Genomic DNA, 57,671 nt, shown 5'->3' with positions numbered 1-57,671 from the left:
CCAATACGGAACCGACGATATCGCTATCGACAAAATAGACCACGCCTTCGTAACCGGATACGACTTCTATCTACGTACCGAAAAAGACTGCAGCAACAATACCACCGTCAAATACATCAAGAACTTCAAGAAGATCATAAGGATATGTATGGCCAACGGTTGGCTGTCACAAGATCCATGTCTCAACTATAAAGTCAAGCTTCAGGAAGTCGAGCGAAACATCCTCACCCAAGAAGAACTCGAAACCATCACGGAAAAGCAGATAACCATCGAGCGCCTGGACGCCGTTCGCGACATCTTCCTATTCTCCTGTTTCACTGGCTTAGCCTACATCGATGTCAAGCAGCTCACACCCGATAATATTATCAAAGGCATTGACGGACAGTTATGGATAGACACCAAGAGGCAGAAAACAAATATACCATCACGCATTCCCTTACTCAGCACCGCATTGGATATTATTCAGAAGTACCACGACCATCCCAAATGTAACAATGAAAACACCCTTTTACCTGTAGCCAGTAATCAGAAGATGAATGCCTATCTCAAAGAAATAGCAACCGTCTGTGGAATCAAGAAAGAGCTCACCTTCCACTGTGCTCGGCACACCTTTGCTACTACGGTTACACTATCCAACGGAGTACCTATCGAATCCGTATCCAAGATGCTAGGCCACAAGAGCATCCGGACCACACAGCATTATGCCAAGATCACCGATAGCAAAGTCGCTAACGATATGGACAATCTGAAAGCATTAATAGAACAACAGAAGTCAGGATCAATGAAGAAAACCAGTTGATAGTACATAAGTTACAGGAAGTATAAATCTTCAATCAATTTAAATATTTAAAATTGAAGCTTATTAGCCAACGCAAACAATAATGAATCAAACATTCACTAACATCAATGAAGACATCACTACTTATGTCAAAAAACTAGAAGAACAATATCAGCACGACAGCTCGCAGATCATCGAGATGGCCATACGTTTTGTATCAGCCAAACTCGAAAAAGTTAAAGAACAATTTGAATCCCTTCCACACATTAGTGAGCAAGACGAGATATTTTATTTCAAAAATATCAAATGTCACCTATTAGCCCTTATACAGTACTATTATATGGTGCAAAAAATCGAAACCAAAAAGCCCGCAATCCCAATCCGCAAAATTAAAAAGTATTACCTTAAAGCACTCTGGAAAATCAAACAAAAAATAAGTGAAAACCGATTCTATTACAACTATTACAAAAGCAATTGCAATAAATTAGATAAACAATTTTTCACACGCCTGGATCACGACTTTTTCCTTCCCTATGATGATATTATAGTCGATGTCGACAAACGCTACACGACGCCCATGGTCTATACTTTTTCCAATGTCGAAGCATTGGAAATGACCAGACATTACCTCAAGAAAAAAATCAAAGGATCCGACAATCCACAACCATTAATACAGCAAAAGCAAACTAAGATGAAATGGACAGCCTCCAAAGCCGATCTCATCGAATCCATTTATGCACTCCATTCCGCAGGCGTATTCAATAATGGCAAGGCAGATCTGAAAGAAATAGCCGAATACTTTCAAGAAATATTTGACATAGACCTTGGTCAGTACAACCGCGTATTTTACGACATACGTGCCCGTAAAAATAACAAGACAAAATTCTTAGACCTCGCTAAAGACGCATTAATCAAGAGAATGAAAGAAACTGATAACGAGTTGTTTCTATAAATATTTTTACCAACTTGTTAACAAGTTGGTAAAAAAGAATTTAGATAATGACCAACTTTATCGTTCATCAAAATCATAAAAATATGTCACTACAGATTCTAACGAAAGAAGACCTTCTCAATTTCAAAATCGAGCTACTCGCAGAACTCAAAACATTAATGAAAGGCAATGAGTCAAACAAAAAGAAATAGCTGCGCTCCAAAGAAGTAGAACAGTTGTTAAAGATATCATCCGGGACATTGCAAAACTACCGAATCAATGGGACCATCAAATGGCGAAAAATCGGAAGCACCTATTTTTACTGTTTAGATGCCCTAAACGATTCCTTTGACGACAACTCATTCAGTCCAGTATCATAAACAATCCAACATGAACTATATAAAACAGTTAACACTATTTTTCAACAAGTCCACATCAGATCCAGATCTGACACCGACACACCTAAGCCTGTTCATGGCCCTGTTCCAAACATGGAACCAGGCCCGTTTTCCACAACAGATACAAATCATCCGCGACGATATGATGCGGCTCAGTAAGATCAATTCCAAGGCCACTTATCACAAAGCCATGTCCTATCTCCATGCGCAGCGGTACATCAACTACAAACCATCTTACAATCCCCTAAAAGGAAGTCAAATCTCCTTTTTTCCGAAAGAAGAACCCCAGAGCAGTACAGCAGGCGAACCTGTTCAAAATATGGCCACAAGACCATTAAACGAGCCATATAATAAACTATCTAGTACTAATATTATCACAGATAATATCAGTACTCCCGCGCGAGAGAAAAAGGAAAATAGGAATCAAAAAATGGTCAGCTCAGGAATGCAAACCACCGAACTAACAAAAGAAAAAAGTTGCGCCAAAAAAGAAAAGAAAATTCCACCTGCTGTACATCAGGTGAAAGAATTCTTCCTTAGCCAACAATCCTCCATCCAAGAAGCCAATCGTTTCATCAACCATTACACTGCCAACGGATGGTTGGTCGGAGGCAAAAGCCCTATGATCGACTGGGAAGCGTCAGCAAAAAATTGGATCGCAAACTCAACCAAATATATCAACCATGCAACAAGCAATAAAACACCTCGAGCACAGCAGCTCCATAGCGCAACAAGCAAAAACTATTTCGAACCGCTATGACTACAATCGTGTACTACGATTTCTCGATCAGAAAGGTAAAGAGTTCTACGGTCTCAAGTTTCAACTGCAGCACGAAGACATTCCGACCATCTTGAAGTTAGCCGGTTACTTTCTTCAGGACACAGCACTTTGCGAAGATCACGGCATCGACCTTCGAAAAGGAATTATGCTCACTGGTCCGATCGGTTGTGGCAAGACCACGCTCATGAACCTATTCCGATTAATCTGTAACCAGGAAGACAGATTCGTCGTCAAAAGTGCGAGGGACATCACATTCGAATTCATACAAGATGGCTACGAAACCATACACCGTTACAGCCGTGGAAAGATTTACGCCAGCGAGTTTAAAAACTATTGTTTTGACGATCTCGGTACCGAGAAAAACATGAAGCACTACGGCAATGAGTGTAACGTATTAGCCGAGATTCTGCTCTCCAGATATGACCTCTTCATCGCTGGAAAGCTAAAGACACATATTACCACCAATCTGTCTGCTACCGAACTCGAAGAGGCCTACGGAAATAGACTCCGTTCACGTCTTCGCGAAATGGTCAATCTGATTGGTTTTGATATGAGTGTACAGGACAAGAGAAGATAACAAGACAACAGACATAATATCAGCGATTTAAATAATTTTTCAAAAGCATTAAATATTAAAAATTAACAAAATAATTCATATATTTGTTATGCGAACAATACCCAAAAAGAAATTAATATGTCAACTTCAATGTTTAACAATACGCCTAGCAGAGAGCAGGTGCAAGTCCTGTACAATTCAAGTCTTCTTGGGTGTTCGCAGCACTGCTGGGCTACTTATTTTAATTTTTCAAAAAGTTATGCGAACACCCGAGAAAAAAGAAGTAAGCATTCAACCAAAGGTTAGAAGCTTAAAAATCCAACCAACAATCAATTCCAATCGTTGGAGTGAAACAAAAGTTCCAATAATTACGCTAAGAGGCCTATGGCTTGAACAATTGGGATTTGCTCCTGAAAAACGAGTAAAAGTCATTACATCAGAAAAAACACTCATTATTCATTTAGACGAAGACTAATCGTATAAGCCGCCAAAATTCAATTTGGCGGCTTATACATCACTATTAATCCATAAAGTTCGTTAACTTGCAACAAGGTGAACAGTCACGATCAATCATTATAAATAAAGAAATGTAATTTTGCAACGCGCGTTGCAAAATTAGAAACCCCATCGAAAATGAGCGATAACAATCGAAAACAAAGAGGTAATAAGATTGAAAAAGTAATTTTTCCAATAGCTGAAAGTATATCAAATATGCCAGCAGACTATCAAAGCTTCATTGCTAGCCTTGTTGATACAATCCAAAAAGAACGCTTAAATGCAATCCTATCTGCTAATCAATCCATGATTGTTATGTATTGGCACATTGGTGATGCTATTATAAAACAACAAACATCGCAAGGCTGGGGAACTAGGGTTATCGATAGAATGGCGCATGACCTTAAACAAAACTTCCCGGACATAACCGGTTTCTCTCCTCGAAATCTAAACTACATGAAGAGATTTGCCGAATCATGGCCAAACCTTAATGATGTGCAAAACTATGTTTCAAAACTATCATGGCGAAGCAATATCACATTAGTAGACAAAATCAGAGATCCCGAGCTAAGACTTTGGTATGCTCATAAGGCCCTTGAAAACGGAATGAGTAGAGATATGCTTGTCTTTCAAATCGAAAGTCAGCTACACCTGAGAGAAGGATCCGCTGTAAGCAATTTTAACCAAGCCTTACCACCGATCAATTCAGATATGGCACAACAGAGCTTTAAAGATCCTTATATCTTTGATTTTATAGGTAATACAACATATATTCTGGAACGCGAATTAGAGCAATCATTAATTGATCACATCCAAAAATTTCTGCTTGAACTTGGACAAGGCTTCGCTTTTGTAGGCAGGCAAGTACACCTGGAACTTGGAGGCAAGGATTTCTATCTTGACCTACTTTTCTACCATATCAAATTGAAATGTTATGTTGTGATAGAATTAAAGACCGGAGAGTTTGATCCAGGTTATGTTAGCAAACTCAACATGTATCTTAATGTCGTAAACGACGCACTATGCCAACCTGAAGACAACCCAACCATTGGATTATTATTGGTAAAAAGCAAAAATAAACTAGTTGTAGAATATAGCTTAAACGGATTTAAAAATCCCATCGGAGTATCCAATTGGGAAAGTGATATAATAAACTCCCTTCCAGACAAAATCAAACAAAGTTTGCCGACCATAGAAGAAATCGAAAACGAATTAAAAGACGATATCCAATAGAAGGTTATAAATGTAAAAACCAGGCAACTTTTGGTCACTTCACAGTAAAACAAAAACCGAGGTATCTATCTAATCAAGAGTGTAGATGCCTCGGTTTTTAACCGCTTAAGAAAAAGCCTATCTTCCCAATGCCTTCCGACGCTCTATCTCAGCCTGCAGACTTTGGAACCATTCCTGGTACACACGAGGCTCATAGATCATCTGCTCCTTATTTTCTTTATTCACTTGACCCCAGTAACCGTTACGACTAGTTTCAGCCCCTTCATACATAGAGATCTTGACCTCCGTCACCTCATCATTCACACCCTCCACATAAAACATAGCCTTAGACGTATTGGCATCCTTCGACGTACCCGTCCAGAATCGTTGCGAAGCAGCATTCTTATTTTCGATACGTTTGTTGGCATTGATCAATCCCGTTTCCCGATCAGCACGTTCCACCATATAGCTTTCAGATTGCAGCAAGCTAATAATAGATTTGAAAACCATTTCTTGGCTAGAATCAAACTGCTTAGTTGTCATCATTTTCACTTCAGTAGGTGTACGTGTCACCATCTGTGTAGCACACGAACTCAATACAGCTACAGCAATCAATAGGGTAATAACTCCTCTTTTCATATATTTCTAAAAAATTCTAATAAACAATAAGACAGGAAGCGACAACTTTTAGAAAGCCGTAGCTACCACCGAATAATCCGATACGACATCATTCGCATCAAACGTAATGATCAAATCAAATGACCTACTGCTGCTGCTCTGACTAGCACGCTCACCCGCAAAGAAATCCGTCGATCCTGCTTTCTGCTCGACAGACATACGGTTGTAGCTCCATACCTCTAGATTCGATTTATTCTTAGAAACCAAATTTGGGGAGCCAAACAGTTTAAGGATTTCATCTTGTGAAGTTTCCCCTTTGATGACCTTAGACTTCACAACTCCCATGGTCAGATTACTCTTTTGCGCATTACCTTCGGTACCATACTTGTAACTATTACAAGAAGAAAGCGATAACACGAATAAAGCTGAAAGTATTATTTTATACATAGTTTAAAATTTTGGCAAACATATTTAATACAGATTATTAATATTTACGGCATACCGTAAGCGTAAATGAAAATATCTGCGTATCATAGCACAAAGGTTAAAACTAGCAATGCATCCTATGTACACAGTACAACATTTAACTGTGCACATACAATACACACATTATATGTATATTAGCTTTCTAAGACCAATACGAGTAAAATGGCCACCAATAAACACGCGATAATCCGTTACGAAGCACTAGATAGATGTTTTTCCAATAAAGGCAAAAAGTTCTTTATAGACGACCTCATAGCTTATGTTTCCGAAGCCCTGAAAGACTATACCGGTACCGATAGCAGTATATCCAGGAGGCAGCTATTCAAGGATATCGATTTCATGCGCAGCGAAGCTGGATTTCGAGCGCCGATAGAAAGTATAAAAGAAGGTAAAAAGACCTACTACCGTTACGAGGATATGAGCTATACACTGGCCATGCAGCAGATTAATCCTGTAGAAGCCGAATTATTAAAAACTACACTAGAAATGCTTGGACGATTCAAGGGATTGCCTCAATTTGATTATGTTCAGGAGCTCGCGCTAAAGCTTAAGAAGAGTTTTCAATTAGAAGATCTGGAACACAGCATATACTTCGATCAGAATGAATACCTCAAAAACCTCCACCTTTTAGGTGATTTGCTTAAATACATACAGCAGAAAAGTGTATTACAAGTAAAGTACAAATCGTTCAACCAAGATAAAGAAGAAGCTTTTGTATTTCATCCGTACTTTTTGAAACAATACAACAAGCGTTGGTTTCTCTTCGGACAGCGTGATTGCTTCAGCTCTTGGACAAATCTGGCTCTTGATCGCATAATCACTTTTGAACCAGCAGAAGGTATCGCATTTATTCCTCCGACGGAAACACATGATGTCTATTTCGAAGATATTGTAGGCGTAAGTAAACCTACTGATGCAGCATGTCAATTCATCAAAATAAAAGTCAACAACTCCCTTTGGCCATATATTTACTCCAAGCCTTTACATCCCTCTCAAACCGTAGTCGATAGAAAAGATGCATACACCACAATCCAACTGGAGTTAACGCCCAATTATGAATTTTATGCCCAGTTACTGGGGCTTGGAGCAGCGGTTGAAATCTTAGAGCCAATGGAGATACGAGCTGTAATTCGTCAAAAAATCAAAGAAAGTTTTGACAGGTATGAAAGCTAATTTATCCAGTGCACGTAGAGTGCATAGATGATCCAGATCTTTGTATCAATATGTCAAATGCAAAATTTGAAGTATTCGTGAGTTCAAGGAATTTGCAATACTATTTCAGGTTAAAGTCCGCTAATGGTGAGATTATTTTAGGAAGTGAAGGCTATACTTCCAGACAAGGATGTTTAAATGGGATTGAGTCAGTCAGGACCAACGCACCATACGACAGTCGCTATGAAAGGAAAGATAGTTTTCAGAACTATACGTTCAATTTGAAGGCGACCAATGGGGAAATTATTGGAAGAAGTGAAAACTATGTATCATCTACCGGGAGAGAAAACGGAATCGAAGCGGTCAAACGAGATGCTCCAGTGGCTAGAATAGTCGATTTAACTTAAACTCCCCTACATGACTTCCCTTCTTAGTAAATATTAGGAAGGGAAGTTTGATAAGCATTCAAATAGCCTAAAATTAGAATAGCTATAAATCTAACAACGTGTAAAATTAAAACGATATATATGATGCCCGAGGACAATTTGATCGAATTAGGTATGCACCTGTATAAGCAGCCTGTAAACTACAAATATTATGGTGCTGATACAGCTTTAACCGTTTTGTCCAATGACACACTGCAATTTTCACATCCAAGCATTTTTAATGATCCATTTGACTGTAATGTGTCATTGTTTGAATTTGAAGAAGAGACAGTAAAGTTACATATGAAAGATCTTATAAAAAGAGATAAGGGCAATAATTACGTAGAACAATTTAGGTTAAATAGAAATCTTACTTCTAAAATATTACCCGTTGCAAAAGAATTTATGCAGCATATATTCAATACTGAAAACTCAAACAGAGGTGTTACCTGCTTTTCAAAGAACAGTTTAAATATGCTCATGTGGGCGCATTATGCAGGATGTCATACAGGTGTATGCATAGGCTATGATCTTCTCATGCTAAGAGATTATATCGCACTTAAAAACAGTGAATCATGCTTAATACCAGTAAGATATCAAGAAAACATCGTGCCTGCTAAAAATTTTCAAGAAATGGAAATGCTGTATACATGGTTTGGTTCTAAACATGCTATGTGGCATTACGAAGAGGAAATACGAATGATATCAAGACCATTAATGTTGGATGAGAATAAAAAACACTATTACGAAATACCTACTGATATTATAAAAGAAGTGTACTTAGGGACATCACTTAATGCTGAAAAACGTGAAGAAATAGTGAAGCTTGTCAAAGATCGATTTCCCCATGTCAAATTATTCCAGATAAAACCAAACTATGATACTTTCACATTAGAGCGAGAAGAGATATCATTTTAATTTTTCAGAATTTAATTAGATTCCTAATATATTAAAAAAGAACAATCCTAACAGGATTTATATAAACCTTAACTAAGCGCCATGTCAGCTACATCTATCATACAGGCAATAAAACGTCTCAATAATCAAATCACCGCATTATCTAAGAAACAGTCCGAGGCCTATAAAAAGGAAGTAGACAAAGAGAAGCAAATAAATGATCTAGCAAAAAGACAAGCAGCAAGTAAGTCGTTAAGTACAGTTCAGTCGATTCAAAATCAAATTGCTAGCAAACAAAAAGAACTGATTCGTATAAAAGATGAAAAGCTAAAAATTGATAAACAAATATCAGGATTAAAGACGCAACTCTTCAGCGAACAGGATAAACTGTCCAAAACACAGCAACAGGAGAACCAAAAATCTCAAAAGAAGGAATTGGGGTTTTTAAAAGAAAAAGATCGACTAAATTCTAGAGAGCTTTCTCATATTCGCCAGTTAAACAATGAGCTACATCATCAGCAAACTTTATTTGAGGATTATGTAGTTCCCCAGGGGGACAAAGAGGTACAAGATGAAGCATTTTCCATAGATGAGCTGATTAACCTACACAAGCGAATTGATTCTATATTAGAGCACTTGACTAAATTAGGTTATGGACAGGAGATTATATTTGATGAAATAGAATCTTTAAAGAATAAAGCACAAAAAGTCAGTAAAAAAGATCTTGGACTAATACTCGTAGGACAATTGGTAAGCTATGGTTCTGGTTTAATTGAGCCCAGTCTAGCTGCGGAAATTTACCAAAAAGTGAATGATATTGTGTTAGAAAAATTAATAGAATAACATGATTACAGATTTAACCAAACATAGTTTCAAATGAGGTATACCTAAACACAAATTGAACACGTCCAATAGCAGCATTTTAAGTATATTTGGTTCCAACTGACAACAATCATTAAGTAGAGAATATGGCCAAATCCAATTTCCAGTTTTTACAAGAAGAATACGCCTTGCTGTATAACTTAGCACAAGCCGCTGAGTACAACCTATATCAAGATCCGGCTACATCCTTATTTAAGCTGAGGCAATATGGAGAGTATATGGCCAAGCAAATATTCGAGACTTATGGAATCGACTTGCCTGAAGATACAAAATTTCAAAACCTCGTATATACATTAAGAAATCAGGGCATTCTACCAAGCAATGTGATTGATCATTTCACGATTTTGCGTAAGCAGGGAAATGATGCCGTTCATGAATATGTCGGTACCACAGAAGACGCTACATCATCACTTTTTTCGGCTTTTAAGTTAGGGAAATGGTTTTATGAAGCCTATTCAATAAAGAACCGTGATATTTCCAATATCAGATTCAGTAAGCCAGAAAACTTAGATGCGCGTCACGCGCTACATATACTAGAAGAAGAAAACAAGGTTTTAAAGCAACAGTATGATGAGGCTATTGCGCAACACAAAACGGTTAGCGCAGAACAACGCCAGGCGTTAACAGAACGCGCTAAACGCTCTGCGTCCAAATTGGATATGGACGAAGCGCAGACACGTGAACTCATCGACCTTAATCTACGTAAGATTGGCTGGGAAGCCGACACCAAATTGTTAAACGCCAAAATTCATAAAACCCGGCCTGAACGAGGACGAAACATGGCTATTGCAGAATGGCCCGTATCAGGCGGTTATGCTGACTATGCCTTGTTCATCGGAACGAACCTCTATGCTGTCGTTGAAGCAAAAAAATATGGACAAGATATATCTACCAATCTTGATCAAAGCAAACGTTATGCGTTAAATATAATCCCACAAGACGGAGTCGATATCCTCGGGGATTGGGATGGCTACAAGGTTCCATTTCTCTATTCAACAAACGGAAGGGAATACCTACAACAGATTGCCACAAAAAGTGGCGTATGGTATCTCGACGTCCGTCAAAAATACAACAACTCCAGGTCGGTAAAAGGATTTCACAGTCCGCAGGACCTACAGAAAAAGTTAGAGCAAGACATTGCACTAGCAAATAAAAAACTAGAAGACAACTCATTAGATTTCCTACAGATAAAAACTGGACTTGGCCTACGCGATTATCAGATTAAGGCAATTCAAGCTGTAGAAAAAGTGGTCATCCATCATCCCGATACCAACAGAGCCTTATTGGCAATGGCTACCGGAACCGGAAAAACACGTACCATTATTGGACTGGCATACCGTTTAATACAGACCAATCGCTTCAAGCGGATTTTATTTTTGGTCGATCGCACATTATTAGCAAAACAGGCATTAGATGGATTTAAAGATTACAAAGTCGACGACCTAAAGAGCTTTAACGATATCTATCATATCGATGGTTTAAAAACTACATGGCCTGATATCGACAGCCGAATTCATTTTGCTACGGTACAAAGTATGGTCAAAAGGCTATATTATGGCGATAGCGATGGAAAAGCCCTTAGTATCGACACCTATGATTGCATTATTGTTGATGAAGCTCACCGCGGATATCTACTGGACAAAGAGATGGATGATGAAGAAATCTATTTCAAAGACCAGGACGATTACGTGAGCAAATACCGTCAGGTCTTGGATTACTTCGATGCATTCGCAGTTGGTCTTACAGCTACTCCAGCTTTGCATACTACGGAGATTTTCAATAGACCTGTATTCAACTACGGTTTGCGAGAGGCCGTATTAGATGGATATTTAGTAGATCAGGATCCACCGATTAAGATTACGACCCAATTGTCCGAAGAGGGAATTGTCTGGGAGAAAGGTGAAAAGCCTATGGTATATGACAAAGAAGATAACCAAATTATTGAATTAGATGAATTGGATGATGAATTAAAATTCGATATTTCAGGATTCAATAAACGTGTCATTACTGAGAACTTTAACCGAACAGTTCTCCGCGAATTGGTAAACCATATAGATCCGGATAGCGAAGCCAAAACTTTAGTTTTTGCAGCTACCGACGAACATGCGGACATGATTGTGAAGATCTTAAAGGAAGAATTTGACACTGCTGGTATCCCTATACCCGACGACGCTGTAATCAAAATTACAGGAAAATCGGATCAACCAGAAGATAAAGTAAAACGTTATAAAAACGAGAAATATCCTAATATTGCCGTTACAGTAGATCTTTTGACTACAGGTATTGATGTACCAAAAATCTGCAATCTGGTTTTCATGCGTCGTGTCAGATCTCGTATTCTCTATGATCAAATGATAGGTCGGGCTACACGATTATGCCCTGAGATCAACAAAGAAAGCTTTCGAGTCTTTGATGCCGTCAACTTATACGAAAACATTAAAGATTATACCGAGATGAAGCCTTTAGTCGTCAATCCTTCGGCCGATTTTACAACCTTAAGTGAGGAGTTTCGACATATACAATCGGAAGACAGAGCTGCGCAACAAGTAGACCAGATCATCGCTAAATTACAACGTAAGAAACGTGCTAAAGGTTTAGATACCGAAAAGATAAAGTATTTCACTGGAATGGATTCTATAGATGACTTTATTGAAAATATTCGAGAAAAAACTGTAGCAGAACAAATTCAAATCTTATCCGAAACGAATGAACTTTGGAAGTATTTAGACGAGTTCAGATCCGCTCCAGCACATCAGTTTTATTCCAATCACGCAGATGTATTGAGAGATGTTACCATTGGATATGGGGATTCAGAAAAACCCGAAGACTATATCGAAGGCTTTAAGCAGTTCTTAGAAAACAATCAAAATGAAATTGCAGCGCTAAAACTAATTGCGACATCACCTACACAATTAAAACGCGCCGATTTAAAAGAACTCATCTTGTTGCTGGACACCAAGGGATATACACTTCGTACGCTACGTGAAGCATGGAAAAACGCGAACAGGCAGGATGTAGCAGCCGATATTATTGCTTATATACGCACATTAATGTTAGGTTCCGTATTGGTGAGCAGAGAAGATCGCGTCAAACAGGCTTTTGACAAACTGTACCAAGAGCAAAGTTGGACCGTACCGCAAAAGAACTTGCTTCAACGTATCGAGAAACAAATGATTGCGGAAGCAATCGTCACCGTCGAAGATCTGGACAATGAACCTTTCTCCACTGAATATGGCGGTTTTGATCGGATCAATAAAAGATTTGAAAATCAGCTACCGGATATCCTGCAAAAAATTAATACTTACATGTATAACGGAAATCAAACGGCTTAATTTTGAAGCTACTTTGTCATCCTATCTATTGAAGAATAGGAATTTTAATAATTGAAAATAAAAAGAAAATACAACATATAACATGAGTGCTGAAGAAATTGCCCAAAAACTATGGAACCTCTGTAATGTCCTACGTGATGACGGAGTAACCTATCACCAATATTTGAATGAGTTAACATATATCCTTTTCCTTAAGCTTTCAGAGGTCAGGAAATTTGAAAATGAAATTCCAGAAGAATACCGTTGGGAGAGATTCAAATCTATAAAAGACAACAAAGAGCTATACGACACCTATCGTGAGTTACTGGCAACGATTTCGGCCAAAACAGATAATGCAACTATAAAAGAGATCTATACCAATGCTTCTAGTATGCTCCGCAAGCCCGTTAACCTGCGCACATTGGTGACTGCTATTGATGGTATCGATTGGTTTGAGGATACAGAGAAAGATCAGATTGCGACAATCTACGAAGAACTGTTAGAGAAAAATGCCAACGAGAAGAAATCTGGTGCTGGGCAATATTTCACACCTCGTCCTTTGATCAATGTGATGGTTGATCTCATGGTGCCCAAGATTGGTGAAAAATGGAACGACCCCGCAGCAGGTACTTTTGGGTTTATGATCGCAGCAGACCATTATCTCAAAGAAAAAACAGACAACTATTTCACGCTAACGGAAAAAGATAGACAATTTCAAAAATACGAAGCTTTTTCAGGTTACGAGCTCGTACAAGACGCTCACCGTTTGGCACTAATGAATGCCAAACTACATGGTATCGAGTCGCCCATAGCACTAGCAGATACTTTAAGCCAAGAAGGCGAATCCTTCAAAGGATACGATGGTGTATTAGCCAATCCACCTTTCGGAACGAAGAAGGGAGGTGAACGACCAACACGTACGGATCTAACGTTCTTAAGTTCCAATAAGCAACTGAATTTCTTACAGCATATCTACCGCTCGCTTCATAAGGATGGTAAAGCACGCGCTGCTGTAGTATTACCAGACAACGTATTGTTCGAAGACGGTGACGGTTTAAAGATTCGCCGCGACTTGATGGACAAGTGTAATCTACATACCATACTACGTTTACCCACAGGGATATTCTATGCTGCAGGTGTCAAGACCAACGTTTTATTTTTTACTCGAGAGAAAACCGAAACCGGCAACACCAAAAACGTATGGGTCTACGATATGCGTACCAATGCACCAAGCTATGGCAAGCGTACACCATTTACGCGTGCAGCATTTGCCGATTTCGTAAAAGCATATACTGGAGGAACTTCTATTGATGAAGTCAAAGAAAACTGGCAAGGTAATATTGACGAAGCTAAACGTGCAGAAATAGCCAAAGATGACAAGCGCTGGCAGGTCTTTACGAGAGAAGCAGTAGCGGCCAAAGCGGATTCGCTAGATATTGGCTTAATAGCAGATACTTCACTCACTAGCAGCGAAGATCTCGGAGAACCAATCGATATTGCTAAAGAAGCTATGTCGGAGCTGAATGCCATTAATAAGGAATTGGAAGATTTAATCAAGGAGTTGAGCTAATGGAAAAAGTATTGCCGAAAGGCTGGGTAGAGACGGAATTGGGATCTGTAAGTGAAATAGTAACAGGAAACACTCCTTCAAAATCTGTTACAGAGTATTATGGGGATGATATACTTTGGGTGAAGCCTGGGGATTTTCATGGACAAAAGATCATTTTTAAAACAGAAGAAAAATTAAGCGAATTAGGTTTTCAAAAATCTAGAAAAGTTCCTGCTGGTTCTATCTTGGTAACATGTATTGGTAATTTGGGCAATATCTCAATGGCATCTGAGGATTTAGCAACAAATCAGCAAATTAATTCTATTGTTATACCTCATGATAAACTGAGTAGAAAGTATATTTACTATTATTCATTAACACTGAAAAAATGGCTTATTGATAATTCTACCTCAACCACGATTTCGATGGTCAATAAGTCTGTTTTTGAGAAAGCTCCAGTAGTATTCCCCCCACTAGCCGAACAAGAACGTATCGTCACTAAACTGGACAAACTCTTTGCCCAACACGAAAAGATAAAAGCAGCACTTGACCGTATTCCGCAATTACTAAAAGATTTCCGTCAGCAAGTGTTGACGCAGGCAGTCACCGGAAAACTAACTGAAGAATGGCGTGAAGGAAAGGATTTGGAAGAGTGGACAACCCCTATGCTTAAGGATGTTTGTTTTGGATTTAAGTATGGATCATCTTCTAAATCGGATGATGAAGGGAACGTTGCAGTTCTAAGAATGGGAAATTTGCAAAACGGAAAACTTGATTTATCAGACTTAAAATATTCAAATAACATGGCCGAAATCCAAAAATACTTTTTAGAATCAGGTGATGTATTATTTAACAGAACAAATAGCCCAGAGTTGGTGGGGAAAACTTCAATATATAAGGGGGAAATTCCTGCTATTTATGCAGGCTATCTAATAAAAATTGAAAATGATAGAACTATTCTAGATTCTGATTATTTGAATTTTTACATGAATACCCCCCAAGTTAGGACTTGGTGTAATGAGGTAAAGTCAGACGGTGTTAGTCAATCAAATATAAATGCTAAAAAATTAGCCGATCTAGAGATCCCACTACCGACTCTCCGAGAACAACAAGAAATCGTTCGTCGTGTTGAAAGCTTATTTGCTAAAGCAGATGCTATTGAAGCGCATTATCAAGCGCTAAAAGAGAAAATAGATAGCTTACCGCAAGCTTTTCTACACAAAGCCTTTAAAGGTGAATTAGTTCCTCAACTTCCTACAGATGGAGATGCAAAGGATTTGTTAGCGGAGATCATCGCTCTTAAAAATGAATCTAAAAAGAGAAAATAACAACATATAATCAGTAGCCGGTACCAGGCTACTGATTAGTATACTATCCTAAAACCAATAATGAAAATTAAAAATATTTATATTTCCAAATGGAGAAACATACCAGAGCAAAAAATATTTTTTGACACAGATCTCACTTCTTTAATCATAGGCCAAAATGGATTAGGTAAATCTAATTTACTAGAAGCTATGACCTTAATTTTTGTGGCTATTGCAAATACAGATACAGATTTAAATCTCTCTAATTTTGATAGTAGATATTTTTCTTTTGAAATAGAATATCTACTAAAAAACAGGAGTATTATAATCACATACGGAATCAATAGTACCTATCAAATTAAAATAGACAACCAAATTTATAAAATAAGAGAAATTAAGGATGGTATAGACCATTTTGATCACAAAATTCTTTCTCGAATAAATGCAGACCTAATTCCAGATCATTTTGTAACCTATTATTCTGGTCAAAATAAAAGATTAGAGCAAATACTTCAAAAATTTGAAGCTATATATATAAAAGGTTTGAAGGCTAATAAAGAGACTTCGTTTCTGACGAATAGAAGAAAATTCATGTACTTAAAAAACTTTCATTCACCAATATTAATGTTAGTACTGTGCATCTTCAAAGAAGTAGAAAAAGTAAGTGAAAAATTATATTCCAAAAAAGTTTCAAATCTATTACAATATCTAGGTATTGAGTCAATTAATTCATTTTCTTTAACCTTGAACAGTCCTGAATGGATTAACAAAAAAAATCCTCATAAAACAAGTGAAGAAGAAAAAATTGATAATCGATTTACAGAGTTTATTCATATGTACTTAGAAGATGAAGAAAAATATGATTATCCATTTTGGAACCTTAAAAGCTCAACTGATAAATTATTAAAATGCTTAGCATATTCATGTGATTTAATTTCTTACGATAATGCGGATGATATTAAATCTATATCAGATTTTAAAGAAACGATCGAGTTTAATAACATTCAAATAGAAGAATTCAAAGAACATATCATAAAATACTTTGATACGCCTTTGGAATTATTTTATGCATTAGAAAGTTTAGTCTTATTAGATATTCTTGATATCCAAAATGATTTAAAATTTGAAATAATAAAAAAGGCTACTTCAACTGAAGCAAATAATCTATCTTATGAATCCCTAAGTGAAGGAGAAAATCAATTGTTCATAGTATTGGGGATTGTTTTAGTGACAGGAACTGACGAAACGGTATTTCTATTAGATGAGCCTGACACCTATTTAAACCCCAAGTGGCAGCGAGAATACATCCATTTATTAGAAGATTTCAATCTAGAAGACGATGATTCACATATAATCGCCACTACCCATAGCCCTTTATTAGTCCAAAATATCGAAGGCATGGAAAATTACAGATATGACCTTATACTATTATGTCGAAATGAAGATGGTACAATTCAATTAGATCAGAATGAAAATGTAATGCGTAATTGGAGAATTGACCAGGTTTTAGCAAGTAAGTATTTTGACTTAATAAATACTAGGCCTGCTAATATGGATTCATTTATGGTAAAAAGATCAGAATTACTTAGTAAAGATAACTTGACTCCAGAAGATTATTCCTTTTTAAAATCTATCGAGGAAAATGATTTATTGCCAAGTGGAGAAACTTTAAATGATTTCAAAGCTATGCATTTAATTCACAAAGCTGTTAAAAGATTACCTAAAGAAAATGATTAAAATAAATAAAACCCTAATTATAGATTCAGAAAGGTATCTTACAGGTAAGTACAAAGGAGTGCAAAAGTGGAAAAAATATCAATTAGATGCAAACAAACATTATGCTTCTGCAAGTGCTATAGCATACAATTTCGGCTCTGGTTATGAGGTTTTTAGACAGGAACTTTTGAATGATCAAGGTCCAAAATGCTGTTATTGTGAGAAAGGTATTGAAAATGGAGAAATTGAACATTACAGACCTAAAGGCACATGTCAACAGGCACGCGGAGGAGCAAAAATAAACCCAGGATACTATTTTTTAGTTTACAGATGGAAAAATTTATTAATCTCTTGTGGAGAATGTAATGCAAGTGGGCAAAAGGGTATTTTATTTCCAATAAACGGACCTTCTAGAGCCACCTGTCTAACAGAGCTAGATCAAGAAGATCCAGTAATAATTAATCCAGCATTTGATGCTCCTGAAGATCATATCACTTTTAATGAAGATATTCCCGTAAGAATTACTGATAGAGGGCAAGAAAATATTGATATTTTTAAGTTAACAGACCGAGGAGATATTGCAAATAGCAGAAGAGATCGATTTATGTTATATAAAAGAGAGAAGCAGTTATTAAATGCAGGCTTATTAACCTATATCGAAGAAGTTGAGGCAAAACGTATTATTAAAAATGCTACGAAAGATAAACATCCATTTTCTGGAATGATAAGAGCCAATCTAAAAAAGGGAATATTATAATTTAATCATGTCAGACCCAAGATATCAACTATTAAAAGACTTTCAGGCCGAGTGGCCATACGAACGTATTCAGCGTATGACCCTTAAAGAATATACTAATCGAAATAAAAATTCCTTTTGCTATTGGTTAGAAGCCAAATCCAACGACTTGGGAAGTATATGGGGTGGTTCTTCTTTTAAATTCGGAATTTACGAAAAAGATCAGAAACACAAAATATATAATACCCGTGGTAGAAAGAGTGACAGCGAATATGCATGGTATGCGAAATACGGAAGCACCAGAGATGAGGCTTTTGAGAAAGTCAAATCTTTACTCATTGAAATATTACATACTGTTAAAAAGAAAGATTACACAGCTATTGATGGTATAGATCTTGGGGATACTATAAAATGGAAGCTTGCTTTCATTTACAGTGATTTTCAAATCCTGAATGTATTTAGTAAACCAAAGCTAATCAATATTTGTAGAGAGTTAAAGCTACCGTTAGATAAAAAGGATACATTTTTTGAGTTACAAGACCGAATACTAAAGACCAAACCAACACATCAAGATTATTTTGTATTCGGAGATCAGTTTTGGAGAAATATCGAACCTTCAAAAGAACTTATAGAAACGTTGACTGCATTGCAGATTAATTTGACTGAATACTTCGAGGTGTTAGATAAGTTGATGGAAGAACTGGATATTCAGCGAGATTCTGAGAAGATATATTTCAATTATGAGGGGCCCAAAAAGCTGATTCTAGGAATCGGTCAGCGTTATATTTTTAACTTGGATACCGAGGGATTTCGCTTCATAAGTAATGAACCGGTTACAGATCGTTATGAGAAGTTTGATGGAATACCAACAGCTTTTTTGAATCGTACCCCAATTATAAAAGACATTGAAAAAACAATAGAAATTATATCGGCTTCTGCTGGTAGCATACTTTCAAATACGATAAAATCTGGCTTCCTGAAGCATGACAAGACGGATTTAAGAGAAATGGCTTTCAATAAGTTATTTCGTAATCAAGTATTTAATCTATTAGTACCTGAACAAGAACCTATATCAACTTCAAGTGACACTATCATGAACTTCCCTCTCAATCAAATCCTTTTTGGCCCTCCAGGAACTGGAAAGACGTATAATAGTATAGACAAAGCTGTAACCATCACAACTGGTAGATCAGGAACTCACGCCGAAAACAAAGTTGAGTTTGATCGACTACGAAAAGAAGGACAAATTGAATTTGTTACCTTCCATCAAGGATATTCCTATGAAGATTTTATGGTCGGCATAAAGCCGAATGCAGATACAGAGCAATTGACTTTTAGGCCGCACAAAGGGATTTTCTATAAAATAGTAGAGAAGGCGAAGGCAAACCACATTGCTAATAAAGATAAGAAGACGGAAATACCCTCCTTTGAAAGAACCTTTGATGATTTGATAGCGCCGCTTGAAGACGGACATCATGTTGAAATACCGATGAAGGGAGGCAATGCATTTACTATTACAGACGTTGATAATGGTACCATCCGTTTTAAAAAACCAAACGGTTCCGAACGCCATACATTAAGCGTCGATACATTAAAAGCGATTGTAGAAGAAAAAAGAGAATTCCATTCAGGTCTAGGCGCTTATTATAAACCGCTCGTAGAGTTAATACACAGCAAGCAACAACCAGTTGCTGCTCCAACCCCTTTAAAAAATTATGTAATCGTTATTGACGAAATCAATCGTGCCAATATATCTAAGGTCTTTGGCGAACTGATCACCCTGCTCGAAGACGACAAGCGCATGGGGGCAGAAAATGCACTTTCCTTAACCTTGCCAAATGGCGAACCTGATTTTAGTATTCCACCTAATGTGTACATTATTGCTACTATGAATACCGCCGATAAATCGATTGCTTTAGTAGATATAGCGCTTCGCAGACGTTTTGAATTTGAAGGACGTTATCCAGATTATAATGTACTTGAAGAGCCGTCTCGGACTATTTTACATAAAATCAACGATGCCATATATGCACGTAAGAAAACTGCCGATTTTCTTATCGGGCATGGCTATTTTATGAAAGGGGAACCACTAGACACAGTATTGCTCAAAAAAGTTATTCCTCTGCTGATGGAATATTTCTCTGGACGTACAGAAGAAGTTCAAGCTATTTTAAAGTCAGCTAATATTAACGCAGAATATAATACGCAGCGTTACATCTGGATTGTAGACACGATTACAGGCAATGAAATCCATAACTAGTTACGAATTCGGTCAATCTTTTGGCATCACTTCAAGAAAGATATTGGAGCAATACCTTTATGCAGTTTGGAATTCACACTATAGTTATGAGGAAGAAAGTGCAATCTCGAAAAATATAACAGAGAATATCCAATCCCGACAAGGTATACTCCGCTTTGATGGTAATACAGCTCGAGCAAGAAATTTCATTGGGTTTATTCAAACCGAACACGAATCCATCGAGATATATCCGAAAGTATTTCGCGAAGCTGATATGGAGAAGCGTATGATGCTCCAGCACCTCTTTTATTGGTTTGACTATTGCCGAAAGTGGAAATTTCCGTTTACTAACGTAAATCTGAGTGATTTACAAGATGTCGATCTGCCAGAATTGATCATAAATCTAATTGCCAGTCAGTTATATGAGGTTATCTCTACAAATCCCATTTCACTTTATCAAGATATGGAAGAAGCGATGTCAAAACCTAAAGGCTCGCTAAACTTCAGCCGTTATATTTCAAATAGCATGGCCAATGGTAACTTTCATATGTTAGAATGTGACCACCAACCAATGGAATATGATAATAGACTCAACAGAACCATTAAATATGTTGCACGGTTATTATTATCAAAAACTCGATTTCACGAAACCCGTCAGAAACTCGACGACATTATTTTTTTGTTGGATGAGGTAGAAGATCAAGTCTGCAACACCACTTTTTTAGACAATATTCCAATCAGTCCATTTTATCAGGAATACCAAACAACAATCGGCCTTTGCCGTATGGTGTTAGAACAACATATCTATAACCACCATTACGAAGATTCAAAACATTGGTCGTTACTTTTACCAATGGAATACGTATTTGAAGATTTTATCGCAGGGTTCTTAGAAAGACATTTTTCGGAAGACTGGGAAGTGAAATATCAAAAGTCAGAAATGTATTTGACCGACCAACAAATATTTCAAATGCAACATGATATTTTTTTAACATCCAAAAAATATCGGAAAGCCAAAATTATCTTAGACACCAAATACAAGTTACGAGGTAGTTTTAAGAATGATAAGAAAAGAGGGATAGCCCAAAGTGATTTGTACCAAATGACATCCTATGCATTCAGGAGAGGGATTAATAATGTAGTGCTTTTATACCCAAACCAATCTGATTCGATAAATTCTCCTGATGTATTCCATATTTCAGAACCAAGCCTTTCTCAAGTTATAAAGGTCACTGCTGTAGAAATTCCATTCTGGTCGAGTACCGGCCACCACAATATACACTCCCAACTTTACTCCACTTTGAATAGTTTACTGAGTAATTTTTCCTAAGTCTATTTTCTAGGTGATAAGACTTGTCTTGTTTGAAGCTATACTAAAAGCAAATCCTCATCCTCCTTCAGCAAAGAATGACGTCAATCCAAAGAGGCACTCCCCATGTGTGTTCAATTCCCAAGGTATTAGAATGTTTTCTCCTAAAACAGGAACTGGTATTAAACATAGGTTTCTCAATAGCGTCTTCTTAGATATTTACTGACCAATACGTTGAATCTGTTCTGGACATTCGTGCTTTCCAAATCAAAAGAGATAATCTCGTCATACATTCTATTACAAGAGATTAATAGTTTAGATTCAACTTTTTTCAACCAATCTAATGATGACGCACGATCAATACCCATGTATTCTTCGTTTTTAAATGTCCAATAAAGATAAAAAATCACTAGTTTAAGTATAGCTTGATCATTAAGTGTCTTAATATCTGAATACATTTTGATTGCCTGATCGATATTGTATTCTTGATTATCATAATCCATAACGAAAGTTTCTCTCGGATACCCCATTTCAACAAAATCATCAAAGAATAACACATGTTCTATGCAATTGCATATTGTTAGAGCAAAAGCTTTAAATACATCTTGCGAGAACATCTGAAAATAGTCAGCGGTATTTAAGCCCTTAGATCGTAATTGTAGATGCAAAAGCTCATGGGTAAACAAGCTCTTGCTATACATTTTATCTGTCAGAATATACACATCACTATTTTCATCTTGATAGTCTAGTTGATAAAACTTGTAATCATCATTAACACCAATTCTAAACTGGTTAACCATAGATTCCCACAATGTGTAATTGCGGTCATCGATGAAATATCGTCTTATATCTTCCTCTGTTAAAAAACCCATTTTCTACTTATATATTGGATTCAGTACACTTCCTAAAGCGCACACATACATTATATTCTACATTGACGAATTTACTGAATAATTTCACCAATCTATAAGTTGTGTGGTCAAATGAACTCAAATTGTAACGGATACTAAATTAAAGGAAGGAAATAAGGCATTCCTCGTCCTCCTTCAGCAAAGAATGCCGCCAATCCAAAGAGGCACTATATGATTCAGCCAGATATTAAAAAGGCATCATATAGAGCCTCTTTGCCCTTCGGGTGCTAACGCAGATTGTCATTATCCTTGCAGTTCAGTCCTGTTCCATCCACCGTCGCCTCGAATTTGGCTCGCCTGCAGATCGCTCGGGCTGCGGTGTCATCGGTGGCCAACGCTACCATCGTCCATTTCCCTCAGCAAAAAATAGTGCCAATCCTGTAGGCACTATGAACCCAATACCAAAGTCCAACAGTCATAGAGCCTATCAGCCCTACGGGTGCTACGCAGATTGTCACTATTTTTGCCGATCGGTCATTACCTCATCGCCGCTACTCCAGTGCACACGGAGCATCGCTTCGGGGCGCCTACATTCCACTACGCTCCATTATCGGCTACGTTTGCTCAGCACCGCGTTCACTTTCATAGCAGCTTTCCACTACATACCTAGGCACCTTGTGTTGGCGAGCTTTCGGCTGTCACTATTTTTGAAAAGGCCAAAACACATCCATCGTCCCACCCGCTTCAAAAATACCGCCAACCAATCTCACCAACATATGCTGGCCCCCGGTACTTCGTACCTCTCGGTCCACCACCCTCGCTCAACTCGCAGACGGCGAGCAAGTGCATCCGTACTTGTGCAACCCGCTTCGCTCATTGCACAAGTACGAAACGACAATGTAATACTAAACCCGAACGGAAAACCTCTCACACCCTGCGGTACATGCCCTCTCTTCCTACGTCATCACATCCATACACCTCAGCCCCCAATGCAAGAGGTATATCACCTACGGCTCATACCACTTGCGAAAAAATTGGAGGTACTGCGCGATAGAAAGGCAAAAAAAGGAAGTAAAATTAATTGAAGAGGGCTAAACAGCAAGATCAAGCCAAGGTTTTAAACAAAATCTCCATCCGCCTACGGCCGGATAGTATTTTCCTTAAAAAACTTGCTTTATTAGCCCATCTCAATTGAAACAGGAGACTTTCTTTTTTTTCCTTTTTTCTTTTGGAGTAAAGCTCTTTTTTATGAGTTCTGCTCACAGAATTAAGCATTCATCAAATGAAGAAAATTATCTTCATAAACAATAAAAGCCCGGCACAACACCGAGCTTTTATTAAATTGAATAAAGCCACCACAACTTCATTTCTTTCTTTTGGTCAGTGACCCGAGTAATAAAGATACACAAAAACTAACAGCAGCACCAATCGCAGCCAGCAAAATAGTTTTCAAGATATCACCGACGATCAACGCAGGATAAGCACCCAAAAGTAACCCTCCAAAAGTACCGTGTCCAATCGCAGATCTATTCATCGTTCACACCCTCCGCATCCTTATTCAAGCGCTTATCATCCACCGTCACCTGACTAATAGCCGAGATTACCCCTCCAGCAACTGCCAAATATCCACCAACTGTAACAATAGCTGCAGGCAATGCAACTGGAGCTGTCAATATAGCTCCGCCAATTGTCGCCACAACAATACCAATATTCCGCAGCATCTTAAAAAACTTCGGAGTAGGAGCCTGAGCTCGTTCAACTACATTCATAAATCCCCCTTTCTTTTAATCTCCAAAAACACAGAATCACCAGCATCAATCGAAGCATAAACCATTTCCTTAAACCGATTAAAAGCCTTTACTGACTCTAATCCTTTTCCAATACCTGTAAGTTGATTAACAGGTGCAATACAACCTCTCAATTCACTTAAAGCATCATTAGCAGGATGAAACAAAATCTCACTACGTCCATCAACATCCTTTAGCAACACATGCCACTTAAACCGCTTACTGTACCGCTTCGTCAACGGATACATTCCTTCCGGAATGCAAGAATTACTACGGACATTATCTAACCAGGGCAACTCAATCGCATAACACACAAATTCACCACCGATCCAAATCTCACCATTAGTACCCTGACCATGATAAGTCCGCAATAATCGTACAACCATTACACGCCCGTATCTACAGCAACCAAATTCAGCGCGTTAAAAGCACCATTATTCAAGGAATAGAACGAACCATTCACCTGCTGAAGGAATTCAATACCGAACACCAAAAACAGCGGCTTAGTTGACCCCGGTACCCCAAGGTCATTGCTTAACATCGTCAGAGCCGTATTTACGTTGTCATAAGGTAATTCAGCCGTACTTGATTGAGCCAGAACAAAGGTCTCGTTCTCAAAATCGACTTCTACACCAGCAGAAATAAAGCGAAAATGCGTCGTCCCACCAGGAGCAACAATTTGACTTCTCGGATTAAAGCTCGACACATTAACATCCATTACTCCACCCAAACGATCAATTTCAAATGTAAAAGGAGCATACACTGTCGCTGATAAGCTCGCATTTCCATTGAAGTCAAAACTCTGCAGTAAAATCAATTCACCGTCCAGCACATTACGCTGACCACGATCACTCACCGCATCCGCTTTGATCACCGCCATCATTTTCTTAACCAAGCGCGAAATCATACGCGAATCCTGCGTCTTATTCAATACCGGTCGAATCGCCGTACACAAAGCCTTACTCGCTTTCCCCGCTCTTCCAAACTCCTGGGCATTCTCACGTGTACGCTGAAATTTCGGATCGTTCATAATACGATCCCGATCCACGCCACCTTTCTGACGGGCCAAATACCCGTCCTTACTTTTGTAAAAGGTAATATCCCCGATAGTACCTTTTAATTTGATAATACTAGATTGTCTTGCCATTTCTCTAAAATTTAACCCACCACCGCTGCAGCAATTGTGAAAACCTAAGACAAATCTTATCAAAACAATCTATACGAAAAAAAACATGCATTCCATATAGCGTTAATAGACAAGGACTAACAAAATCAAACCATAAATAATTCGTAAATTGCAACAACGAATAGCCACCAATACAAATCACAACTTGTTACCAACTTGGCAGCAGCAAAAATTAGTCAGCTGATGTAGTTAATCAGTGTATCCGCAGTAGAGATAAAGAATACATAATGTATTGGTATGAAAAGAATTTGTATTTACCCCAAGGACATCGCAAGGATCACTGGTAAGAGCTACCGTCAGAGCCTACGCATCTACAACGCCATCAAAAAGAAATACAGTAAAGAAGCTCATCAGCTAATAAGTCTAGATGAGGTATGTAAATATCTGGGACTAGATCCCGATCAAATAAAACTAAGTTTATAAAAAGGTTAATCGTACTTTTCCCGTAACTCTAACTTTTTTATCCTAGATCTAATGGCGCCAGGGTTACGTTGAAATATCTCTGCTAATTCCTTAGTATTGATACCATCACAAAATAGCTTTTCAAGTCTCTCGTCATCGTCAACGGACCAAGGCATATATGCTTGGGGATAAAGCTTCCTTTGTTCTTCATAAAGCAGATCGTTTGAACTCTTACTGAATTTCACACCCAATTCGGTTTTCGGTTCTTCTTTATGTTCTGCAGGACCATTTTCAATACCCCTCCAAACATTATCTAATAAGCTGGAGCGTGAAACAAACTTCATACGGTCAATCTTATCAATTTTCGCTATTGATCTATTTAAAGCATCCCTTAAGCCCCTAGCATTTTCAATAGGTATTCGGATCCTCTTGTGATCCAATCGACCATCTGTTGGGTTGCTTTCAGCAATAATTAGATAAAAACACTCATCGATACTCATAACAATATTGAAGATATATTCATTCATGCCGATATTCACATGATCACTAAAAAGGCTTTTATGTCCCATAATAAATAGTTAATTGGTGTACAATCAAAAAGTAGTAATACCAAATCTAATGAATTAATACGAAGAAGACTAATAAACAGCCATCTACATATGCAAATACTAGCTCAATCCTGCCTTATTCCGCAGTTCATTTCGTATCTTTGTATAAGAGAATGGAAGTAGGAATATTATAAAACGGATTTAGCGAGACCCTTTCGAGACCCGCAAAATCAAGTGTTTATAAACAGATAAATTTCAACGCGTTACGAGCAAGGTTCGAATCCCTCGCTCTCCGCCATAATAAAAAGAAAGCCCGATGTCAATCGGGTTTTGTTGTTTATGGACTTTTGCAAACAGCGTTTGAACAAAAGAGCATAAACAACAAAAGGAATGAGCGTAGCGAATGGCTTTATTTTTATATGAAGCCTCCCCCTTTAGGGATCATGAAATAATCCTTGCTCTCTACTAAAGGGTCTTTATCAGAAGGAACTTTTTTTATATTTTTAGATAGTTAATTAGATTCCTCCTATCCTATTTCTTTAATATAATTTATCAAATCTGTTTTTGCAGCCAATTCAAATTTTTGTTTTAGGCGGTACTTGGTCATCCGTACACTTTTGGGTTCGACATTCAGTAAATTGGCAATCATTTTTGTATCCATTCCAAGGTAAAGATATGCGCAGTACTTAAGATCTAAAGATGTTAGTTTTTGTTTCGCTTGCTTATTTAGGTTATTGAAAAAATCAGGATGCATTTCCTGAATATGGAATTTTGCTTTTTCAAAATCATTATCCGTGAGCGTTTCTTCCCTTATTATCTGCTGAATGTTTACAGGTACCTGGTTAGCAAGTTTTTGTTTCAATTGCTGTAGCACATTGTTTTTATGTTCCAGATGCAACTTATTTGCCATTACCTCATTCTGCAATTTTTGTTGTTGCAGTGTCAACAACTCCTGCTCAGCTTTTAAACGAGCCTGTTCTTCTCGTTCATATTTTATCTGTATGGTCGATTCGTTCTTTTGAGCAGCAAGCTGTTTCTCTCTAGCTAAAGAATACCTAAGATTGAAATGATAGGAACGAAACATAAAAACAGTAGTAAGTCCACCAATGCCTATGAGGGCTATTAGAAGATATTTTTGTTTTTTCTGATTGGCAGTTTTTTCCTGTAATGATTCTATTTCCTTTTCTTTTTTGCTAAGTTCAAATTGTGCATCCAGTCTTTTAGTCACTTTTCCTGATTGTTCATCAAAAAGCAGATTACTATATTCCGTAATTTTTTGCTGATATCCGAGTGCTTTTTCATAATCTCCTTTTTTTGTACTCAGCTTAACTAAAGAGGTCAGCACATTTATAAGGGTATGATAATAAGGTTTTTTCATTTTCATCATCTGCTGATAGGCTGTTGTCAGGTAACTTTCAGCGGCCTGAAGATTATTCTCGATCATACTGAGCTCGCTGAGCATACCATAGCTACTGGCAACTATTTCGTTATTACTTGAGGGCGATATGCGCAATGCTTCTTTTATATTGTCACGTATTTTCTGTTTAATTAGGGGATCATTGGTATTGTAATATTGCAGATAATAACTGGACTTGTTGTTTAGACAGTGGGTGTAAGCAGTGTTCGTTACCTGTCCTGGATACTGATGGAATAGGTCTATTGCCCTATCAAGTGGATCCATAATACTGTCCAGATACCTTTTTTGTCGTGTGTCCTCATAGCGAAAAGTGTATACTACAGATAGGGCGGAATAAATCATTACCAACGCATTTTTATTGGAAGATTTTTGGGCAAATGACAACGCTTTACGGATATACATCAAAGATTTTTGTTCATCATTCCATTCTGTGTAAATGCCGTAAAGGAAATAATAGATACGAGCAGTAAGAAGTGGCTCCTTCTCCTGATCAGGGATATTGGAGAGTGCCAGTTGAAGATATTTTAATGTATGTTCACGGTCAAAAAGAGTGCTATATAGTATGGCTGAAGCATAATGAGCATAGGCCAGACCTAAGGTATTTTCTTGTTTTTTTGCTGACGCATATGCCTTATCAATATATTCTTTTGACTTATCAAAGTTTTCTGTATTGGTATTTACTGTTTTTAAGACTGAGTTCTGCCATCTGTATAGCTTCAGCATCATTTTCGTTGGAACGATACCAGTCTGCTAGTTGTTGTTGAACAGCAACTGCTTGTTCAGGTGTCGGGTTTGTATTCAAGATATGGCGTAAACTATCTACAAAACGTTGTTGTGCCTGAATGCTAATCGAAAAAAAAATGAAAAAGGTGAGTTGAATGATTTTTTTCATATCCAAATGTACAGAAATCTGTAGTCATTTTTAATGACTACAAGAATTATCCATTATAATTTAAAAAAATACAACACATTGATTTTTAGATAATTATATTTAATGTAGATGTTTTGTAGTAGTTCGATTTCACTGCTGTAAGAATTCTGTAGTCATAGAAGAATAGGATTATGAAAGGTCATCATGCATTTTTGTTTCATCGATCTTTACAAATAAATCATAAATATCATGAACAACAAAACGCTTTCGATCGTATCTTATATCCCTCTTATTGGGTGGCTGATTGCCTATTTCAACGGTAAAGAAAATGCTAATAGTTTTTTAAAGTATCATCTGAAACAATCGTTTGGACTACTGATTGTAAGTGTGGTCTTTAACATTGCACTGGCTATTGTGATAACAATTCTACCAGCTCTATCCTTTTTAAGCCTAATTTGGATTTATATTTATTGTGTTAATGATTATTGGTATCATCAATGCAGCTAATGAAGTTCAAAAACCATTGCCTTTGATAGGGAAAATGTTTGAAAACAAATTTTCTTTCATTGGGTAATCGTCTTGAAATCGTTGCTATATCTAATAGCATTTTTAAAAACGTTAAAATAAATATTATTAAAATGAAAAAAACAATTGGTGTGTTTCTCATTCTCATCGGTTCTTGTCTGGCTTTCATCATGAAAGTTGGTCCAGCGAAAGAAACTGCGTGGATGTTTATTTATGGAATCTGGCCATTAATCCTTATCGCTGGTATTTTGCTGATAACAGGTTTAGTATTATATAACAGAAACAGATAAAAACAATCATGATGAATGAGTATAAGTGCTATCAGGAAATAAGTTCCAAAGTTTACAAGAAAGCAGACTGGAAGCGACAGTATCTGTTATTTGCGATTATTCTCTTTGCCATAGGAGGTTTGTTTCTCATCAAAGCACCAGATATTGAGGCCTGTATAGTGACAGCGATAGCAGTTGCTTTCGGGTTTGGATTTATCAATAAGATGTTCAATAGCCTACAAATAGATATGAACAATGAGCGTATAATTCAAAAATCGAGCTTGTTGGCTAGAACGCAGATTATTGCCTTTTCAGATATTCAGAACTTTAATATCAGCAATAATATCTATGTTTTGGTATTGATATCTTCTGCATATGCTTTAGTAGAAAGAAAAGGTAAATCTAAATATATCCTTTTAGGGCAAAGCTTTATGAATAGCAAACATACACAACAGCTTTTGCTGGAAACAGAAAGAATAATAGGAAGAAGATGAAAAAGCAGATGATGTACTGGAACAATGGGAACTTGGTACTAACCCCAAATCGTGTTTATAATAAAATAGCCAACAATATCTTCATTTTGGGGTTGCTGTTTTTAATCTTGGGGTTGTTCTTATTTATGCGATTAAATGATTTCTGGCAGCTGCCATTGGCTATAGGACTTTGCATGGGACTGCCCGCCTTGATATACAAAATTACAGTTGTACAATGGCAGGTTATTATTCCACAAGGAGAGGATATTCCAATTGTTTTTCGTTTAGGGAAGCTTTATAAATGTCATATTTATCGGAAACATGAAGTTGATATTGTTTGCAATACTGTGAATGGAAATACTTTTTTTGCTATTGCAGATAAACAAAATCCTTACGGGAAATCCTATCAGATTAGTCCTTTCTTAAACAAGCAAAAAACAGCTTTTATATTTAAGGAAGAGGTTCTTCCAATTATTTACGAACAATTAAACAACGAATAAGATGAAGCCCTTCCTATACCTTATTCCAGAAGCAGAAACATATAAAATCAAACGTTTTTTTTCTTTTCATCATCTGATACTTTGTATGTGGATGCTGATTGGATTTGCCATTCTCACATACAGCGATTATACCAAAACAGGAATAGCAATTATTATCATTACTATTATATCTCTTGTTTTTTTATTACTAAAACCTTCAAAAAACAGAGTTTATCCCTATGATAATATACTTCAGGTAGATGTGCCTAGACGAGGACTATATCAGGAAACTTTTGATTTTAGTCAAATACTGGGATTTGAACTGGAGACGATCAGTTTTGCTCATATTACACTTGGAGCATATTTATATGTAAAAACTATTAACAATAATGGTAAAGAAGGTAAACATCTGCTAGGAAGTTCTCTTGGAAAAAAGAAAATGCAGACGCTTTCCAACGAGTTGGATCAAATTTCTAAACAATAGAAAATGCAGTTGTTAAGGTATTTTATTCCAACAGTAAATGAGTATAAAAGATAAATTAAGGGTAGAAATTGAACCTGAACGGATTTCGTTACAGCCTAACAGAGGATTAACCTCTAGTCTTATCTGGTTTGCTATAACAATCATAATAACAGCAGTTATTTGGACAATATTTCACAAACAGTTGGGAGAAGGTGGTGAGTTGTTATGTATAGGTATTATTATTTACTTGAGTATTCACGGATTAATAGATTATATTTTCAAACTAAATGTGCAATATGAGTTTGACCGTTATGCAAATGCTGTTTATAGAAAAAATCCACTATTCGGTAAGAAACAGCTGATGCAATTAGACGAAGTGGTTATCTTTACAAATGCGGATACAGGCGATTGGTATTATGCGATGGGCATTAAAAAGAAACAATTTCTAAAAAACTATAAAATAAGCCCTAGATTTGGAGAAGGTAAGGTTTCGAAAAAGCTAGCATTCGATTATGAAGATGAGGTATTAGTTTTTATTGAAGAGCTAATTGCAAAGTTACCTCCAAGAATAAGATAATTTTTGATTGCAGAATTTATTTGTATCCAATATCAAATCGGACAAAATACAGCATAGTGCTTGAAAAAGTGATAAAAGTGGATGGCTCTCTTTTCAGATGAAGCCTCCCCCATTAGAGATCATGAAATAATCCTCGTTCTTCACTATAAAAAGAAACCCCTACATGAAGTTGGAGTTTCTTTTTATGCCTTTGTCTTACTGTTATCAAAATGATGTTAGGAATTCGTCGTTGTTATTTTTCTTGACGATGGTCTCAAATACCAGGAGCATATCGCTAAGCTAGCAATGACTAATGGCACAATGATATGAAAAATAGAATCATGCACAGCTATATGTGAAGCAGAGGCTCCTGTCATAGCAAAAAATATTCCCGCATAAGCCCACTCTTTTACTAATGGGAACTTCGGGATAAGTAGTGCAATAATTGCTAACACTTTCCAAAATCCGATTATTGAAATAAAATAAGTCGGATAACCTAATGGTGCAAATCCGTCAACAACTTGTTTCACTTGAAATAGTTGTCCAATGCCACCAAGCATACAAAAACAAACTAAACATGTAGTGACCCAATAGCCAATATTTTTTGTCCTTTCCATTTGAATTATTTTTAATTGTTTAAAATTTCTTGTAATCTATCATGCGCCATGTTTAAACCGTAAGCAAAAGGTAATTGTAGTTGTTGTGCCCGATGCTTCTCTGACTTATAAATGATTTGCATAGTCAGTTTACTTCTGTCATCAGTAAGTTTTTCAAATTCTAGAAATTCAAGTTGTACACCAATAGACATATTTTCCATTTCAAATGTGCGTATGATCTTTTGATTAGGTACAAATTCATGAATTGTCCCATTTGCCTTAAAGACTATATTACCGTTATGTGAGGTTTCAAACTGGTAACTTCCATGATTTTTATTTTCAAGTTTTACCACTTTTGTTCCCATCCACTGTTCAACAAGTTTGGGTTCTGTATAGGCTTTAAAAAGTAGTGTTAAGGGTAAATCAAATTCCCTGGTTATAACTAATTCTTGTTTGCCATCTTCGGCATTAATTTTTGTTTTTTGTTCCATCACAATTTATTTTTTTGGTTTATAATTTTTCATAACAGTTTCTAATTTATTAAACCTTTCCTCCCACATCTGTCTGAATGGTTCAATAAAGTCTGCTACTTCTTTCATTTTATTAGGATTTATTTGATAGTAAATTTCCCGCCCTTTTTGTTCTTGTTTGAGTAATTCACATTCGGTTAGTATTTGTAAATGTTTCGAAACCGTTGGCCTTGCCGTGTCAAAGTTTGAAGCAATTGCACCTGCTGTCAATGATTGTGAGGTTACTAACAGAAGAATTGCTCTTCTTGTTGGATCAGCTATAGCTTGAAATACATCTCGTCTTAAATTCATTATGTAGTCATTTGACTTCAAATATAAGCGTAGTTATTTGACTACGCAAATTTTTACACCTATATTTTTAAAATACCAAACATAAGATGATTGTTGCAAGTGCTTCTATTCATCAAACAGAGAATCTTATAATCTCTATATCATATTATTTGCCAACAACTACTTCCTTTTTGAACATTCCGTATATTAGTCCTATCAATTCAGCTATTATGGATGTTAAACACGATATAAGAAATATAGAGGACATCAAAGAACTAGTTAATAACTTCTATAAACAGATACAGCAAGATGAGCTTTTAGGCCCTATATTTAGTCAAGTTATTCAAAATAGATGGGACATACATCTGGAGAAAATGTATCGGTTTTGGCAAACAATTCTTTTAAACGAATACACTTATTTTGGGAGTCCATTTCTTCCCCATGCCCATCTTCCTATAGATGAAGAACATTTTGTTCATTGGCTAGGTTTATTTTATAGTACAGTAGATCGCATGTTCATTGGTGAGAAAGCAAATGAGGCTAAATGGAGAGCTGAAAAGATGGCTACTATGTTCGCTCATAAAATAGCCCACATTCAACAAGGAAATAGCAAACCTCTGTTATAAAAAAAGGTTTATATGAAATATAAACCTTTTTTATAACGAATACTCTATTTATTCATGCTAATTTTATTTTCCTTGTCTTCCTCTTTCGTAAATCCTGATCGCAATATTTCATCCCATAATGCTGAGCTGACTCCAAAACCGTGTTCTGGATCTGCATAATGATGCAACATATGATGTTGTTTAATACGTTTGAAAATTCCACTTTTAAAATTCGCATGATGCATGGCATAATGGCATTCATCATATATTAAATAACCAAGCATAAAGCCAGAAAAAAATGCCGCCAATATAATATCTGAATTAAAAAATAATGTAAACAAATAATACACAAATGCTGCTAGTGGAATACTTGCAGATAAGGGCATCACTAATCTTAATCTATCTTTTGGATAATCATGATGAACACCATGAAAAATAAAGGCTATTCTCTTTCCCCATTCACTAGTGGGATGATAATGAAAAACCCATCGGTGTAAGGCGTATTCAAATATCGTCCAAAATGCTAATCCAGAAACAAAATACCCCATATAATTAAGAATGCTTAAGCCACCAGGTCCTAATGCTCTCCAAGAAAAGTAAACAATAACCGGTAAATAAAATATAATAGGGACACTCCAATGAACTTTTGTTAAGGATTCTAGCAAGTCACTTTTAAACATTCTAGAGGATTCGGTAGAGTTTGAAATGAAGTTACGCTTTGCCATAAACTAAAACTATTAATACAATTGTTAAGAACTCAATTTATCTATTGCAAAAATAAGAATTAAAAAAAAGATCAAAAACAACATTCATCAGGTTAACGTCAAATTACTGACTATTCAGCAATAAAAGTTAAAGATATTAAAATAGCACGTTTTCGTAAACGGATTAGATTGCCTCGACCTTATTTCGCATCATTTCCTAATGATACTTGTGAAATGAAGGCAAAGCCATATCAATTAATTTATGCAATTGATTCAACTTAGAAATTGCAATAGTTCGTATACATTATTTCGAGTTTTTCCAGCTTTTGATTAATACAATTTTTTTACAACTTGGTAACCCTACAACAATAGCACCTATTTGTATCTCGCTTTAGGTATCTTATAAACTTGTATAACCAAGAATGTACATACTAAGTTTAACAATTATTATGAATATTAGTTTTTGAAATTGGATGATATTAATTTTAGGTAGTTATTGGGTGTTGAAATATCAAACCTCACATTGAAATCTAACCTTCTATGGGTAAGTTATTATCTCAACAATTCTTTCAATTCTTTTTCACTAAATGAATTTGCACCTTTTATATATTTATATATGATATCTATTACCTCAGTATTCTGAAGTTCGTGGAGATGTGCAATCATAAATTGCTTATCATGAGAAATATCATCATGATAATCTAAAATAGAGGGTGCATGTGCTTGAACGCTCCATCTGATAAAACGGAGCTCTACATTAGATGGGTCTTGTTTGATGAGACTTTGAAGTAAATTTTTTCCTTTCTTAAATTGACTCATTTTTCTAAATGGATTTACACTATGCTTACCATGTACCATTTCATAGACCGCTAGATAACCCTTTTCTGTTGATGTTTTCGCTTGGGCTCGTAATAAATTCAAGTTATTTTCACAGATTTCTTCATCCTTTACCGCCAAAGAGTACTCTTTTCGAATTTTAAGAAGATTTAATTCTTGAGCAGTAACCTGTGATGAAATCATTAAAAAAAACATAAGAATTTTAGTCGCCATAATTAAAAAGTTTAAATGAAAAAAATTGAGTCAATTTTTTTTCTTAGTATCCTAAAAGTACTAAAAAACGCGTTTTTATACTAAAAATGTTAAAATAATTATTCAATTATCATACCATCTCAAATTTACACTAACTAAATGTAGATAATACACTACAAATAAAATTAAACCCCCAAAAAAATATGCAGATCAGCAAGCAAATAACGAAGTTCGCAGCATGAAATTAATCATCAAACAAACTTCCTGGGTAAAAATAGGTCTATCAATAATTCTTGGACTAATGATAGGCTGTTTATTAGGAGAAGCTTTATTTTCTTTATACGAATTGATTTCATCCAAATAAGATTAACCATATATTAATATAATAATAAGAAGAGGCTTTCGGGTCTCTTTCTTTTTGAAAAAAAATTAAATCAAACAAAATTTCTGTATCAATTGTTTTTTTAGGTATATTTAAGAAACCAACTAAACTAAAAAACAGCTTAGCTATGGAAGCATCTGTAAAACACGAAATTTGGGACAGTATTGTCAATAGTGCCAAAACAAAGTTTGATTATCAACATATTTTATCCCTCTTTAAAAAATCTGATAATGAAATTGTTGATAAATTTCTATTTCACATACTTGTAGCATTTGCAAGTGGTGAAGATCATGCCACTATTTCGACAAATTTATTCAATGAATTACAGCAAATAGGATTCGATTGCACAGAACAACAAATCGATGCATTTATTGCTGATAAACATGAAAAATTCAGTATTGAAATTTATGCAACATATATTGCCTTCTCTCTTCTTGAAGATGGAGAAGACGTGCATGCAATCGCTCTTACGATTCATGATCTTTTAAAAAAATAAATCAATAAGTAATTATTTCAATAAAAAAAAGATTTCTAAGTTATATATTCGTATCATATTTATTTAATGTCAATCAGACTTATATGATACGCCAAATATTTACTATATTTTTAACATTTTTTCTATTTTCAAAAACTTATTCTCAAGAATTTGAGTTTGGTAAAATCACATATGATGATCTTAATTTTGATCGCAATGTGATTGATAGTAATGCTAATGCTGTAGTCCTTCGTGAAGAGGGAAGATCTAGCTTTGTTGTGGATGATTATACCAACCAACCGCGCTTAATACATGAATATCATGTTGTTATTAAAATTTTTAATAAAGAAGGTTTTGATAAAGCTAATTTTGTCGTTCCAACCAGTAAATACAGTAGTCAGAGTGAAGATTATTTTACCAGTGTAAAAGGGACAACATACAATCTAGAAAATGGCAAAATCATCCGTACTGATCTAGATAAGTCTAAAGTATTTAAAGAAAAAAAATCTGAAAACATAAATCTCAATAAGTTCACACTACCCAATATTAAAGAAGGATCTATTATAGAAGTTACTTACACCATTAATTATTACAATTATTTCAATTTCAAAACTTGGGTATTTCAAGATGATATCCCAAAAGTAGCTAGTAAGTATATTGCAGTCATACCCGCTTCTTTTGATTATAATGTTGTGCTGAGAGGTTTTTATAAACTTACAGATCAAAAATCCGAACGTTTAGCAGATTGTATCTTCCTTGGTGGAGCTCGAATGGATTGTTCTAAGTTAATCTATACGATGCAAAATATCCCTGCCTTTATAGAAGAAGATTACATGACTGCCGCTAATAATTTCAAATCTGCAATTTATTATGAGTTGGCTTCTATCAGATATCCCAATGGAAATATTAAGAATTTTTCAAAAGAATGGAAAGATGTTGATATAGAATTAATGAATGAAAAAACATTTGGAGGTCAAATAAAAAATAAAGAATTATTCAAAGACATAATTCCTCAAATCACGGCTACTGCAAATGATAATTATACGAAGGCAAAATTGCTTTACAATTATATTGCGAAACAAATCAAATGGAACCACTACATTGGTAAGTATGCACAAGAAGGAATAGAAGATGCTTTAAAGAAACGATCAGGTAATGTAGCTGATATTAACTTAGCGCTAATTGCAGCTCTCCAGGCAGCTTCTATTGAAGCATATCCTGTCATTCTATCTACGCGTGATAATGGGTTTCCAAATCCTAAATTCCCAGTACTTTCAGATTTTGACTATGTCATTGTCCTTGCAAAAATTAATGGACAAGATTTTCTCTTAGATGCATCTGAACCACTATCTCCTTTCGGTTCCATTCCCATTCGTTGTATGAATGAAAGAGGACGTGTTATTTATTCCAAAAAATCTTCTGAGTGGATACCACTTAAAAGTGCACTGACCTCGATTACTCTTTATAGCTTTAAAGGTGAAATCACAGAGCAAGGACATTTAAAAGGAAATTTAGAAATTAACTATTCAGGAAATAAAGCATTGAATAAAAGGCAAGAAATGAAATCTTTCAATAGCTTAGAAGAGTACAATGAAAAAATGGATGAAAAGCTAGAAAAATTCAATTTAAAAAATCATGAAATATTCAATTTGGATAGTATAGATAATATATTAATCGAAAGGTTTGATATTGATGTGGCTCTTCCTAAAAATGACCAAGCAAATTATTGGATTCTTAATCCAACTTTGATTGACAAAACGACCAAAAATCCTTTTAATTTAATGGAGCGTACCTATCCAGTAGATCTAGGTTTTTTAACGCAAGAAAATTATCAAGTTGAAATTAAAATTCCCGAAACACTTGAAATAGCTGATTTACCAAAGAAAATAGCATTAACATTACCCGAAGGATCCGCAAAATATAGATATATGGCTTCCTTTGAAAATGGTTCTTTTATATTTTCTCAAAATACAGCTTTCAACAAACCTATATACGATGTGGATGAATATTTTCACTTGAAAGAACTCCTATCAAAAAAAATACAACAACAAAAAATTGATTTTAAGATCCAATCAAAATAATGAGAATTTATCTTTTTCTATTAACTATTATTTCTACTCAAGTAACCATTGCGCAAACCAATTATGCTGTAGAAAACATACCTTCAAAACTAAAAACTCGTGCGGCAGCCACAATTAGAGAAGAAAAACTTTCATTGGAAATATTACCCAACAATCAAGTTGTAGAAATTCTCAACAAAGCAATAACCGTTTACAATAAGAATGGAGATATTTATGCCAATTTGCCCATCTATTATAATAAGAATACATCGATAAAAGAACTTAAAGGAACTGTTTATAATGAATTTGGTTTAGCCACTAGAAAAATTACTGCAAAAGATTTTAATGATAAAAGTGCAGTCGATAATGGTACATTATATGCAGATGTAAGGGTTAAATTTTATACCCCTCAACAAACTGAATATCCTTATACAATTGAATACAAATATGAAATTCGTCACAAACAAAATCTAGCTTTACCTGTGTGGGATCCGTCATACAATGAAAACGTATCCGTAGAAAAAAGCTCTTTTGAATTAATAACACCTAAACAAACTCAAGTTCGAATAAATAGCCTTAATTACAATAATACAATTGAGAAAACAGAGACTGATAAAGGAATAATTCAAACCTGGAAAGTTGAGAATCTGGCGGCCCAAAGATTAGAATCTTATTCCCCTAACCCGTTAAAATATGCTCCAAGGGTTCAAGTCGTTCCAGAGAAATTTGTTTATTACGACAAAGAAGGTAGTTTTAAAGACTGGAAAGAATTTGGTTTATGGATGAATACCAGCTTACTCAGTGGTAAACAAAATTTATCTCCTTCTGTCAAAACTGAAGTTATAAATTTGACTAAAAATGTGACTTCACCAAAAGAAAAGGCAAAATTAATCTATGAATATATGCAAAATAAGACACGCTATATCAGTGTTCAAATTGGCATAGGAGGATTAGAGCCTTTTCCTGCATCAGAAGTCGATCGTTTAGGATATGGTGATTGTAAAGCATTAGCCAATTATATGCAGAATCTATTATCATTTGCTGATATTCCTTCCTATTATTGTATCGTTGAAGCTGGTAGTATGAAACGTGATATCAATGCAACATTTGCTAATGTATTGGACGGTAATCATATTATCCTTTGTCTTCCATTCGCCAATGACACAACATGGCTAGAGTGTACAAGTCAAACTTTACCTTTTGGCTTTTTAGATGATTTTACTGACGATCGTCTTGTATTAGCGTGCACTCCTGATGGAGGCAAGATCCTGAAAACCCCTAAATATACTGTCGAAGATAATAATCAAATACGCGAAGCACATTTGAAACTCGATGATAATGGCAATTTAACGGGAAATGTATCAACAACCTTTTCTGGTACAACCTACAGTAATCATTATGATGTTATCTTAGCGTCAACACCAGAAAAACCGAAGTTGCTTGCCAATTATTATAATATTGATAATATCAATTTCGATAAAATTCAATATACCGAAAACAAATCGGCAAAACCCTCCATTAATGAAAAAATAGATGTTTTTATTAAAAACTATGCAGTAAAATCCGATGGAAAAATAATCATACATCCGAATATTTTTAATATACGATCAACACTTAGCGCAATAAAAAATAGACAAAAAGAAGTATATATCAATCGAGCATTTACGGAGATAGATCGTATTATAATCGATCTCCCACAATCGATAAAACTTACCATTCCAATAGAAAAACAAGTATTTTCTTGTATAATGGGGAAATATGAAGTAACAAATGAGATTAAAGATGGAAAACTGTACTTCAACAGAAAATTAGTTATTAATGATGGAACATATCCTGCGGAATCTTTTATTGATTTTGTAGAGTTTCATACGAATATAAATAGTGCTGATCGAAGCAAATTTACGTTACCTATACAATAAGTCTATCTATGTGGTAAAGTGGATTAAAAGATAGCAGATCAATTGATGTAATGTAAACCTTATGCTTAACAAAAACTTACTTTAAGATCACAAAAGGCTTACCTTACCATTCATAATATGATAACCAAAGATGTACCTTCGTAACATGAATAATTATGCTGTTATTTTCGATATGGATGGGGTAATTTGTGACACGAACCCTTATCATGCTCAGGCCTTTGAGGCTTTTTTTAAAAATTACAATATTCAAAGTAATGAAGAAGAATTTGAGAAACATATGTATGGTAAACATAATAGTTATATCATGCAATATTTTTTCAAACGTCCTATAGCTAAAAATGAATTAAAAGATCTAGAATTTGAAAAGGAGCAACTTTTTAGAGTTATTTATAAAGAACAAGTGTCTCCGATTAAAGGCTATTTAGAATTTTTAGACGATTTGAAAGCACATAGTTTCAAAACTGGAGTAGCTACATCAGCTCCTAAAGAAAATATGGACTTGATTTTAGATGCATTGCATATTCGTTCTAAGATGGATTCTCTCTTAAGTAGTGAAGATGTTTCGTTGCATAAACCACATCCTGAAGTATACTTAAAGTCCGCTGAAAATCTACAGGTAACTCCAGCGGAATGCATCGTTTTTGAAGACTCTTTTTCAGGCATCACTGCCGCTATTCAGGCAGGAATGAAAGTCATTGGCGTACTATCATCACATAGCAAAGACCAATTACCCTTATGCGATGCTTACATTACCGACTATTCAGAAATATCTGCAAATAAAATACTTGAGTTATTAAAAAAAGAGCTTGATTCATAAAATCAAGCTCTTTTTTTAATCTCGTTTAAGACCAAATTTTTCAATCTTACTATATAAATGGCTCCGCTGTATATCTAAATCGTCAGCAGTTTTAGAAACATTCCATGTATTCTTTTCCAATTTATATTTTATAAATTCTCGCTCCGCGAAATCTTTAAAGTCTTGGAATGAAGCAAAATTATCAAGATTAACTCTTTCTCCATTATGATGTTCCGTATTATTTCTTACATCTTCGTTATTATTAATAGCGGAAACGGCATTAACCGTATTTGAAGGATTTGCAAAAGCAATAACATCTCTATCTGTAATTGATTTATCACTTAAAATGATGAGACGTTCAATCATGTTACGTAATTCACGGATATTACCTGTCCAAGGTAAGTTGCTTAATTCTTTTAATGCAGCTGAAGTAATTTCTTTCACAGGAACCCCGTATTCATTACATATTTCTTCACAAAAATTCTTAGACAATAAAGGGATATCATCTACTCTTTCTGTTAGAGATGGAACATGAATTAAAATAACGGAAAGACGATGGTACAAATCCATTCTAAAATTTCCTGCATCAATCTCCTTCAACAGGTTTTTATTCGTTGCAGCAACAACACGAACATTGACATCTATTTCTTTATCACCCCCTACCCGAGTGATTTTATGTTCTTGTAAAGCTCTTAATACCTTCGCTTGAGCTGAAAGGCTCATGTCTCCTATTTCATCTAAGAATAAGGTACCATTAGTCGCTAGCTCAAATTTACCTAGTCGTTGCTTAATTGCAGAAGTAAAAGATCCTTTTTCATGACCAAATAGTTCCGATTCAATTAGTTCTGATGGAATTGCAGCACAGTTAACTTCAATTAAAGGACCTTCCCCACGGTTAGATTTTTCATGTAACCAACGAGCAACTAATTCCTTTCCAGAACCATTGGCTCCTGTAATTAATACACGTGCTTCTGTAGGAGCTACACGGTCAATTGTTTCCTTAATTCGAGAAATTGCATCTGATTTACCTAGAATTTCTTTGGTTTTATAGCTTGTTACTTTTTTCTTTAAAACTTTTGTCTCTGTAACCAAAGAAACTTTCTCCAAGCCATTTCTAACGGTGATTAATAGGCGATTAAGATCTAAAGGTTTTTCTAAAAAGTCGAAAGCACCCTTTTTTGCTGCTTCTACAGCAGTTTCTATCGTACCATGTCCAGAAATCATAATAAAAGGGAGGTCTGGATTTGTTTTTTGAGCTGTTTCCAGAACTTCCATGCCATCCATTTTGTTCATCTTAATATCACAGAGAACAAGATCTATTTTTTCCTTCTTAATAATTTCTAAACCATCAATCCCATTATCTACATCCAATAGATTGTAATCTTCATATTCTAAGATGTCTCTTAATGAATTTCTGATAGCTCGTTCGTCATCAATAATTAATATGGTACTCATAAATAAGTTTTATTTACCTGCTAATAAGGTGTTATCTAAATTATCGGTAATATAATAAAAAAGAAGCAAACCTTATAAGCCGGGTTCTGTAAACCGAAAAAACGGAATTTCTATCATTTATCTAGGCTAGTCATCACTGACTAGCTCCATCAACCTACCCATTACGAATCTTAGGTGAACCTAAAAGAAGACGAGCAGCCTTCGAGTTTCGTAACCTATTTGGTCTTTCAACACACGAGGTTTACCGTAATGCATGTTACCATACAAGACCGTGAGCTCTTACCTCACGTTTTCACCCTTACTCCTAAAAGCGGTATATTTTCTGTGGCACTTTCTGTCTACTGCTATGCAGCATCCTTCCCGTTAGGAAGCGTGTTGCTCTGCGTTGCCCGGACTTTCCTCTCCTCCAAAAGGAGCAGCGATAGAACCAGTTTGCTTCAAATGCAAAGGTAGGATTTAGATTGGTAAATTATTAGCTTTAAAAAAAGAAAAAATATAAATGCAGAATTAAATAGCCTGTGCTATGGCATACCCTGAAGCCCAAGCCCATTGGAAATTATATCCCCCTAACCAGCCTGTAACATCAACGGTTTCACCTCCAAAAAATAAACCAGCAACTTGCTTACTTTCTAAAGTTTTTGGGTTTAATGCAGCTGTAGAGACACCTCCTCGCATAACTTCAGCTTTATCGTAACCTTTATCTCCTGCTGGTTTTACTTTAAACTTGTGAATGGTATCGATAATTAATTTTGCATCTGTTTTACTTAAAGATGCAATTTTAGTTTCTATCGGTAATAACTTACCTAATGCTTCGACCATTCTTTTTGTAAAATAATCATTTAGCATGTGAGACACCAAACGTTTACCTCCTTGATTTCGTTCTTCTTTAATCAATTCTTCTAACTTAAACTGAGGTAACAAGTCTATATAAAACTCTTCACCTGCACGCCAATAAGAAGAGATCTGTAAAATAGCGGGACCACTTAAGCCCCAATGTGTAAATAAAATATTCTCTTCGAAACTGATTTCTTTATTATAAACTCGAGAGAATACAGAATTGCCTGCTAAAGAAGCATACCAATCGGCATCTTTTCCAGTAATCGTTAAGGGTACTAATGCGGGAGCTGTTGGCACAATAGCTAGTTCAAATTTTTTTGCAACGCGGATGGCAAAGTCTGATGCACCTAGTTTATAAACAGGGAGTCCTCCACTTGCCATCACCACTTTTTTCGTTTTCAAATGCTGTTCGCCTTTCTTATTTTCAATGGTTATGAGAAAGCCTTCCTCGTTTTTTTCGACAGCTTTAACTAACGAATTTAATACAATATCTTGATTCGTATCATACAGGATCTGCGTAAAAACAGCAACAACATCTTTCGCTTTATTCGTAGAAGGGAATAATTGTCCTAATGTTTTTTCTTCTCCAAAAATACCATGAGATTCAAAAAAATCTAACGTATCCTCAACTGTCCATTGACTGAATACGGATTTTAAAAACTGTGGATTTTCGGAAACGAAATTATCAATACTTGTTCCTAGATTTGTGTAATTACATCGTCCCCCTCCTGAAATCAAAATTTTTGCACCTACTTTATCATTTCGTTCAACCACTAAGACACTTTTCCCCAATAATCCCGCTTGAGCAGCACACATCAAACCACACGCTCCTCCACCTACTATGATGGCATCATACTGCTTCATATCTTAGTAAGCGATTAATTGATTATCTAAAGGTATTACACAGCGTTTCTCCTGACTTAGAACACCTAATTCAATGATTCGAATAACATCTCGTGCTTGCTCTGGGGTTACGATTAGTTTCTCTTTACCCAAAATAGCATGTGCTATATTTTGGTAATAATCTGGGTAACTTCCTAATTTGGACGGAATGGTTTCTTCTATATCCTGACCATCTAGTAATAAATTGAGCTTACCATATATAGCAGGGTCCTCTTTTCCCCAATTTGGATCTTCATCAGGAAATTTACCTGCACGTAGCAAAGCCTCTTGAGAGTCTACTCCATTTTTCAGAAAATTCCCATTTAAAGCAAAGATAGTATAACGAGGCGTAGGTTCCTTTGCTAACATCCCTCCTTTTAATGATACACGCATTTCAGGGTAATAAAGTAGCAATTCGAAATGATCAATGGCTTTTGCTCTTGGTCTTTGGATACTTAAATCTGCAAACAAAGCATTTGGTTTACCAAATAGTTGTAATGTTTGATCAATCAAATGGGCACCTAGGTCATAAAAAATACCCGAACCTGGTAGGTTATCTTCTCGCCAAGCATTTGGTCGCAAATGATTACGAAAACGATCATAACGAACTTCAAAATTTTTAATCCCCCCTAAACGTTCATCTTTCACCACATTAAGAATAGTTCTAAAGTCTGAATTGAACCTTAAGTTATGGTATACAGATAATATTTTACCTTTTCCTTTCGCTAACGTAATTAATTCATCTGCTTGCTCAGAAGTATTAGTAAATGGTTTTTCAACCACAACATGTTTACCTGCTAGCAGTGCTTGCTTAGCAAATGGGTAATGCATATCATTTGAGGTTGCTATGACCACCAAATCAATGGAATCATCTTCTAATATAGCATCGATATGATCTACAGCTTCTGCTGTAGGATATTTTTCTCTTAGAATTACTTTTTGCTCCTCTTTACGGGCAGTTACTTTGACCAACTCCAGTTCAGGAACGGATCGCATTATAGGAGCATGGAACACTTGTCCAGAAATACCAAATCCTACTAGACCAACACGAATTTTTTGAGTCATCATGATTAAAATTACATACGTTCAGGAACTTCTATTCCTAATAAATTCATTCCTTTAGCAATAATTCTCGCAGAAGAAGCCGATAAATGTAAACGGAAGTTTTTCACATCTTCAATTTCAGCTTTTAAAATTGTCTCTTCATGATAGAATTTATTATACAACTTCGCAACATCATAGATATAATTTGACATTTGAGCAGGACTAAATTCTTGAGCTGAAATCTCAATAATACTCGGAAAATTTCCTAAACTCATGATCAAGTCTCGCTCGTAAGCTGATATAGAAGAAGGGATCGATACTGTTGCGTTATCATCAAAGTTTGCTTTTGAAAGCACTGATTTAATACGAGCGTACGTGTACTGGATAAAAGGACCTGTATTTCCTTGAAAATCAACAGATTCCTTTGGATCGAATAATACCCGTTTCTTAGGATCAACTTTTAACAAGAAATATTTCAAAGCTCCCATCCCAATAGTATTATAAAGCACTTTCTTGTTTTCTTCAGATAGACCTTCTGTTTTCCCCAATTCTTCCGTACGTTCTTTTGCAGTCTCAATCATTTCATCCATCAAATCATCTGCATCAACAACAGTACCCTCACGAGATTTCATTTTACCAGAAGGTAAATCAACCATACCATAGGATAGATGGAATAAACCATCTGCCCAAGATTTACCTAATTTTTTCAAAATAAGAAACAAAACCTTGAAGTGGTAATCTTGCTCATTACCAACCACATAAATAGAATCATTCATATTGAATTCATCATATTTTAATTGCGCAGTGCCTAAGTCTTGTGTAATATATACGGAAGTTCCGTCACCACGCAAGACCAATTTTTCATCTAATCCTTCTGCAGTCAAGTCAATCCATACAGAGTTATCTTCTTTTCTAAAGAAAACACCATTATCTAAACCTTCTTGTATAATATCTTTTCCTAATAAATAGGTGTTTGATTCGTAATAATATTTATCGAAATCAACGCCCAATTGTTTATATGTTTTTTCAAAACCAGCATATACCCAACTATTCATCGTTTTCCAAAGTTCGATCACAGCCTCATCACCAGCTTCCCATTGTTGTAACATCGCTTGTGCTTCTTTAATCAATGGTGCATTTTTCTTGGCATCTTCTTCTGATTGACCAGCTTCTTTTAACGATTCGATTTCCTTTTTATATTCCTTATCAAAAACAACATAATATTTACCGACTAAATGGTCACCTTTCATACCCGTTGATTCTGGGGTTTCTCCGTTTCCAAATTTCTGCCATGCTAACATGGATTTACAAATATGGATTCCACGATCATTAACCAAATTTGCTTTAATCACGTCATAACCATATGCTTTTAAAATTTCGGAAACAGAATAACCTAACAGATTGTTACGAATATGCCCTAAATGCAATGGCTTATTTGTATTAGGGGAAGAATATTCTACCATTAATCGTTTACCATTTGAAGGGAATACACCAAAATCACTTTTCACTATGGTATCATTCAATAAAGAAATCCAGTACTGATCTGAAAGGCAAATATTCAAAAACCCTTTAATAACATTAAAATCTGTAATCTCTGCAATATTTGCTTTCAAATATTCGCCAATCTCAGTCCCTGTTTGCTCAGGAGATTTCTTAGAAAATCGGGTTACAGGAAAAGTTACAATAGTAATTTGTCCTTCAAACTCTTTGCGTGTTTCTTGCAAAGTAATTTGATTTTCAGAAATTTCTGCATGATAAAGCTCTTTTACAGCTTGAACAGTGACTTCAATAAGTCTGGTTTGAATAGAATTCGCCATGTAATGATTAAGTAAAATTTGCAACTCCCTGAAATAGAACACAAAAATAATTTACATTCCTTATTCTTGTATTCACCTTGAAAGTATATCTTTGCAAAAATAATAAAAAATGCAGAGCTATCAGGAATTTCTTGACCTAAGTGTTGGTTTTCCGCAAGACGGATTCGAAATCATCGACGACGAATTGTATTTCCACGATTTGAATTTAATGGAAATGATAGAAACGTACGGTACACCGTTGCGTTTTACTTATTTGCCAATCGTCAGCAAAAAAATTCAACAAGCGAAAATTTTGTTTCAAACCGCAATTTTGAAACACAACTACAGAGGGTCCTACAAATACTGTTATTGTACAAAGTCTTCCCACTTCAAACATATCGTTGAAGAAGCGTTGAAGAATGATATTCACTTAGAGACATCATCTGCATTTGATATGCCAATGATTGATTCTTTGGAACGTCAAGGTACCGTAACGAAAGACATTACCGTTATTTGTAACGGTTTTAAGACTTATCAGTATAAACAGTATATCATCGATATGATCCATGATGGGTATAAGAATATTATCCCTGTTTTAGATAATAAAGAAGAGTTTAATCTGTATGATGATGAGATTGAATTAGAAGAACCATGTGCTTTGGGTATCCGTATTGCATCGGAAGAGCAGCCAGATTCTCAATTTTACACATCAAGATTAGGTATTCGTATTGAAGATGTTGTTGATTTTTATAACAACAAAATTGCTGAAAATCCGAATTTTAAGGTTAAATTATTACATTTCTTTATTAACTCTGGTATATCGGATACTCCTTATTATTGGAATGAGTTAGAAAAGTATGTAACCTTATATTGTAAGTTTAAAAAGGTAAATCCAGACTTAGACACGTTAGATATTGGAGGAGGAATGCCTTTTAAAGACTCATTGGTTCATGATTTTGATTATGAATATATGGTCAATGAAATTGTAAACCGAATCAAGCAAATATGTGCACAACATGATGTAATGGAGCCAGATATTATCACGGAGTTTGGTAAATATACGGTTGCAGAAGCTTCGGGTATTTTGTATAAAGTACTGGGTCGTAAATTGCAAAATGATCGGGAAAAATGGTTTATGATTGATGGTTCATTTATTACAAACTTACCGGATGTTTGGGCCTTAAATCAAAAATACATTCTACTTCCAATTAACAATTGGGATTCTGAATATGAACGTGTTAATTTAGGCGGCATTACTTGTGATGGTCAAGATTATTATAATCAAGAAGCACATACAAGTTCTGTTTTTATGCCTAAAACACGTAAAGTACAGTATTTGGGATTTTTCCACACAGGGGCTTATCAAGATGTATTAAGTGGTTATGGTGGTATCCATCACTGTCTACTACCTTCTCCAAAGCATGTAATTATTCGTAGAAATCGAGATGAAACATTTAATTACGAAGTATTTGGTGAGGAACAAAATTCAAAACAAGTCATGAAGTTATTGGGTTATCAATAATTTAAAAATCACTGATAATAAAAGGGTTAGAAATAGTAATTTCTAACCCTTTTTATTTTTCTTAATAAAATTAGACCACAAATTATATTAATTTAGTTTGTATTTTTATGGTAATGACTAAAAATTATAAAACTTATTAATATTATGACTAATTCAATTTATTCTTGCTTATGGTTTGATGGTCAAGCCCAAGCTGCTGCAGAATTTTACTGTTCTATTTTTAAGGAAGCAAAAATTGTTTCTTCCAACGCTATGGTTGTTATTTTTGAAATCAACAAGACGAGATTTATGGGACTCAATGGAGGACCTATGTTTAAACCGACGGAAGCAGTATCTTTTGTTGTCGAATGTAAAGATCAACAAGAAATCGATCATTATTGGAGCAAGTTGACATCCGAAGGTGGTGAAGAAAGTATGTGTGGATGGCTGAAGGATAAATTTGGATTTTCTTGGCAAATAATTCCCGAAAATATTGCTGTTCTTTTGTCCAAACCAAAAGCAATGGAAGCTTTGATGCAAATGAAAAAAATTGACATCAGCATACTAGAAACAGCATCTTGAAGCTCTTACTTTGACTATTACCCCCATGAACATGAAGTTTTTGGGATCGGGTAGTTGTGTAAATAACAATGCGTTAAAAAGGGTAAAAATAGTTGTTGACTTGTTTATAAAATGATATTCCTTAAATTGAACACATCATATCTTAACAATTTATTCATGTAATGTATATCAAAAAATAAAAACAATAACAGAACTATTATTGTTATATTAGATATAAACAAAACAACATGATGACAGAAGAGTTTATCACCATTCCTTTAATAAAAAATGATCATTTGAATCATTTTGAACTTCACATCGGAGAATATCAAGCTTTTATCGAATATAAAGAAAGACCTAGCAAAATTTGGCTTACGCATACGGAGTCTGCTCCTCAACTCGCAGGTCAGGGTGCTGCAACAGCTGTTATTGAAAAGACATTACACTATTTAAAAGAACATCATTATACACTTTTTCCATTGTGTCCTTTGGTATACGCTTACATAGAAAAACACCCTGAATGGAAGGAAATTGTGGATCCAAGTTTTGAAGGATTTATGGAAGATAAGTAGGTATTAATCTTATTTTCAGGTTAGAAAAAAATAATTGTTTCAACAAATTAGGACTGCAATCCATAAAATTAAGTTACCTTTGCAACTTACAAATACATAAATAAGATTGCAATTTCAAGATTTAAAACTCATAGCGCCAATCCTTAAGGCATTGGACGCTGTCGGATATACTACTCCTACTCCTATTCAGGAACAGGCGATTCCCATTATTTTCAGAAAAAATGATTTATTAGGTTGCGCTCAAACAGGAACTGGAAAAACAGCAGCTTTTGCTATTCCTATTCTGCAAATGTTAAGCTACTCAAAAGTTAAAACTGCGAAAAAAAATATTCGCGCGTTAGTGTTAACACCTACTCGCGAATTAGCTATTCAAATTGAAGAAAACTTTAATCAATATTCAAAAGATCTACCTCTTAAAAGTCTCGTGGTTTTTGGAGGTGTAGGTCAACAACCTCAACGTGATGCTCTAAAAAGAGGTATTGATGTATTAATAGCAACACCTGGTCGCTTACTTGACCTATATGGACAGGGATATATTGATTTAAAACATTTAGAATTTTTCGTTCTTGATGAGGCTGATCGTATGTTGGATATGGGATTCATCCATGATGTAAAAAAGTTAATCAAGCTCATTCCTGAAAAAAGGCAAACATTATTTTTCTCTGCGACGATGCCCCCTGAGATTCAGAAATTAGCCAATCATATCTTAGTTGATCCCATAAAAGTTGAAGTCACGCCAGAATCGACTACAGCCGAAAAAATTCAACAAGAGGTATATTACGTTAAGAAAAATGATAAGAAGGATTTATTGATCCATATTTTAAAAGAAAAAAATATCAGCCATGCATTAGTTTTCTCAAAAACAAAACATGGAGCAGATCGAATTGTAAAGGATCTTGCAAGAAAGAATATTCAAGCAGCGGCTATCCATGGTAATAAATCTCAGAGTGCTCGTCAAAATGCACTTAGAAATTTCAAAGATAGAACATTACGCATTTTAGTAGCAACAGATATTGCTGCTCGTGGTATTGATATCGATGAATTAGCATTTGTTATCAATTATGATTTACCAAATATTCCTGAATCTTATGTACACCGTATAGGGCGTACGGGTAGAGCTGGTAAAGATGGACAAGCGATTTCATTTTGTGATGAAGAAGAATATGCATTCCTCTTAGATATTCAAAAATCTATCCGTATGGATATTCCATTAGTGGAAAAACATCCTTATGCCCTACATATTACAGGGGTAGCACCCAAAAAGCCTGCAGCAAAAGCAACTGGCAGACCTGCAAGAAAAACCTCTTCTAATCCAAGAAATGGTCAAGGGGCAGGTCATAGTAGTGGAAATGGCAATAGAAGAAATAATACAGGCGCTCGATCTGAAAACAGAAATAGGGGTGGAAATTCTTCAAGAAGAAGAGATTCTTCTGTTTAGAATATATTAAAAATAAAAAAGAGAGGTTTTAGCCTCTCTTTGATTTTTTATTACCATACTCCCGATCGCGTTCGAAAGTGGTCATATGCCTTTCTTTTTTGACAGGATATACATCAGCAATTGTAATCAAAATACCCGTTTCTTCTACTTCACCAAATTCATCATTGATTGCTGTACCGAATGATTTCATTGTTGGAGAAAGATTCATATAAGTATTGATCAATGGAGGAATGTTCTCACCTAATGCGCGAACCTTACTGTTTAATAGTTTATAGGATTCTTTATAATCCAACCCATCAAACATACCTTCATACTTAGAAAAATCATTTTCACAATTTAAGCTAGGTAGTGGTACTACTAGATTTTCCTTATCTGGAAAATGATATTCCATAAAATAAAGCAACATATCTCTTGCTTCTTTATTATAATGCGGATACATCGTTACTTTACCAAAAAGATATTTAATATCTGGATTGATCATGACCAACGCACCAAGACCATCCCACAAGTTATCCAACGAGAAGATACCTTTTCGATTGTCAATAGCAGGTTGAAATTTTGGTTGTACAAAAGATCTTCCTAACTCAATGGTATAAGGTAAATAATCCTTTTTAAAACGTTCAGAAAACTCAAAATAATGCGCCGTAGATAAATTAGGAACGCCATCTATAATCGCTGCATCTGTACATTTAATCACACGGTATCCTGCGACAATCTCCTCTTCATCAGGATTCCAAGCGATTAATTGATCATAACAATCTGCACAAGTATCATTTTCATCAATATCAATGGATAGTCCTGTACCTCCTCCAGCACCTCTAAAAGTCAATTCTCTTAATCTTCCAATCTCACGCATCACATTGGGTGCATGATGATAGTTGATTAAATATATTTCGTTATTTCCATTGTTGGTATATCGTATAAAAGCGTCCTTTCCTAATTCTGCTTTTAATAATTTTCTATCAACTGGAGCAATAATTTCTTGCATAATTCTATTTTTCTTGAGACATTCCGTAAACCAATCGTTTCACCTCTTCGGCCCACTTTTTTTCACCTTTAGATTGATCAAAATGTGTGTAAGATATTTTCTCGCCAATGACAATAGTTACTGTCTGGTTGCGTTGAGAAAACATTTCATCAGGCAGATAAAGCATTTCCAAATTTGCCTTTAAGCCAATCTTTTGTCTTAGCCTTGCAAAATTATAAAAAAAGTTAGAGTTTTTACCCTCAATATATACCGGTACGATATTTTTTTTATATTTCTTTGCTTTATTTATAAAACTTTTCTTCCATTCGAGGTCTTCAATACGACCATCACTCTGTTTCCGAGAAACTAAACCTGCAGGAAATACTAATAGAGCACTGTCAGAAGCATAGGCTTGTTCAATTGCAGCAATGCCATCCTTGCCTTGCCCTCCCAATTTATTAACGGGTATGAAAAGAGGTTGTAAGTTCCCGACATTCATCAATATATCGTTCACTAAAAATTTGACGTCTTTACGATACTGTCCTATTGCATGCATAAAGGCTATTCCATCTAAACCACCTAATGGATGATTGGATGCAAAAATAACACTTTCGTCAGTAGGGATATTTTCTGCACCTTTTAGTTTTACATGAACTCCCAAATCCGCAATTAAAGCATCTACAAAATCTAATCCCTGCAAATCTGCAAAGCGTGTCATGATATCATTGATATCATCTTCGTGAATAGTGCGTTCTAAATATTTCAATAAGAAAGATGGAATCCATTTCGCTAATTTTGGACTTTTCTTTCGAATAACTTCTCTTACTTCAATGAATTTTTGATTTGCAACTTCACTCATAAAATTTCAGCACTATGATTTAACTTCATTATATATTTAAAATATAAATCGCACTTTTGTAAAAATAGATAAAATTCGCACAATCCATTATTAATAATGGATAAAGTGTGCAAATTTTAAGTAAAAATTTAATGACGCCTAACGACGTTAATCTTTTTTGTTAATAAAAACACTTTTATTTAAACATTTTATTAAATTTAGAGTCAATAGTATACAGATAAATAATTGACATGTATATAGCGAACATCCCTTTATCACAAAACACGACCATAAAACAAACAGATACCATCGCGTTTGCTTTAGATCGTATGGAGGACTTTCAATTTCATTTATTACCTATCGTAGATGGCGCTAATTATTTAGGGTATATTACCCAAAATGACTTATTAAATGCGCTAGATGATCAATTTACTATTGCGACGATCCATTTAAGAACAGATCCCATCTATATTAAGGCAAACCAACATCCTTATGATGCCATTCGTTTAATGACAGCTTATCATATTGATATATTACCTGTCTTAGATGAAAATAATACATTCATGGGTATGTTAACTTCTTTAGAATTGTTGAAAGCCATTTCTATATTACAATCAATGAATGAAATAGGTGCTGTTGTTGTTTTGGAGATTGGTATTCACGATTTTTCATTGTCTAAAATTTCGCATCTAGTAGAAGCTGAAAATTGTCAAATACTCAATTGCGCTACTCAGGCAATTCCAGAAAAATCATCGCTTGAAGTTACTTTAAAAGTAAATAAATCAAATATAGCTAGTCTACTATCCTCTTTTGCTCGACAAAACTATAATGTAATAGAAACATTCAATACGTTACAAGAATTTGATGACTTAGAAGATCGCTATCAACAATTAATGAATTACATCAACATTTAGCATTACGCTACTTTTTTCTCATCTTTGACGAATAATGCACAAATTACTGCTAGATAAAAATACTGTACAATATGAGAATAGCGATTTATGGTAGAGAATTTAGTCCTTCGGTTATTCCCCATGTTCAACATTTATTAGCATATTTAAAGGGGGAAAAAGCTGAAATTTGGATTTATGACAGTTTCTATCAATTTTTAAAAACACAATTCAAATGTTCTGAAAGTTTTTCCACCTATACTTCTAACCAAGATTTACCGATTGATACAGACTTTATGCTCAGTTTAGGTGGAGATGGGACGATGTTATCCGCAGTATCTTTAATACATAACTCTGGAATTCCTATAGCCGGTATAAATTTTGGAAGATTAGGCTTTCTAGCCACAATCAACAAAACGGATTTTGAACCGTACATCGATCAAATCATTGCTAAAAATTACCAAATACAAAAAAGAGCACTATTGGCTGTAGAATCTCCCAACAGAGAATTGTTTGGAGGAAATAGTAATTATGCACTTAATGACATTACTGTTTTTAGATACGATAGCTCTGCCATGATCACTGTAAATGCTTATTTGAATGGGGAACTTTTAAATTCCTATTGGGCTGATGGTTTGATCATCGCAACACCAACGGGATCTACGGCATATTCTCTTAGCTGTGGAGGACCAATCATTATGCCTGGAAGTGGTAATTTTGTTATTACACCAATTTCACCCCATAATTTAAATGTACGACCAGTAGTAATATCATCTGAATTTGAATTAGAACTGGAAATTGAAAGTCGTTCGGAAAAATATATTTTAAGTTGTGACTCTAAAAATGAAACAATGGAAAGTCATGTAAAACTAAAAATAACGAAAGCTCCATTTTTCATTAATTTAATCCGATTGGAAGGTGAAAGTTATTTCGAAACACTTCGCGAAAAACTTCTTTGGGGGATAGATGTTAGAAATTATTAATATTAACATTATTTCTAATTTGCTATTCATCAAAAAGATTTATCTTTACCGCCAATAATGTTTTGAATCGTTCAACCATTATTTGTTCTCTAACTTTCCTAACTGGAATAGCAAGCAAGTTGAGTAGTAGACGGATCGCAAATACAGCTTCGATTTATTAATAGGAAGAGGTTTAGTATTTACATCTAGCTATTGTACAAGATCAGCTAGAGGATTGTATCATTTTCTATAGGTAAGAAAAGGAATAGACTAAAGTTGATTACTATGTTAATTTTTAGACCTTTTTTATCTTGTTTTACTTATTACGACAAAAGTAAAAAAATCTGCTATCAGGGTAAATTAGCCTGATACAGCATATTTGAATAGATAAATGATTAAAAATAACACGCTTTCATACATTTTAAATGATGTTATTACCCGTCATCAAACTGGTAAAAGTAAAGAAACAGAACATGAGCACAATAGATCATATTGATAGAAATAATCTTCCCCAACATATAGCCATTATTATGGACGGTAACGGAAGATGGGCTAAAGAAAAGGGCAAACTACGTATTTTTGGACATCAAAGTGGCGTAAAAGCAGTTCGAGAAGCTCTGGAAGCTACCGTTAAAGTTGGTGTTAAATATTTAACTTTATACGCGTTCTCTACTGAAAACTGGAATAGACCTCGATTGGAAGTCATTGCGCTAATGGAATTATTGGTTTCCTCTTTGAAAAAAGAAATCAAGACTTTTCAAAAAAATGGCGTTCGGTTGAATGCCATTGGAGATTTATCTAAACTTCCTAGAAATTGTCAAGAAAAATTGGAAGAGACTATCGCGTTAACAGCAAATAATAGTAATTGCGTATTGACCCTTGCTCTTAGTTACAGTTCCCAAGAAGAAATTGTACAAGCAACAAGAAAAATTGCCGAAAAGGTTGTTAAAGGAGCGTTAAATATAGAAGAAATTACAACAGAGACGTTCCAACAAAATCTATATACATCAGATTTACCCAATCCAGATTTATTAATCCGAACCAGTGGAGAGTACAGAATTAGCAACTTCCTTTTATGGCAGATTGCTTATGCTGAATTCTGCTTTTTAGATAAGATGTGGCCCGAATTTTCACAAGAAGATTTATTCACAGCCATTCTAGACTATCAACAAAGAGAAAGAAGATTTGGAAAAACTAGTGAACAGATCTAATCTTTATTAGTAACTTTGCTGACTAATTATTAACCTTCATCCTTGCTGGTTCTTAAATTTTTCTTAATTAACAAAAATTAACAACTGATTGATGTACTTTAGCATCAATAAAAATTTATAAATGAAGCGCATACTATTTGTTATATTATTTTTAGCATGTACCCAAACACAATTCGCACAAGCTCAAGTGAATGGAACTGCTATAAACCTGAATGACCCTACACAAATAAGTTATTTATCCCCGAAAGACTATATTATTGGTGGTGTTACAGTTTCTGGAACACAGCATCTTGATAACAATGTGTTAATTACGATATCAAAACTTGTCGTTGGTCAATACATTGAAGTTCCGAGTGAAGCAACATCAAATGTTGTAAAAGTTATGATGGCACAAGGTCTTTTTGATGATGTGCAATTATGGGCTGAAAAAATTGAAGGTGAAACTATTTTTCTAAATATACGCGTAGTTGAAAGACCTCGTTTAACACGTATAGATATTAATGGTTTAAGTAAAAGTCAAACTGAAGAAGTTCGCAAAAGATTAAATGACAATGCTGGAAAAGTAGTTAATGAAAACTTAATTAACACAACCCGCAATACCATCCAACGATTTTTAAAAGAGAAAGCCTATCTATATCCTGAAATTAAAATCAGCACCTTAAAGGATACTACACAAACGAATAATGAAATATTGGTAGCAGATGTTGATCGTAAAAATAAAGTTCGCGTACAAAAAATTAATTTTACAGGTAATAAAGAATTTAGTCAAAAACAACTTCGTAAAAATCTGAAAGGTGTTAAACAAAAAACTTGGTATCGCATATTTGGCCCAGGTAAGTTTAAAGAAGAAAAATATAAAGAGGCAAAGGAAACATTAGTTTCTAAACTACAAGCGAAAGGATTCCGCGATGCTGAAGTTCTCAAAGATTCAGTTATCAAAGTTGACGATAAAAATGTAATCGTAGATATTGAGGTTTATGAAGGTCCAAAGTATTATGTTGGTAATATCAAATGGTCTGGAAATGCCAAATATACAGATACTGTATTAAATAGAATCTTAGGTATACGTAAAGGTGATGTATTCAGCGAAGAGAAATTAACGACCAAACTAATGGGGCCATCGCGTAATAGTGATGATATTTCATCCTTATATATGAATGATGGTTATTTAACATTTTCTATTGATCCTGAACAAACTAGAATATATAACGACACGGTTGACTTAAACCTTCGCGTATATGAAGGAGCACAATACACGATTAACAATGTATTGGTTAAAGGTAATGATGTGACAAATGACAGAGTTGTATTACGTTCTATTCGTACCAAGCCAGGTCAAAAGTTTTCAAAAGAGCTCATTATGCAATCCGTTCGTGAAATCGCACAATTAGGTAATTTTGATGAACAAAAAACAAACCCTCTTCCAATAAACTTAAACCATGCTGAAGGAACAGTTGATATCTTATATAATGTTGCAGAAAAACCTTCTGACCAAGTTGAATTATCAGGTGGTTATGGTGCTGGACAAATTATTGGTACATTAGGTTTAACCTTCAATAACTTCTCAACAAGTAACTTCTTTGACAAAAGTTCTTGGAAACCACTTCCTCGAGGAGATGGTCAAAAATTAAGTATTCGTGGACAAACTTCAGGTAAACGTTATCAATCGTATAGTTTCTCATTTTCAGAACCTTGGTTAGGTGGTAAGAAACCAATCTACTTTGGATTAAGTGCTTATACTTCGAG

At 35.2% G+C, this 57,671-nt stretch carries 56 protein-coding genes and 1 other RNA gene (2 of these 57 cut by a window edge); 35 read left to right on the top strand and 22 right to left on the bottom strand.

Features of this window, described 5'->3' with window-relative positions:
- The 6 genes from LZQ00_RS02630 to LZQ00_RS02605 form a co-directional block, all read left to right on the top strand.
- Positions 1-799, top strand: the 3' portion of a protein-coding gene (locus tag LZQ00_RS02630) for a site-specific integrase (RefSeq protein ID WP_234511683.1). Its footprint begins 449 nt before the window's first position; only the last 799 of its 1,248 coding nucleotides appear in the window; its start codon lies off the left edge, out of view; its stop codon occupies positions 797-799.
- 82 nt (positions 800-881) lie between these two features.
- Positions 882-1,730, top strand: a complete 849-nt coding sequence (locus LZQ00_RS02625; RefSeq protein WP_234511682.1) for an RteC domain-containing protein — start codon at positions 882-884, stop codon at positions 1,728-1,730.
- Between the two features lie 519 nt (positions 1,731-2,249).
- Positions 2,250-2,867: a hypothetical protein gene (locus tag LZQ00_RS02620; protein ID WP_234511680.1), complete on the top strand. Its 618-nt coding sequence runs from the start codon at positions 2,250-2,252 to the stop codon at positions 2,865-2,867.
- Positions 2,791-3,465, top strand: coding sequence for an ATPase (locus LZQ00_RS02615; RefSeq protein WP_234511679.1), 675 nt, complete (start codon positions 2,791-2,793; stop codon positions 3,463-3,465). The genes LZQ00_RS02620 and LZQ00_RS02615 overlap by 77 nt, the downstream gene beginning before the upstream one ends.
- Positions 3,466-3,703: 238 nt before the next feature.
- Positions 3,704-3,919, top strand: coding sequence for a SymE family type I addiction module toxin (locus LZQ00_RS02610; RefSeq protein ID WP_234511677.1), 216 nt, complete (start codon positions 3,704-3,706; stop codon positions 3,917-3,919).
- Positions 3,920-4,077: 158 nt separating this feature from the next.
- Positions 4,078-5,172 (top strand): YhcG family protein, encoded by a 1,095-nt coding sequence (locus tag LZQ00_RS02605; protein WP_234511675.1) that lies wholly within the window; start codon positions 4,078-4,080, stop codon positions 5,170-5,172.
- 117 nt (positions 5,173-5,289) lie between these two features.
- Here the strand turns inward: LZQ00_RS02605 and LZQ00_RS02600 are convergent, their stop codons facing one another.
- Together LZQ00_RS02600 and LZQ00_RS02595 are read right to left on the bottom strand one after the other, a co-directional pair.
- Positions 5,290-5,790 carry a hypothetical protein gene (locus tag LZQ00_RS02600; protein WP_234511673.1) on the bottom strand — a complete coding sequence of 167 codons (501 nt, stop codon included), beginning with the start codon at positions 5,788-5,790 and terminating at the stop codon, positions 5,290-5,292.
- A 48-nt stretch (positions 5,791-5,838) separates the two neighbouring features.
- Positions 5,839-6,216 carry a hypothetical protein gene (locus LZQ00_RS02595; protein ID WP_234511671.1) on the bottom strand — a complete coding sequence of 126 codons (378 nt, stop codon included), beginning with the start codon at positions 6,214-6,216 and terminating at the stop codon, positions 5,839-5,841.
- Between the two features lie 201 nt (positions 6,217-6,417).
- Here LZQ00_RS02595 and LZQ00_RS02590 point away from each other — a divergent pair, with 201 nt between their 5' ends.
- The 11 genes from LZQ00_RS02590 (at position 6,418) to LZQ00_RS02540 (ending at position 21,799) form a co-directional block, all read left to right on the top strand.
- Entirely contained in the window at positions 6,418-7,428 is a 1,011-nt protein-coding gene (locus LZQ00_RS02590; RefSeq protein WP_234511669.1) for a helix-turn-helix transcriptional regulator, read from the top strand.
- A 50-nt stretch (positions 7,429-7,478) separates the two neighbouring features.
- Positions 7,479-7,814: a YegP family protein gene (locus tag LZQ00_RS02585; RefSeq protein ID WP_234511668.1), complete on the top strand. Its 336-nt coding sequence runs from the start codon at positions 7,479-7,481 to the stop codon at positions 7,812-7,814.
- Positions 7,815-7,934: 120 nt separating this feature from the next.
- Positions 7,935-8,750, top strand: coding sequence for a DUF2971 domain-containing protein (locus LZQ00_RS02580; protein WP_234511666.1), 816 nt, complete (start codon positions 7,935-7,937; stop codon positions 8,748-8,750).
- Between the two features lie 81 nt (positions 8,751-8,831).
- Positions 8,832-9,572, top strand: coding sequence for a hypothetical protein (locus LZQ00_RS02575; protein WP_234511664.1), 741 nt, complete (start codon positions 8,832-8,834; stop codon positions 9,570-9,572).
- Between the two features lie 125 nt (positions 9,573-9,697).
- On the top strand, positions 9,698-12,943 hold the full coding sequence (gene hsdR / locus LZQ00_RS02570) for a type I restriction-modification system endonuclease (protein ID WP_234511663.1): 3,246 nt from the start codon (positions 9,698-9,700) through the stop codon (positions 12,941-12,943).
- An 82-nt stretch (positions 12,944-13,025) separates the two neighbouring features.
- On the top strand, positions 13,026-14,492 hold the full coding sequence (locus tag LZQ00_RS02565; protein ID WP_234511661.1) for a type I restriction-modification system subunit M: 1,467 nt from the start codon (positions 13,026-13,028) through the stop codon (positions 14,490-14,492).
- Positions 14,492-15,799 (top strand): restriction endonuclease subunit S, encoded by a 1,308-nt coding sequence (locus LZQ00_RS02560; protein ID WP_234511660.1) that lies wholly within the window; start codon positions 14,492-14,494, stop codon positions 15,797-15,799. The genes LZQ00_RS02565 and LZQ00_RS02560 overlap by 1 nt, the downstream gene beginning before the upstream one ends.
- A 60-nt stretch (positions 15,800-15,859) precedes the next feature.
- Entirely contained in the window at positions 15,860-17,515 is a 1,656-nt protein-coding gene (locus LZQ00_RS02555; RefSeq protein ID WP_234511659.1) for an AAA family ATPase, read from the top strand.
- Positions 17,508-18,251 carry a hypothetical protein gene (locus tag LZQ00_RS02550; protein ID WP_234511657.1) on the top strand — a complete coding sequence of 248 codons (744 nt, stop codon included), beginning with the start codon at positions 17,508-17,510 and terminating at the stop codon, positions 18,249-18,251. Before LZQ00_RS02555 ends, LZQ00_RS02550 begins: the two co-directional genes overlap by 8 nt.
- Before the next feature lie 7 nt (positions 18,252-18,258).
- Positions 18,259-20,490 carry an McrB family protein gene (locus LZQ00_RS02545; RefSeq protein WP_234511656.1) on the top strand — a complete coding sequence of 744 codons (2,232 nt, stop codon included), beginning with the start codon at positions 18,259-18,261 and terminating at the stop codon, positions 20,488-20,490.
- Complete coding sequence (locus LZQ00_RS02540; RefSeq protein ID WP_234511654.1) at positions 20,474-21,799, top strand: McrC family protein; 1,326 nt, start codon at positions 20,474-20,476, stop codon at positions 21,797-21,799. Before LZQ00_RS02545 ends, LZQ00_RS02540 begins: the two co-directional genes overlap by 17 nt.
- 176 nt (positions 21,800-21,975) lie before the next feature.
- Here the strand turns inward: LZQ00_RS02540 and LZQ00_RS02535 are convergent, their stop codons facing one another.
- The 8 genes from LZQ00_RS02535 to LZQ00_RS02500 all read right to left on the bottom strand — a co-directional run bounded on the left by LZQ00_RS02535 (position 21,976) and on the right by LZQ00_RS02500 (position 28,861).
- The gene (locus LZQ00_RS02535; RefSeq protein WP_234511652.1) at positions 21,976-22,650 is read right to left on the bottom strand and encodes a hypothetical protein; all 675 of its coding nucleotides are present in this window, start codon (positions 22,648-22,650) and stop codon (positions 21,976-21,978) included.
- 1,342 nt (positions 22,651-23,992) lie between these two features.
- Entirely contained in the window at positions 23,993-24,163 is a 171-nt protein-coding gene (locus LZQ00_RS02530; RefSeq protein WP_234511650.1) for a hypothetical protein, read from the bottom strand.
- Entirely contained in the window at positions 24,156-24,398 is a 243-nt protein-coding gene (locus tag LZQ00_RS02525) for a hypothetical protein (protein ID WP_234511648.1), read from the bottom strand. The genes LZQ00_RS02530 and LZQ00_RS02525 overlap by 8 nt, the downstream gene beginning before the upstream one ends.
- The gene (locus tag LZQ00_RS02520; RefSeq protein ID WP_234511647.1) at positions 24,395-24,802 is read right to left on the bottom strand and encodes a DUF5675 family protein; all 408 of its coding nucleotides are present in this window, start codon (positions 24,800-24,802) and stop codon (positions 24,395-24,397) included. The genes LZQ00_RS02525 and LZQ00_RS02520 overlap by 4 nt, the downstream gene beginning before the upstream one ends.
- Positions 24,802-25,563 carry a hypothetical protein gene (locus tag LZQ00_RS02515; RefSeq protein ID WP_234511645.1) on the bottom strand — a complete coding sequence of 254 codons (762 nt, stop codon included), beginning with the start codon at positions 25,561-25,563 and terminating at the stop codon, positions 24,802-24,804. Before LZQ00_RS02515 ends, LZQ00_RS02520 begins: the two co-directional genes overlap by 1 nt.
- A 467-nt stretch (positions 25,564-26,030) precedes the next feature.
- Positions 26,031-26,573 (bottom strand): hypothetical protein, encoded by a 543-nt coding sequence (locus LZQ00_RS02510; RefSeq protein ID WP_234511643.1) that lies wholly within the window; start codon positions 26,571-26,573, stop codon positions 26,031-26,033.
- Between the two features lie 505 nt (positions 26,574-27,078).
- Positions 27,079-28,692 (bottom strand): helix-turn-helix transcriptional regulator, encoded by a 1,614-nt coding sequence (locus tag LZQ00_RS02505; protein WP_234511642.1) that lies wholly within the window; start codon positions 28,690-28,692, stop codon positions 27,079-27,081.
- Positions 28,625-28,861 carry a hypothetical protein gene (locus LZQ00_RS02500; protein WP_234511640.1) on the bottom strand — a complete coding sequence of 79 codons (237 nt, stop codon included), beginning with the start codon at positions 28,859-28,861 and terminating at the stop codon, positions 28,625-28,627. Before LZQ00_RS02500 ends, LZQ00_RS02505 begins: the two co-directional genes overlap by 68 nt.
- 617 nt (positions 28,862-29,478) lie before the next feature.
- Between LZQ00_RS02500 and LZQ00_RS02495 the strand changes: the two genes are divergently transcribed.
- The 5 genes from LZQ00_RS02495 to LZQ00_RS02475 are packed head-to-tail and all read left to right on the top strand — an operon-like array spanning position 29,479 to position 31,626.
- Positions 29,479-29,655: a hypothetical protein gene (locus LZQ00_RS02495; protein WP_234511638.1), complete on the top strand. Its 177-nt coding sequence runs from the start codon at positions 29,479-29,481 to the stop codon at positions 29,653-29,655.
- A gap of 11 nt (positions 29,656-29,666) precedes the next feature.
- The gene (locus LZQ00_RS02490) at positions 29,667-30,128 is read left to right on the top strand and encodes a hypothetical protein (protein ID WP_234511636.1); all 462 of its coding nucleotides are present in this window, start codon (positions 29,667-29,669) and stop codon (positions 30,126-30,128) included.
- The gene (locus LZQ00_RS02485; protein ID WP_234511635.1) at positions 30,125-30,607 is read left to right on the top strand and encodes a hypothetical protein; all 483 of its coding nucleotides are present in this window, start codon (positions 30,125-30,127) and stop codon (positions 30,605-30,607) included. Before LZQ00_RS02490 ends, LZQ00_RS02485 begins: the two co-directional genes overlap by 4 nt.
- Before the next feature lies 1 nt (position 30,608).
- Positions 30,609-31,070: a hypothetical protein gene (locus LZQ00_RS02480; RefSeq protein WP_234511633.1), complete on the top strand. Its 462-nt coding sequence runs from the start codon at positions 30,609-30,611 to the stop codon at positions 31,068-31,070.
- Positions 31,071-31,107: 37 nt separating this feature from the next.
- Positions 31,108-31,626, top strand: a complete 519-nt coding sequence (locus LZQ00_RS02475; RefSeq protein WP_234511631.1) for a hypothetical protein — start codon at positions 31,108-31,110, stop codon at positions 31,624-31,626.
- Positions 31,627-31,841: 215 nt separating this feature from the next.
- Here the strand turns inward: LZQ00_RS02475 and LZQ00_RS02470 are convergent, their stop codons facing one another.
- From LZQ00_RS02470 to LZQ00_RS02460, 3 genes are read right to left on the bottom strand one after another with little or no spacing between them, the layout of a single operon-like run.
- Positions 31,842-32,222, bottom strand: coding sequence for a DoxX family protein (locus tag LZQ00_RS02470; RefSeq protein ID WP_234511629.1), 381 nt, complete (start codon positions 32,220-32,222; stop codon positions 31,842-31,844).
- Positions 32,223-32,233: 11 nt separating this feature from the next.
- The gene (locus LZQ00_RS02465) at positions 32,234-32,692 is read right to left on the bottom strand and encodes an SRPBCC domain-containing protein (protein ID WP_234511627.1); all 459 of its coding nucleotides are present in this window, start codon (positions 32,690-32,692) and stop codon (positions 32,234-32,236) included.
- Between the two features lie 6 nt (positions 32,693-32,698).
- Entirely contained in the window at positions 32,699-33,022 is a 324-nt protein-coding gene (locus LZQ00_RS02460) for an ArsR/SmtB family transcription factor (protein ID WP_234511625.1), read from the bottom strand.
- Positions 33,023-33,108: 86 nt separating this feature from the next.
- Here LZQ00_RS02460 and LZQ00_RS02455 point away from each other — a divergent pair, with 86 nt between their 5' ends.
- Complete coding sequence (locus LZQ00_RS02455) at positions 33,109-33,627, top strand: group III truncated hemoglobin (protein WP_234511624.1); 519 nt, start codon at positions 33,109-33,111, stop codon at positions 33,625-33,627.
- 44 nt (positions 33,628-33,671) lie between these two features.
- Here LZQ00_RS02455 and LZQ00_RS02450 read toward each other — a convergent pair whose 3' ends face one another.
- Positions 33,672-34,331, bottom strand: a complete 660-nt coding sequence (locus LZQ00_RS02450) for a sterol desaturase family protein (RefSeq protein ID WP_234511622.1) — start codon at positions 34,329-34,331, stop codon at positions 33,672-33,674.
- A 531-nt stretch (positions 34,332-34,862) separates the two neighbouring features.
- Positions 34,863-35,360 carry a hypothetical protein gene (locus LZQ00_RS02445; protein ID WP_234511621.1) on the bottom strand — a complete coding sequence of 166 codons (498 nt, stop codon included), beginning with the start codon at positions 35,358-35,360 and terminating at the stop codon, positions 34,863-34,865.
- A gap of 488 nt (positions 35,361-35,848) precedes the next feature.
- Between LZQ00_RS02445 and LZQ00_RS02440 the strand changes: the two genes are divergently transcribed.
- The 4 genes from LZQ00_RS02440 (at position 35,849) to LZQ00_RS02425 (ending at position 40,992) form a co-directional block, all read left to right on the top strand.
- Positions 35,849-36,217: a hypothetical protein gene (locus LZQ00_RS02440; RefSeq protein ID WP_234511619.1), complete on the top strand. Its 369-nt coding sequence runs from the start codon at positions 35,849-35,851 to the stop codon at positions 36,215-36,217.
- 83 nt (positions 36,218-36,300) lie between these two features.
- Entirely contained in the window at positions 36,301-38,277 is a 1,977-nt protein-coding gene (locus tag LZQ00_RS02435; protein WP_234511617.1) for a transglutaminase domain-containing protein, read from the top strand.
- Positions 38,277-40,175, top strand: a complete 1,899-nt coding sequence (locus LZQ00_RS02430; RefSeq protein ID WP_234511615.1) for a DUF3857 domain-containing protein — start codon at positions 38,277-38,279, stop codon at positions 40,173-40,175. The genes LZQ00_RS02435 and LZQ00_RS02430 overlap by 1 nt, the downstream gene beginning before the upstream one ends.
- A 145-nt stretch (positions 40,176-40,320) precedes the next feature.
- Complete coding sequence (locus LZQ00_RS02425; RefSeq protein WP_234511613.1) at positions 40,321-40,992, top strand: HAD family hydrolase; 672 nt, start codon at positions 40,321-40,323, stop codon at positions 40,990-40,992.
- A 15-nt stretch (positions 40,993-41,007) separates the two neighbouring features.
- Here the strand turns inward: LZQ00_RS02425 and LZQ00_RS02420 are convergent, their stop codons facing one another.
- From LZQ00_RS02420 to argS, 5 genes are all read right to left on the bottom strand, one after another.
- A complete protein-coding gene (locus LZQ00_RS02420) occupies positions 41,008-42,426 on the bottom strand; it encodes a sigma-54-dependent transcriptional regulator (protein WP_234511611.1) in 1,419 nt (472 codons plus the stop codon).
- A 59-nt stretch (positions 42,427-42,485) separates the two neighbouring features.
- Positions 42,486-42,864, bottom strand: an RNA gene (gene rnpB, locus LZQ00_RS02415) — RNase P RNA component class A.
- Between the two features lie 69 nt (positions 42,865-42,933).
- On the bottom strand, positions 42,934-44,127 hold the full coding sequence (locus LZQ00_RS02410) for an NAD(P)/FAD-dependent oxidoreductase (protein ID WP_234511609.1): 1,194 nt from the start codon (positions 44,125-44,127) through the stop codon (positions 42,934-42,936).
- Positions 44,128-44,130: 3 nt separating this feature from the next.
- On the bottom strand, positions 44,131-45,213 hold the full coding sequence (locus LZQ00_RS02405) for an oxidoreductase (protein WP_234511607.1): 1,083 nt from the start codon (positions 45,211-45,213) through the stop codon (positions 44,131-44,133).
- An 8-nt stretch (positions 45,214-45,221) separates the two neighbouring features.
- The gene (argS, locus tag LZQ00_RS02400; RefSeq protein WP_234511605.1) at positions 45,222-47,006 is read right to left on the bottom strand and encodes an arginine--tRNA ligase; all 1,785 of its coding nucleotides are present in this window, start codon (positions 47,004-47,006) and stop codon (positions 45,222-45,224) included.
- 109 nt (positions 47,007-47,115) lie between these two features.
- Between argS and LZQ00_RS02395 the strand changes: the two genes are divergently transcribed.
- The 4 genes from LZQ00_RS02395 (at position 47,116) to LZQ00_RS02380 (ending at position 51,057) form a co-directional block, all read left to right on the top strand.
- A complete protein-coding gene (locus LZQ00_RS02395) occupies positions 47,116-48,507 on the top strand; it encodes an arginine decarboxylase (RefSeq protein ID WP_234511603.1) in 1,392 nt (463 codons plus the stop codon).
- Between the two features lie 144 nt (positions 48,508-48,651).
- Positions 48,652-49,068, top strand: a complete 417-nt coding sequence (locus tag LZQ00_RS02390) for a VOC family protein (protein ID WP_234511602.1) — start codon at positions 48,652-48,654, stop codon at positions 49,066-49,068.
- 227 nt (positions 49,069-49,295) lie between these two features.
- On the top strand, positions 49,296-49,619 hold the full coding sequence (locus tag LZQ00_RS02385; protein ID WP_234511600.1) for a GNAT family N-acetyltransferase: 324 nt from the start codon (positions 49,296-49,298) through the stop codon (positions 49,617-49,619).
- A 106-nt stretch (positions 49,620-49,725) separates the two neighbouring features.
- Positions 49,726-51,057, top strand: a complete 1,332-nt coding sequence (locus LZQ00_RS02380) for a DEAD/DEAH box helicase (RefSeq protein WP_234511598.1) — start codon at positions 49,726-49,728, stop codon at positions 51,055-51,057.
- Between the two features lie 28 nt (positions 51,058-51,085).
- Here LZQ00_RS02380 and LZQ00_RS02375 read toward each other — a convergent pair whose 3' ends face one another.
- Positions 51,086-52,045: a GNAT family N-acetyltransferase gene (locus LZQ00_RS02375; RefSeq protein WP_234511596.1), complete on the bottom strand. Its 960-nt coding sequence runs from the start codon at positions 52,043-52,045 to the stop codon at positions 51,086-51,088.
- Positions 52,046-52,049: 4 nt separating this feature from the next.
- Complete coding sequence (locus LZQ00_RS02370) at positions 52,050-52,883, bottom strand: 1-acyl-sn-glycerol-3-phosphate acyltransferase (protein ID WP_234511595.1); 834 nt, start codon at positions 52,881-52,883, stop codon at positions 52,050-52,052.
- Positions 52,884-53,113: 230 nt separating this feature from the next.
- Here LZQ00_RS02370 and LZQ00_RS02365 point away from each other — a divergent pair, with 230 nt between their 5' ends.
- The 4 genes from LZQ00_RS02365 to bamA form a co-directional block, all read left to right on the top strand.
- Positions 53,114-53,776 (top strand): CBS domain-containing protein, encoded by a 663-nt coding sequence (locus tag LZQ00_RS02365; RefSeq protein ID WP_234511593.1) that lies wholly within the window; start codon positions 53,114-53,116, stop codon positions 53,774-53,776.
- A gap of 71 nt (positions 53,777-53,847) precedes the next feature.
- Entirely contained in the window at positions 53,848-54,735 is an 888-nt protein-coding gene (locus LZQ00_RS02360; protein WP_234511591.1) for an NAD kinase, read from the top strand.
- Positions 54,736-55,142: 407 nt separating this feature from the next.
- The gene (locus LZQ00_RS02355) at positions 55,143-55,925 is read left to right on the top strand and encodes an isoprenyl transferase (RefSeq protein WP_262910929.1); all 783 of its coding nucleotides are present in this window, start codon (positions 55,143-55,145) and stop codon (positions 55,923-55,925) included.
- Positions 55,926-56,046: 121 nt separating this feature from the next.
- A protein-coding gene (gene bamA / locus LZQ00_RS02350; RefSeq protein ID WP_234511587.1) for an outer membrane protein assembly factor BamA crosses the window boundary here: on the top strand, positions 56,047-57,671 show its 5' portion. The gene runs 943 nt beyond the window's last position; only the first 1,625 of its 2,568 coding nucleotides appear in the window; its start codon is at positions 56,047-56,049; its stop codon lies beyond the right edge, outside the window.

The sequence above is a fragment of the Sphingobacterium sp. SRCM116780 genome (genome assembly GCF_021442025.1).
Classification (GTDB): Bacteria; Bacteroidota; Bacteroidia; order Sphingobacteriales; family Sphingobacteriaceae; genus Sphingobacterium.
This window is presented reverse-complemented; position numbering and strand designations above follow the sequence as displayed.

Excerpts from the sequence above, each read along its gene's own strand:
- LZQ00_RS02625 (WP_234511682.1), top strand. The coding sequence starts at position 882 with ATGAATCAAACATTCACTAACATCAATGAAGACATCACTACTTATGTC.
- LZQ00_RS02620 (WP_234511680.1), top strand. The coding sequence starts at position 2,250 with ATGATGCGGCTCAGTAAGATCAATTCCAAGGCCACTTATCACAAAGCC.
- LZQ00_RS02615 (WP_234511679.1), top strand. The coding sequence starts at position 2,791 with ATGCAACAAGCAATAAAACACCTCGAGCACAGCAGCTCCATAGCGCAA.
- LZQ00_RS02610 (WP_234511677.1), top strand. The coding sequence starts at position 3,704 with ATGCGAACACCCGAGAAAAAAGAAGTAAGCATTCAACCAAAGGTTAGA.
- LZQ00_RS02605 (WP_234511675.1), top strand. The coding sequence starts at position 4,078 with ATGAGCGATAACAATCGAAAACAAAGAGGTAATAAGATTGAAAAAGTA.
- LZQ00_RS02600 (WP_234511673.1), bottom strand. The coding sequence starts at position 5,790 with ATGAAAAGAGGAGTTATTACCCTATTGATTGCTGTAGCTGTATTGAGT.
- LZQ00_RS02595 (WP_234511671.1), bottom strand. The coding sequence starts at position 6,216 with ATGTATAAAATAATACTTTCAGCTTTATTCGTGTTATCGCTTTCTTCT.
- LZQ00_RS02590 (WP_234511669.1), top strand. The coding sequence starts at position 6,418 with ATGGCCACCAATAAACACGCGATAATCCGTTACGAAGCACTAGATAGA.
- LZQ00_RS02585 (WP_234511668.1), top strand. The coding sequence starts at position 7,479 with ATGTCAAATGCAAAATTTGAAGTATTCGTGAGTTCAAGGAATTTGCAA.
- LZQ00_RS02580 (WP_234511666.1), top strand. The coding sequence starts at position 7,935 with ATGATGCCCGAGGACAATTTGATCGAATTAGGTATGCACCTGTATAAG.
- LZQ00_RS02575 (WP_234511664.1), top strand. The coding sequence starts at position 8,832 with ATGTCAGCTACATCTATCATACAGGCAATAAAACGTCTCAATAATCAA.
- hsdR (WP_234511663.1), top strand. The coding sequence starts at position 9,698 with ATGGCCAAATCCAATTTCCAGTTTTTACAAGAAGAATACGCCTTGCTG.
- LZQ00_RS02565 (WP_234511661.1), top strand. The coding sequence starts at position 13,026 with ATGAGTGCTGAAGAAATTGCCCAAAAACTATGGAACCTCTGTAATGTC.
- LZQ00_RS02560 (WP_234511660.1), top strand. The coding sequence starts at position 14,492 with ATGGAAAAAGTATTGCCGAAAGGCTGGGTAGAGACGGAATTGGGATCT.
- LZQ00_RS02555 (WP_234511659.1), top strand. The coding sequence starts at position 15,860 with ATGAAAATTAAAAATATTTATATTTCCAAATGGAGAAACATACCAGAG.
- LZQ00_RS02550 (WP_234511657.1), top strand. The coding sequence starts at position 17,508 with ATGATTAAAATAAATAAAACCCTAATTATAGATTCAGAAAGGTATCTT.
- LZQ00_RS02545 (WP_234511656.1), top strand. The coding sequence starts at position 18,259 with ATGTCAGACCCAAGATATCAACTATTAAAAGACTTTCAGGCCGAGTGG.
- LZQ00_RS02540 (WP_234511654.1), top strand. The coding sequence starts at position 20,474 with ATGAAATCCATAACTAGTTACGAATTCGGTCAATCTTTTGGCATCACT.
- LZQ00_RS02535 (WP_234511652.1), bottom strand. The coding sequence starts at position 22,650 with ATGGGTTTTTTAACAGAGGAAGATATAAGACGATATTTCATCGATGAC.
- LZQ00_RS02530 (WP_234511650.1), bottom strand. The coding sequence starts at position 24,163 with ATGAATAGATCTGCGATTGGACACGGTACTTTTGGAGGGTTACTTTTG.
- LZQ00_RS02525 (WP_234511648.1), bottom strand. The coding sequence starts at position 24,398 with ATGAATGTAGTTGAACGAGCTCAGGCTCCTACTCCGAAGTTTTTTAAG.
- LZQ00_RS02520 (WP_234511647.1), bottom strand. The coding sequence starts at position 24,802 with ATGGTTGTACGATTATTGCGGACTTATCATGGTCAGGGTACTAATGGT.
- LZQ00_RS02515 (WP_234511645.1), bottom strand. The coding sequence starts at position 25,563 with ATGGCAAGACAATCTAGTATTATCAAATTAAAAGGTACTATCGGGGAT.
- LZQ00_RS02510 (WP_234511643.1), bottom strand. The coding sequence starts at position 26,573 with ATGGGACATAAAAGCCTTTTTAGTGATCATGTGAATATCGGCATGAAT.
- LZQ00_RS02505 (WP_234511642.1), bottom strand. The coding sequence starts at position 28,692 with ATGCTGAAGCTATACAGATGGCAGAACTCAGTCTTAAAAACAGTAAAT.
- LZQ00_RS02500 (WP_234511640.1), bottom strand. The coding sequence starts at position 28,861 with ATGAAAAAAATCATTCAACTCACCTTTTTCATTTTTTTTTCGATTAGC.
- LZQ00_RS02495 (WP_234511638.1), top strand. The coding sequence starts at position 29,479 with ATGAAAAAAACAATTGGTGTGTTTCTCATTCTCATCGGTTCTTGTCTG.
- LZQ00_RS02490 (WP_234511636.1), top strand. The coding sequence starts at position 29,667 with ATGAATGAGTATAAGTGCTATCAGGAAATAAGTTCCAAAGTTTACAAG.
- LZQ00_RS02485 (WP_234511635.1), top strand. The coding sequence starts at position 30,125 with ATGAAAAAGCAGATGATGTACTGGAACAATGGGAACTTGGTACTAACC.
- LZQ00_RS02480 (WP_234511633.1), top strand. The coding sequence starts at position 30,609 with ATGAAGCCCTTCCTATACCTTATTCCAGAAGCAGAAACATATAAAATC.
- LZQ00_RS02475 (WP_234511631.1), top strand. The coding sequence starts at position 31,108 with ATGAGTATAAAAGATAAATTAAGGGTAGAAATTGAACCTGAACGGATT.
- LZQ00_RS02470 (WP_234511629.1), bottom strand. The coding sequence starts at position 32,222 with ATGGAAAGGACAAAAAATATTGGCTATTGGGTCACTACATGTTTAGTT.
- LZQ00_RS02465 (WP_234511627.1), bottom strand. The coding sequence starts at position 32,692 with ATGGAACAAAAAACAAAAATTAATGCCGAAGATGGCAAACAAGAATTA.
- LZQ00_RS02460 (WP_234511625.1), bottom strand. The coding sequence starts at position 33,022 with ATGAATTTAAGACGAGATGTATTTCAAGCTATAGCTGATCCAACAAGA.
- LZQ00_RS02455 (WP_234511624.1), top strand. The coding sequence starts at position 33,109 with ATGATTGTTGCAAGTGCTTCTATTCATCAAACAGAGAATCTTATAATC.
- LZQ00_RS02450 (WP_234511622.1), bottom strand. The coding sequence starts at position 34,331 with ATGGCAAAGCGTAACTTCATTTCAAACTCTACCGAATCCTCTAGAATG.
- LZQ00_RS02445 (WP_234511621.1), bottom strand. The coding sequence starts at position 35,360 with ATGGCGACTAAAATTCTTATGTTTTTTTTAATGATTTCATCACAGGTT.
- LZQ00_RS02440 (WP_234511619.1), top strand. The coding sequence starts at position 35,849 with ATGGAAGCATCTGTAAAACACGAAATTTGGGACAGTATTGTCAATAGT.
- LZQ00_RS02435 (WP_234511617.1), top strand. The coding sequence starts at position 36,301 with ATGATACGCCAAATATTTACTATATTTTTAACATTTTTTCTATTTTCA.
- LZQ00_RS02430 (WP_234511615.1), top strand. The coding sequence starts at position 38,277 with ATGAGAATTTATCTTTTTCTATTAACTATTATTTCTACTCAAGTAACC.
- LZQ00_RS02425 (WP_234511613.1), top strand. The coding sequence starts at position 40,321 with ATGAATAATTATGCTGTTATTTTCGATATGGATGGGGTAATTTGTGAC.
- LZQ00_RS02420 (WP_234511611.1), bottom strand. The coding sequence starts at position 42,426 with ATGAGTACCATATTAATTATTGATGACGAACGAGCTATCAGAAATTCA.
- LZQ00_RS02410 (WP_234511609.1), bottom strand. The coding sequence starts at position 44,127 with ATGAAGCAGTATGATGCCATCATAGTAGGTGGAGGAGCGTGTGGTTTG.
- LZQ00_RS02405 (WP_234511607.1), bottom strand. The coding sequence starts at position 45,213 with ATGATGACTCAAAAAATTCGTGTTGGTCTAGTAGGATTTGGTATTTCT.
- argS (WP_234511605.1), bottom strand. The coding sequence starts at position 47,006 with ATGGCGAATTCTATTCAAACCAGACTTATTGAAGTCACTGTTCAAGCT.
- LZQ00_RS02395 (WP_234511603.1), top strand. The coding sequence starts at position 47,116 with ATGCAGAGCTATCAGGAATTTCTTGACCTAAGTGTTGGTTTTCCGCAA.
- LZQ00_RS02390 (WP_234511602.1), top strand. The coding sequence starts at position 48,652 with ATGACTAATTCAATTTATTCTTGCTTATGGTTTGATGGTCAAGCCCAA.
- LZQ00_RS02385 (WP_234511600.1), top strand. The coding sequence starts at position 49,296 with ATGATGACAGAAGAGTTTATCACCATTCCTTTAATAAAAAATGATCAT.
- LZQ00_RS02375 (WP_234511596.1), bottom strand. The coding sequence starts at position 52,045 with ATGCAAGAAATTATTGCTCCAGTTGATAGAAAATTATTAAAAGCAGAA.
- LZQ00_RS02370 (WP_234511595.1), bottom strand. The coding sequence starts at position 52,883 with ATGAGTGAAGTTGCAAATCAAAAATTCATTGAAGTAAGAGAAGTTATT.
- LZQ00_RS02365 (WP_234511593.1), top strand. The coding sequence starts at position 53,114 with ATGTATATAGCGAACATCCCTTTATCACAAAACACGACCATAAAACAA.
- LZQ00_RS02360 (WP_234511591.1), top strand. The coding sequence starts at position 53,848 with ATGAGAATAGCGATTTATGGTAGAGAATTTAGTCCTTCGGTTATTCCC.
- LZQ00_RS02355 (WP_262910929.1), top strand. The coding sequence starts at position 55,143 with ATGTTATTACCCGTCATCAAACTGGTAAAAGTAAAGAAACAGAACATG.